The 56,080-nt window shown below is 73.6% G+C and carries 54 protein-coding genes (1 of these 54 cut by a window edge); 32 read left to right on the top strand and 22 right to left on the bottom strand.

Annotation, left to right across the window (positions count from 1 at the left end; all coding sequences use genetic code 11):
* Both ACFV2S_RS24650 and ACFV2S_RS24645 read left to right on the top strand, forming a co-directional pair.
* Positions 1-482, top strand: partial view of an SGNH/GDSL hydrolase family protein gene (locus tag ACFV2S_RS24650; RefSeq protein ID WP_385562972.1) — the 3' portion only. Its footprint begins 304 nt before the window's first position; only the last 482 of its 786 coding nucleotides appear in the window; the start codon falls outside the window, past its left edge; its stop codon occupies positions 480-482.
* A gap of 40 nt (positions 483-522) precedes the next feature.
* Positions 523-1,359: an alpha/beta fold hydrolase gene (locus ACFV2S_RS24645; RefSeq protein WP_385562969.1), complete on the top strand. Its 837-nt coding sequence runs from the start codon at positions 523-525 to the stop codon at positions 1,357-1,359.
* Between the two features lie 26 nt (positions 1,360-1,385).
* On the opposite strand, the gene ACFV2S_RS24640 is transcribed toward ACFV2S_RS24645, so the two are convergent.
* Positions 1,386-2,078, bottom strand: coding sequence for a VOC family protein (locus ACFV2S_RS24640; protein ID WP_385562966.1), 693 nt, complete (start codon positions 2,076-2,078; stop codon positions 1,386-1,388).
* A 254-nt stretch (positions 2,079-2,332) separates the two neighbouring features.
* Between ACFV2S_RS24640 and recA the strand changes: the two genes are divergently transcribed.
* A complete protein-coding gene (gene recA / locus ACFV2S_RS24635; protein WP_385562963.1) occupies positions 2,333-3,469 on the top strand; it encodes a recombinase RecA in 1,137 nt (378 codons plus the stop codon).
* Positions 3,354-4,040 carry a recombination regulator RecX gene (gene recX / locus ACFV2S_RS24630; RefSeq protein WP_385562960.1) on the top strand — a complete coding sequence of 229 codons (687 nt, stop codon included), beginning with the start codon at positions 3,354-3,356 and terminating at the stop codon, positions 4,038-4,040. The genes recA and recX overlap by 116 nt, the downstream gene beginning before the upstream one ends.
* Positions 4,041-4,425: 385 nt before the next feature.
* Here recX and ACFV2S_RS24625 read toward each other — a convergent pair whose 3' ends face one another.
* Positions 4,426-4,887, bottom strand: a complete 462-nt coding sequence (locus tag ACFV2S_RS24625) for a DUF4267 domain-containing protein (RefSeq protein ID WP_385562957.1) — start codon at positions 4,885-4,887, stop codon at positions 4,426-4,428.
* Positions 4,888-4,958: 71 nt separating this feature from the next.
* Positions 4,959-5,405: a DUF1772 domain-containing protein gene (locus tag ACFV2S_RS24620; RefSeq protein ID WP_385562955.1), complete on the bottom strand. Its 447-nt coding sequence runs from the start codon at positions 5,403-5,405 to the stop codon at positions 4,959-4,961.
* 92 nt (positions 5,406-5,497) lie between these two features.
* Here ACFV2S_RS24620 and ACFV2S_RS24615 point away from each other — a divergent pair, with 92 nt between their 5' ends.
* Complete coding sequence (locus ACFV2S_RS24615; RefSeq protein WP_385562952.1) at positions 5,498-6,076, top strand: TetR/AcrR family transcriptional regulator; 579 nt, start codon at positions 5,498-5,500, stop codon at positions 6,074-6,076.
* 195 nt (positions 6,077-6,271) lie between these two features.
* Here the strand turns inward: ACFV2S_RS24615 and ACFV2S_RS24610 are convergent, their stop codons facing one another.
* The 8 genes from ACFV2S_RS24610 to ACFV2S_RS24575 all read right to left on the bottom strand — a co-directional run bounded on the left by ACFV2S_RS24610 (position 6,272) and on the right by ACFV2S_RS24575 (position 12,735).
* Positions 6,272-6,679, bottom strand: coding sequence for a rhodanese-like domain-containing protein (locus ACFV2S_RS24610; RefSeq protein WP_385562949.1), 408 nt, complete (start codon positions 6,677-6,679; stop codon positions 6,272-6,274).
* Positions 6,676-7,278 carry a cysteine dioxygenase gene (locus ACFV2S_RS24605; protein WP_385562946.1) on the bottom strand — a complete coding sequence of 201 codons (603 nt, stop codon included), beginning with the start codon at positions 7,276-7,278 and terminating at the stop codon, positions 6,676-6,678. The genes ACFV2S_RS24610 and ACFV2S_RS24605 overlap by 4 nt, the downstream gene beginning before the upstream one ends.
* A gap of 94 nt (positions 7,279-7,372) precedes the next feature.
* Positions 7,373-7,444 carry a putative leader peptide gene (locus tag ACFV2S_RS24600; protein ID WP_310851512.1) on the bottom strand — a complete coding sequence of 24 codons (72 nt, stop codon included), beginning with the start codon at positions 7,442-7,444 and terminating at the stop codon, positions 7,373-7,375.
* Positions 7,445-7,491: 47 nt separating this feature from the next.
* A complete protein-coding gene (locus ACFV2S_RS24595) occupies positions 7,492-9,186 on the bottom strand; it encodes an FAD-dependent monooxygenase (protein ID WP_385562943.1) in 1,695 nt (564 codons plus the stop codon).
* A 192-nt stretch (positions 9,187-9,378) separates the two neighbouring features.
* Positions 9,379-10,269, bottom strand: coding sequence for an amino acid ABC transporter permease (locus ACFV2S_RS24590; RefSeq protein ID WP_385562940.1), 891 nt, complete (start codon positions 10,267-10,269; stop codon positions 9,379-9,381).
* Positions 10,266-10,940: an amino acid ABC transporter permease gene (locus tag ACFV2S_RS24585; RefSeq protein ID WP_385562937.1), complete on the bottom strand. Its 675-nt coding sequence runs from the start codon at positions 10,938-10,940 to the stop codon at positions 10,266-10,268. Before ACFV2S_RS24585 ends, ACFV2S_RS24590 begins: the two co-directional genes overlap by 4 nt.
* Before the next feature lie 121 nt (positions 10,941-11,061).
* Positions 11,062-11,883: a glutamate ABC transporter substrate-binding protein gene (locus ACFV2S_RS24580; protein WP_385562934.1), complete on the bottom strand. Its 822-nt coding sequence runs from the start codon at positions 11,881-11,883 to the stop codon at positions 11,062-11,064.
* 54 nt (positions 11,884-11,937) lie between these two features.
* Positions 11,938-12,735, bottom strand: coding sequence for an amino acid ABC transporter ATP-binding protein (locus ACFV2S_RS24575; RefSeq protein WP_383786096.1), 798 nt, complete (start codon positions 12,733-12,735; stop codon positions 11,938-11,940).
* Between the two features lie 286 nt (positions 12,736-13,021).
* Between ACFV2S_RS24575 and ACFV2S_RS24570 the strand changes: the two genes are divergently transcribed.
* Together ACFV2S_RS24570 and ACFV2S_RS24565 are read left to right on the top strand one after the other, a co-directional pair.
* Complete coding sequence (locus tag ACFV2S_RS24570; RefSeq protein WP_385562929.1) at positions 13,022-13,735, top strand: response regulator transcription factor; 714 nt, start codon at positions 13,022-13,024, stop codon at positions 13,733-13,735.
* Between the two features lie 18 nt (positions 13,736-13,753).
* Complete coding sequence (locus tag ACFV2S_RS24565) at positions 13,754-15,163, top strand: ATP-binding protein (RefSeq protein ID WP_385562927.1); 1,410 nt, start codon at positions 13,754-13,756, stop codon at positions 15,161-15,163.
* A 64-nt stretch (positions 15,164-15,227) separates the two neighbouring features.
* Here ACFV2S_RS24565 and ACFV2S_RS24560 read toward each other — a convergent pair whose 3' ends face one another.
* The 4 genes from ACFV2S_RS24560 to ACFV2S_RS24545 all read right to left on the bottom strand — a co-directional run bounded on the left by ACFV2S_RS24560 (position 15,228) and on the right by ACFV2S_RS24545 (position 19,916).
* Positions 15,228-16,226 carry a TAXI family TRAP transporter solute-binding subunit gene (locus ACFV2S_RS24560; protein WP_385562924.1) on the bottom strand — a complete coding sequence of 333 codons (999 nt, stop codon included), beginning with the start codon at positions 16,224-16,226 and terminating at the stop codon, positions 15,228-15,230.
* 93 nt (positions 16,227-16,319) lie between these two features.
* On the bottom strand, positions 16,320-17,495 hold the full coding sequence (locus ACFV2S_RS24555) for an RCC1 domain-containing protein (RefSeq protein ID WP_385562922.1): 1,176 nt from the start codon (positions 17,493-17,495) through the stop codon (positions 16,320-16,322).
* Between the two features lie 19 nt (positions 17,496-17,514).
* Positions 17,515-18,693, bottom strand: coding sequence for an RCC1 domain-containing protein (locus ACFV2S_RS24550; protein WP_385563027.1), 1,179 nt, complete (start codon positions 18,691-18,693; stop codon positions 17,515-17,517).
* Between the two features lie 14 nt (positions 18,694-18,707).
* Positions 18,708-19,916, bottom strand: a complete 1,209-nt coding sequence (locus ACFV2S_RS24545; protein ID WP_385562919.1) for an RCC1-like domain-containing protein — start codon at positions 19,914-19,916, stop codon at positions 18,708-18,710.
* 667 nt (positions 19,917-20,583) lie between these two features.
* Between ACFV2S_RS24545 and ACFV2S_RS24540 the strand changes: the two genes are divergently transcribed.
* From ACFV2S_RS24540 to ACFV2S_RS24530, 3 genes are read left to right on the top strand one after another with little or no spacing between them, the layout of a single operon-like run.
* Complete coding sequence (locus tag ACFV2S_RS24540) at positions 20,584-21,069, top strand: hypothetical protein (RefSeq protein ID WP_385562916.1); 486 nt, start codon at positions 20,584-20,586, stop codon at positions 21,067-21,069.
* 44 nt (positions 21,070-21,113) lie between these two features.
* Positions 21,114-22,052 (top strand): hypothetical protein, encoded by a 939-nt coding sequence (locus ACFV2S_RS24535; RefSeq protein WP_383786117.1) that lies wholly within the window; start codon positions 21,114-21,116, stop codon positions 22,050-22,052.
* Between the two features lie 19 nt (positions 22,053-22,071).
* Positions 22,072-23,457, top strand: a complete 1,386-nt coding sequence (locus ACFV2S_RS24530; protein WP_385562913.1) for a hypothetical protein — start codon at positions 22,072-22,074, stop codon at positions 23,455-23,457.
* Between the two features lie 61 nt (positions 23,458-23,518).
* Here ACFV2S_RS24530 and ACFV2S_RS24525 read toward each other — a convergent pair whose 3' ends face one another.
* On the bottom strand, positions 23,519-25,153 hold the full coding sequence (locus ACFV2S_RS24525; protein WP_385562911.1) for a glutamate--tRNA ligase: 1,635 nt from the start codon (positions 25,151-25,153) through the stop codon (positions 23,519-23,521).
* 183 nt (positions 25,154-25,336) lie between these two features.
* Between ACFV2S_RS24525 and ACFV2S_RS24520 the strand changes: the two genes are divergently transcribed.
* The 13 genes from ACFV2S_RS24520 to hemL all read left to right on the top strand — a co-directional run bounded on the left by ACFV2S_RS24520 (position 25,337) and on the right by hemL (position 39,656).
* A complete protein-coding gene (locus tag ACFV2S_RS24520; RefSeq protein ID WP_385562908.1) occupies positions 25,337-26,578 on the top strand; it encodes an MFS transporter in 1,242 nt (413 codons plus the stop codon).
* Positions 26,575-27,492 (top strand): TIGR03619 family F420-dependent LLM class oxidoreductase, encoded by a 918-nt coding sequence (locus ACFV2S_RS24515; protein ID WP_329857302.1) that lies wholly within the window; start codon positions 26,575-26,577, stop codon positions 27,490-27,492. Before ACFV2S_RS24520 ends, ACFV2S_RS24515 begins: the two co-directional genes overlap by 4 nt.
* A 40-nt stretch (positions 27,493-27,532) precedes the next feature.
* Positions 27,533-28,474: a LysR family transcriptional regulator gene (locus tag ACFV2S_RS24510; RefSeq protein ID WP_329857301.1), complete on the top strand. Its 942-nt coding sequence runs from the start codon at positions 27,533-27,535 to the stop codon at positions 28,472-28,474.
* A 180-nt stretch (positions 28,475-28,654) separates the two neighbouring features.
* The gene (locus ACFV2S_RS24505; RefSeq protein ID WP_385562904.1) at positions 28,655-29,635 is read left to right on the top strand and encodes a DMT family transporter; all 981 of its coding nucleotides are present in this window, start codon (positions 28,655-28,657) and stop codon (positions 29,633-29,635) included.
* 189 nt (positions 29,636-29,824) lie between these two features.
* Entirely contained in the window at positions 29,825-30,400 is a 576-nt protein-coding gene (locus ACFV2S_RS24500) for a LuxR C-terminal-related transcriptional regulator (RefSeq protein WP_385562901.1), read from the top strand.
* 25 nt (positions 30,401-30,425) lie between these two features.
* A complete protein-coding gene (locus ACFV2S_RS24495) occupies positions 30,426-30,860 on the top strand; it encodes a 4-oxalocrotonate tautomerase family protein (RefSeq protein WP_383786139.1) in 435 nt (144 codons plus the stop codon).
* A 349-nt stretch (positions 30,861-31,209) separates the two neighbouring features.
* Complete coding sequence (locus ACFV2S_RS24490; protein WP_385562897.1) at positions 31,210-31,782, top strand: arylmalonate decarboxylase; 573 nt, start codon at positions 31,210-31,212, stop codon at positions 31,780-31,782.
* Positions 31,779-33,029, top strand: a complete 1,251-nt coding sequence (locus tag ACFV2S_RS24485; RefSeq protein ID WP_385562894.1) for an FAD-dependent oxidoreductase — start codon at positions 31,779-31,781, stop codon at positions 33,027-33,029. The genes ACFV2S_RS24490 and ACFV2S_RS24485 overlap by 4 nt, the downstream gene beginning before the upstream one ends.
* On the top strand, positions 32,998-33,798 hold the full coding sequence (locus ACFV2S_RS24480; protein ID WP_329857293.1) for an aspartate/glutamate racemase family protein: 801 nt from the start codon (positions 32,998-33,000) through the stop codon (positions 33,796-33,798). Before ACFV2S_RS24485 ends, ACFV2S_RS24480 begins: the two co-directional genes overlap by 32 nt.
* A gap of 141 nt (positions 33,799-33,939) precedes the next feature.
* Positions 33,940-34,959, top strand: a complete 1,020-nt coding sequence (gene hemB / locus ACFV2S_RS24475) for a porphobilinogen synthase (RefSeq protein WP_329857291.1) — start codon at positions 33,940-33,942, stop codon at positions 34,957-34,959.
* A 4-nt stretch (positions 34,960-34,963) separates the two neighbouring features.
* On the top strand, positions 34,964-36,307 hold the full coding sequence (gene hemA / locus ACFV2S_RS24470) for a glutamyl-tRNA reductase (protein ID WP_385562889.1): 1,344 nt from the start codon (positions 34,964-34,966) through the stop codon (positions 36,305-36,307).
* On the top strand, positions 36,304-38,358 hold the full coding sequence (locus tag ACFV2S_RS24465) for an acetate--CoA ligase family protein (protein ID WP_385562886.1): 2,055 nt from the start codon (positions 36,304-36,306) through the stop codon (positions 38,356-38,358). Before hemA ends, ACFV2S_RS24465 begins: the two co-directional genes overlap by 4 nt.
* Entirely contained in the window at positions 38,355-39,656 is a 1,302-nt protein-coding gene (hemL, locus tag ACFV2S_RS24460) for a glutamate-1-semialdehyde 2,1-aminomutase (RefSeq protein ID WP_385562883.1), read from the top strand. Before ACFV2S_RS24465 ends, hemL begins: the two co-directional genes overlap by 4 nt.
* A gap of 63 nt (positions 39,657-39,719) precedes the next feature.
* Here the strand turns inward: hemL and ACFV2S_RS24455 are convergent, their stop codons facing one another.
* Positions 39,720-40,136 carry an organic hydroperoxide resistance protein gene (locus ACFV2S_RS24455; RefSeq protein ID WP_385562880.1) on the bottom strand — a complete coding sequence of 139 codons (417 nt, stop codon included), beginning with the start codon at positions 40,134-40,136 and terminating at the stop codon, positions 39,720-39,722.
* A 148-nt stretch (positions 40,137-40,284) separates the two neighbouring features.
* Here ACFV2S_RS24455 and ACFV2S_RS24450 point away from each other — a divergent pair, with 148 nt between their 5' ends.
* Positions 40,285-41,379: a CaiB/BaiF CoA transferase family protein gene (locus ACFV2S_RS24450; RefSeq protein WP_385562877.1), complete on the top strand. Its 1,095-nt coding sequence runs from the start codon at positions 40,285-40,287 to the stop codon at positions 41,377-41,379.
* On the opposite strand, the gene ACFV2S_RS24445 is transcribed toward ACFV2S_RS24450, so the two are convergent.
* The 3 genes from ACFV2S_RS24445 to ACFV2S_RS24435 form a co-directional block, all read right to left on the bottom strand.
* Entirely contained in the window at positions 41,364-42,008 is a 645-nt protein-coding gene (locus ACFV2S_RS24445) for a response regulator (protein ID WP_385562874.1), read from the bottom strand. The genes ACFV2S_RS24450 and ACFV2S_RS24445 overlap by 16 nt on opposite strands.
* The gene (locus ACFV2S_RS24440; protein ID WP_385562871.1) at positions 41,999-43,156 is read right to left on the bottom strand and encodes a sensor histidine kinase; all 1,158 of its coding nucleotides are present in this window, start codon (positions 43,154-43,156) and stop codon (positions 41,999-42,001) included. Before ACFV2S_RS24440 ends, ACFV2S_RS24445 begins: the two co-directional genes overlap by 10 nt.
* A gap of 74 nt (positions 43,157-43,230) precedes the next feature.
* Positions 43,231-43,923, bottom strand: a complete 693-nt coding sequence (locus ACFV2S_RS24435) for a DedA family protein (protein ID WP_385562869.1) — start codon at positions 43,921-43,923, stop codon at positions 43,231-43,233.
* 190 nt (positions 43,924-44,113) lie between these two features.
* Between ACFV2S_RS24435 and miaB the strand changes: the two genes are divergently transcribed.
* Entirely contained in the window at positions 44,114-45,637 is a 1,524-nt protein-coding gene (gene miaB, locus ACFV2S_RS24430; protein WP_385562866.1) for a tRNA (N6-isopentenyl adenosine(37)-C2)-methylthiotransferase MiaB, read from the top strand.
* 398 nt (positions 45,638-46,035) lie between these two features.
* Positions 46,036-46,743: a class III extradiol dioxygenase subunit B-like domain-containing protein gene (locus ACFV2S_RS24425; RefSeq protein WP_385562863.1), complete on the top strand. Its 708-nt coding sequence runs from the start codon at positions 46,036-46,038 to the stop codon at positions 46,741-46,743.
* Between the two features lie 76 nt (positions 46,744-46,819).
* Here ACFV2S_RS24425 and ACFV2S_RS24420 read toward each other — a convergent pair whose 3' ends face one another.
* Positions 46,820-47,077 carry an antitoxin gene (locus ACFV2S_RS24420; protein WP_385562860.1) on the bottom strand — a complete coding sequence of 86 codons (258 nt, stop codon included), beginning with the start codon at positions 47,075-47,077 and terminating at the stop codon, positions 46,820-46,822.
* Positions 47,078-47,158: 81 nt separating this feature from the next.
* The gene (locus tag ACFV2S_RS24415; RefSeq protein ID WP_385562857.1) at positions 47,159-47,386 is read right to left on the bottom strand and encodes a gliding motility protein; all 228 of its coding nucleotides are present in this window, start codon (positions 47,384-47,386) and stop codon (positions 47,159-47,161) included.
* A gap of 178 nt (positions 47,387-47,564) precedes the next feature.
* Between ACFV2S_RS24415 and miaA the strand changes: the two genes are divergently transcribed.
* The 6 genes from miaA (at position 47,565) to hflX (ending at position 55,997) form a co-directional block, all read left to right on the top strand.
* Entirely contained in the window at positions 47,565-48,503 is a 939-nt protein-coding gene (miaA, locus tag ACFV2S_RS24410) for a tRNA (adenosine(37)-N6)-dimethylallyltransferase MiaA (protein ID WP_385562854.1), read from the top strand.
* A 108-nt stretch (positions 48,504-48,611) separates the two neighbouring features.
* Positions 48,612-49,124 (top strand): hypothetical protein, encoded by a 513-nt coding sequence (locus ACFV2S_RS24405; RefSeq protein ID WP_385563024.1) that lies wholly within the window; start codon positions 48,612-48,614, stop codon positions 49,122-49,124.
* Between the two features lie 157 nt (positions 49,125-49,281).
* On the top strand, positions 49,282-50,154 hold the full coding sequence (gene dapF / locus ACFV2S_RS24400; protein WP_383798904.1) for a diaminopimelate epimerase: 873 nt from the start codon (positions 49,282-49,284) through the stop codon (positions 50,152-50,154).
* A 190-nt stretch (positions 50,155-50,344) separates the two neighbouring features.
* A complete protein-coding gene (locus ACFV2S_RS24395) occupies positions 50,345-52,510 on the top strand; it encodes a RelA/SpoT family protein (protein WP_385562851.1) in 2,166 nt (721 codons plus the stop codon).
* A gap of 343 nt (positions 52,511-52,853) precedes the next feature.
* A complete protein-coding gene (locus tag ACFV2S_RS24390; protein WP_385562848.1) occupies positions 52,854-54,344 on the top strand; it encodes a M1 family metallopeptidase in 1,491 nt (496 codons plus the stop codon).
* Positions 54,345-54,503: 159 nt separating this feature from the next.
* Positions 54,504-55,997: a GTPase HflX gene (hflX, locus tag ACFV2S_RS24385; protein WP_385562845.1), complete on the top strand. Its 1,494-nt coding sequence runs from the start codon at positions 54,504-54,506 to the stop codon at positions 55,995-55,997.
* Positions 55,998-56,080 lie beyond the last annotated feature (83 nt).

Raw genomic sequence — 56,080 nt, 5'->3', positions numbered from 1 at the left:
AGGCGATGTTCGCCGCGCTGACCGGGCAGGGGGCCCGCGTCGCCACCCTCACCTTCCCCGACGTCGGCCGGATCACCCCGCTCGCCCGCCCACTCGGCCCCCGGATCGAGGCTCTCAACGAGCGGATCCGCGCCGCCTCCCGCCGCCACGGCGTCGTGGTCGTCGAAGCCTCCGCGCACCCCGTCGTCACCGACCCCCGGCTGTGGAGCCCGGACCGGCTGCACGCCGGACCCATCGGCCACGCGCGCATCGCCGCCGCCGTCGCCCACGCGCTCGCGCTGCCCGGCTCCGACGACTCCTGGACCCACCCCCTGCCCCCGCGGGCCCGCCCCACGGGCCTGGGCACGGTGACCGCCGAACTCCGCTGGGCCGGCACCTTCCTGGGGCCCTGGCTCGGCCGGCGGCTGCGCGGACGCTCGTCCGGCGACGCCCGGCGCGCCAAGCGCCCGGACCTGATGCCGGTGACCGCCGTCCCCCAGTAGGTTCGTTCCGCCGAAGGACGCGGCGGAAGGGGGAACGGTCGTGATCGAGACCGATCTGGAACTGGACGACGGGCGCGTGCTGCACGTGTACGACACCGGGGCCGGCGGGGACGGGCCGACCGTCTTCTGGCAGCACGGCACGCCGAACATCGGCGCGCCCCCGGGGCCGCTCCTCCCGGACTCCGCCCGGCTCGGGATCCGCTGGGTGTCGTACGACCGTCCCGGGTACGGCGGATCCACTCCCCGTCCCGGCCGGAACGTCGCCTCGGCGGCCGACGACGTACGGGCCGTCGCCGACGCCCTGGGAATCGGCCGGTTCGCCGTCATGGGCCATTCCGGCGGCGGCCCGCACGCCCTGGCGTGCGGCGCCCTCCTGCCGGAGCGCGTGCGGGCCGTGGTCGCCGTGGCGTCCCTGGCTCCCTTCGGGGCCGAAGGGCTCGACTGGTTCGCCGGCATGACGGCGGCCGGCACGGCGGGCCTGCGCGCCGCCGCCGAAGGGCGTGCGGCGAAGGAGGCGTACGAGGCGGACGCCGGGTACGACCCGGAGATGTTCACGCCCGCCGACCACGCCGCGCTCGCCGGGGACTGGTCCTGGTTCGGCGACGTCGTCGGCCCCGCCGTGGAGGGCGGGCCGGGCGGGCTGATCGACGACGACCTCGCCTACGTCGCCCCGTGGGCCTGCGACCCCGCCCGGGCCGTCGCGCCGGTCCTGCTGCTGCACGGCGGCGAGGACCGCGTCGTGCCCAGCGCGCACGGCCGGTGGCTGGCCGGCCGCTGTACCGGCGCGGAGCTGCGGCTCACCCCGGCCGACGGGCACATCTCCGTCCTCGGCGGCGGCGCCGCGGCCCTGGAGTGGCTCGCGGACCGCTCCGCGTGACGGCGGGGGCCCGCACGGGCTCCGCGTCAGGCCCGGGGGGCGAGGATGCGGAAGTCGTGGCCCTCCGGGTCGGACATGCACGTCCACGGGACGTCGCGCCGGCCCCCGTCGAGGTCGGTGGCGCCCAGCGCCCGCAGCCGGGTCGCCTCCGCCTCGCGATCGTCGCCGGGTTGGCACAGCAGGTCGACGCGGACGCGGTCCGGCACGGTCTTCGCATCGGGGCCGAGGAGGAACTCGAGATACGGGCCGGCCCCCTCGGCGGAACGCAGCACCGCGCGGTCGTCGGCCACCTCGTGCAGGGTCCAGTCCAGCGCCTCGTCCCAGAACCGGGCCATGGCGCGCGGATCCGCGCAGTCGACGACCACCGCGGCGATCGGGCCCGTGTCCCGGTAGACCTCCCGGGGCTCCAGAACGCAGAACTCGTTGCCCTCCGGATCGGCGAGGACGGTCCACGGCACGTCGCCCTGGCCGATGTCGACGGGTGTCGCGCCCAGGGACCGGAGGCGCGCGACCAGCTCCGCCTGATGGGCGGTGGAGGCGGTCGCGAGATCGAGGTGCACCCGGTTCTTCACCGCGGGCCGGGGCCCGGGCTCGCGCACGGCGACGACGCCGACGCCGAAGCCGGCCGGGTCCCGTCGGCCGAGCGCCTCCGCCCAGAAGCGTCCGACCGCCGAGTCGTCGAGGGCATCGATGGTCACCTTGACCGGTCGCAGCGTCATGCGAGCGATCCTAGGAGCAGGTCCGGGGGAGCGTCCGGTGGCCGCGCGCACCGGGTCCGCGCGGTCTCCGGAGAGCGCGCGGCACGCTTGACACTAAAATCGAACATCCATTCTCATGGAAGCCCGACCCTTGGAATCACGGGCTTGTCGCCGAGTTGTCCACAGGTCGGAGGGGACGTCGGGGCCCATTGTCAGTGGCAGGGGTTAGCGTCTTTCACATGAAGCGATCGACTCAAGCAAACCGGGTGGAACCCATGGCAGGAACCGACCGCGAGAAGGCGCTCGACGCCGCGCTCGCACAGATTGAACGCCAATTCGGCAAGGGCGCCGTGATGCGCATGGGCGACCGCACCCAGGAGCCGATCGAGGTGATCTCCACCGGTTCGACCGCCCTCGACGTCGCCCTCGGCGTCGGCGGCCTGCCCCGCGGCCGTGTCGTGGAGATCTACGGACCGGAGTCCTCCGGTAAGACGACCCTGACCCTGCACGCCGTGGCCAACGCCCAGAAGGCCGGCGGCCAGGTCGCCTTCGTGGACGCCGAGCACGCCCTCGACCCCGAGTACGCCAAGAAGCTCGGCGTCGACATCGACAACCTCATCCTGTCCCAGCCGGACAACGGTGAGCAGGCCCTCGAGATCGTCGACATGCTGGTCCGCTCCGGCGCCCTCGACCTGATCGTCATCGACTCCGTCGCCGCGCTCGTCCCGCGTGCGGAGATCGAGGGCGAGATGGGCGACTCGCACGTCGGCCTCCAGGCCCGTCTGATGAGCCAGGCCCTCCGGAAGATCACCAGCGCGCTCAACCAGTCCAAGACCACCGCGATCTTCATCAACCAGCTCCGCGAGAAGATCGGCGTGATGTTCGGCTCGCCGGAGACCACGACCGGTGGCCGCGCCCTGAAGTTCTACGCCTCGGTGCGCCTCGACATCCGCCGCATCGAGACCCTCAAGGACGGCACCGAGGCGGTCGGCAACCGGACCCGCGTCAAGGTCGTCAAGAACAAGGTCGCGCCCCCGTTCAAGCAGGCCGAGTTCGACATCCTCTACGGCCAGGGCATCAGCCGCGAGGGCGGCCTGATCGACATGGGCGTCGAGCACGGCTTCGTGCGCAAGGCCGGCGCCTGGTACACGTACGAGGGCGACCAGCTCGGCCAGGGCAAGGAGAACGCCCGCAACTTCCTGAAGGACAACCCCGACCTCGCCGACGAGATCGAGAAGAAGATCAAGGAGAAGCTGGGCGTCGGCGTCCGGCCCGAGGCTCCGTCGGCCGAGCCGGGTGCGGACGCGGCGGGCACCGTCGACGCGGCCGGTGCGGACGACGCCGGCAAGAGCGTCCCGGCTCCGGCGAGCAAGACCGCGAAGGCGACCAAGGCCACCGCGGTCAAGAGCTGAACCGGTGACCGGGCGCACCGAATGGCCGGGTGACAGCTCCGACTCGTCGAGGGCCGAGAAGGAGCTGTCACCCCAGGACCCGGCCGAGCGGGCGCGTGCGATCTGCCTGCGCCTGCTCACCGGGAGCCCCCGCACGCGCAAGCAGCTCGCCGACGCGCTGCGCAAGCGGGAGATCCCCGACGAGGTGGCGGAGGAGGTCCTCTCCCGCTTCGAGGACGTCGGTCTCATCGACGACGCCGCCTTCGCGGGGGCCTGGGTCGAGTCCCGCCACCACGGCCGGGGCCTCGCCCGCCGTGCACTCGCCCGGGAGCTGCGCACCAAGGGGGTCGAGCCGACCCTCATCCAGGAGGCCGTGGAGCAGCTGGACTCCGAGCGTGAGGAGGCCACCGCGCGCGAGCTCGTGGACCGCAAGCTGCGCGCCACCCGCGGCCTCGACCGCGACCGGCGCCTGAGACGGCTCGCGGGGATGCTGGCCCGCAAGGGGTACCCCGAGGGCATGGCCCTCCGTGTCGTCCGCCAGGCGCTGGAGGCCGAGGGCGAGGACACGGACGGGCTGGACGAGTCCTTCTGATACGGGGGTACAGAAGGACTCGTCCGAACCGGCGGGGGATGTACTCCCTCTGGCTGCCCGGCTGCCCGGCTGCCCGGCTGCCCGGCTGCCCGGCTGCCCGGCGGCGGCGGCCTGATCCGGTGCGGATCCGTGTCCGGGGCGGGCGCCCGGCGGGCCGGTCCGAGAACGGGTGCCGGACGGGGGGGCGACTTCCGGGGCGGCGCGGGCACGCTCCAGGCGCCGTCGAGACCTTGAGGCGTCGAAGCTTCGAAGCGGGGGCCGTCGAGCCGGGGGGCCGTCGGGCCGGAGGCCGGGGCGGGGAGCGAGGGCGGCCGGTGGAGCGTGGGTGGGGGCCGGTCGAGAGTGGGCGGCGGCCGGTGGAGCGCGGGCGGCGGTGCGGAGGGGGTCAGGCGGGCTGCGGGGCGGGGGTCTCCGGAGCGGGCGCGACCCCGCGGGTCTCGCCGGTGTCGCGGGTCCCGGGGGTGCCGCGGGTCTCGCGCAGGATCAGCAGGCCGTTGACCACCATCAGGGTCGCGGTCAGGGCGTGGACGCCGAGCGCGATGGCCACGGAGCCGTGGTGGGCGAGCACGGTGGTCATGTCGCCGTACGCGGCGAGGGCCTCCACCAGCAGCGCCCAGCCGAGCGCCCTGCGGTGGCCCGTCACCAGCAGGACGCCCAGGACCAGGGCCATGACGACGTCACGGATCCCCTTGACTATCAGGAAGCCGCCGCCGTCGCCGGACGGCCATGTCGGCAGGCCGAAGCCCGGCGCCGTCGTCTCCGGGGTCAGGATGAACTCCGTCCCGAACCAGAGGATGAAGAGCACGAAGGCGGCGGCCAGGACGGTGTTGATCTTCTTCAGTGACACGGTTCTTGTCCTTGCGGGTTCGGTGGGCACGCCGGAGCGGGTCCGGTGGGTGCGCAGGGGCGGCTTCGGCGTCAGACGAGGGCGGTGACCAGCAGGGCGAAGGCGGCGATGATGACGGCGACGCGGACGTAGTGGTAGCGCTCCCAGCGGTTCATCTGCTCCTTCCAGTCGGCGGGCCGGGTCTCCGGCGTCCACGTCTTGCCCCGGTTGTTGATCGGGACGAGCAGCAGGATCGACATGACCACGCTGACGATGAGCAGCGCGCCGGCGGTCACCACGAGTCCGGCGCCGTCGTGGCGCCATCCGGCGACGGCCCAGACCGCGACGAGGACGAGCGAACCGATGTACCAGAACGGCATCACGGCGCCGAGCATCCGGCCCCCGTGGGAGTGGGCCTGCTGATTGCTGTCGTCCGGGAGGGCGTTGAAGATCGGGTTCATGACAAAGGCGACGGAGAACTCCACCCCCACCATCAGACCGACGGCCACGGTGGTGATGACTTCGAGTGTGCTGAGCATGGGGTCCCTCCCGGGATCTAGCGCTGCTAGCCGATGTGGACAACGCTAGTGCTGCTGCCGCTTGATTGTCTAGCGGTGCTAGGATTCGAATCATGTCGGTACAGGAACGCAAGCAGCGCGAACGGGCGGAGCGCGAGCGCCTCATCGTGGCGACCGCCCGTGAACTCGCCGAGCAGCAGGGCTGGGACGCGGTCACCACCCGCCGGCTCGCCGAGCGCATCGAGTACAGCCAGCCCGTCCTCTACAGCCACTTCCGCGGCAAGCGCGAGATCATCGGCGCCGTCGCCCTGGAGGGCGCCGCCGAGATGGCCGCGGTGGTGCGGGCCGCGGCCGCCGCCGCGGACGGCCCGCGCGGTCGGGCCGCCGCGCTCGCCCGCGCCTACCTCGACTTCGCCGAGCGCAATCCGGCGGTCTACGACGCCCTGTTCCACCTCGACGGCGGGCTGCCGTACGCGCAGGAGGACACGCCGGAGCCGCTGAAGGACGCCTTTGCCGCGCTGATGGAGAGCCTGGGCGAGGTGGCCGGGGACGGCGTCCACCCGGGGCTGTTCACCGAGGTGTTCTGGGCGTCCCTGCACGGCATCGCCACCCTGACGCGGGCGCGGCGGCTGCTGCCGGAGGACGCCGAGCGGAGGGTGGAGCTGCTGGTGGACCGGCTCGCCGTGGTCTGACGCACGGTCTGGTGTCGACATGCCGCGGGCCGGGTCTCGAAGCCGATCTCCGAGACCCGGCCCGCGCCGGTACGACGTTTGCTCTGTCGGTTCCTCTGCCGGTTCCGCCCGGCTGTTCCTCCCGGCGGCTTCTCCCGGCGGTTTCTCCCGACGGTCTCCGGAGGGTTTCTCCGGCGGTTCCTCCGGAGGGTCCCGTCAGGCGGGGGTCGCCGGGAGGAGGACGGGGAGGCCGGCGGCCTTCCAGGCCTGGAAGCCCCCGATGAGGTCCGTCGCCCGGTGCAGGCCCAGGCGGCGCAGCGACTCGGCCGCGAGGGAGGAGGCGTAGCCCTCGTTGCAGAGGACCACCACCCGCAGGTCGTGGCTGTCCGCCTCCGCCGCGCGGTGGCTCCCCAGCGGGTCGAGCCGCCACTCCAGCTCGTTGCGCTCCACGATCAGCGCGCCCGGGATCAGGCCGTCCCGCTCCCGCAGGGCCGCGTAGCGCGTGTCCACCAGGAGCGCGTCACCCGCCTCGTACGCCTCGTAGGCGGCCCGGGGCTCGATCCGGTCGAGGCCCGACCTGACCCGCTCCAGGAGCTCGTCGATGCCCACCCGCTCCGCGCTCACTGCCAGTCCTCCGGACGCTCGACCTGCTCCAGGCGCAGCACCGCGCCGGCCCGGCTGAACCGCCGGATCAGCGGGAGCGGCGGATAGTAGGCGTGCACCGACACCGCGTGGGTGTCCGTGGACTCGTTGAGCACCTCGTGCACGTGGTGGCGTCCGAAGGCGCGGCCGGCGCCCTCCGAGAGGCGTCGGGAGCGGTCGAGCCCCTCGGTCAGTTCCAGGGTCTTCCAGCCGCTCGCCGGCAGCCGGACCGCGAGCGCGTTCTCGGTCAAGGTGCCGCGGGCGGTCGCGAAGGCGCCGAGCGACTCGGCATGGTCGTGCCAGCCGGTGCCGGTGCCCGGCGGCCAGCCGATGAGCCAGGCCTCGCTGCCGCCGGGGCCGTCGAGCCGTACCCAGGTGCGGCCCTCGGGGTCGAGGGGCAGGGAGTCGACCAGTGTCCGGTCGGCGGCCGTGCGCCGGACGAAGTCGAGGAGTTCCGCCGAGGTCGGGGCCGGGGCCGAGGTCGGGGCCGGGGTCGGGGCCGCGCCAGGGGCCGAGGCCGGTGAGGCGGAGGCAGGGGAGGGCGGAAGGGCAGGGGGAAGGGGGGAGACGTGCTGGGGCACGGGTGACCGTCCTGAGGTTCGCGGAAGCGCGCGCGACGGCACACGGCACACGGACGTGCGTCAGTGGCGGGGCGCGCGCGGGGAAGGGGCGAGATCAGCAGGACGGGCGACACACGCAGCCCGCATAGCGGAGGAGGTCCATATGGACCCTCCGCCACAGGCGCACATCGGTGTCGGTCACGCTCCGGAGTACACCATGCGCGCCTGCGGGAATCAATGCATGTCCGCCGTGCGGTCGCTCCCCACGGACACCTCGGAACCCTCCTCCGGGTCCTCCTCCGCACCGTCCCCCTCGGTGTCCGAGCCGCCGCGGGTCGCGTCCGCCGCCGCGTACAGCTCCTCCGGGCGGACCCCGGAGAAGGCGGCGACGAGGTGCCCGTCGGGCCGTACGAGCAGGACGGCGTGGGCCGGAGCCCCCGGGTAGGCCTCCGTCACCAGGACCTCGGCCTTCACCGGGAGAGCGTCGACGGCCTCTTCGAGCTTGGGCATCACCCCGGCGGTCCGCCAGTGGCGCCGGTCCCACACGCCGGTGCCGGGGGCGACGAGGAGGACCAGGAGGCGGCCCAGGCCGAGCCGGTCCCGGAGCCGAACGGTCGTGCCGTCCGGCGCGGTCACCCGGACGTCCTCGACCGGGGCGCCCGCCGGGGTGCCCACGGGCGTCTGGCCCTCGGTGTGCGGAGGCGCGAGGGGGGAGTGGGGGTACGCCGGGGGCGCGCCGAGCGGGCCGCGCCCCACGTGGCCGTCGGTCAGCAGGGCGTCGTGGCCGCGTGCGGCCCCCGGGAGGTACGTCCGCAGGCCCCCGCCGCCGCGCAGCACCGGCAGCGACTGGTCCGCCGCGCGCAGCCGGGTCGCGACCGCCGTCCGCCGCTCGCTCTGGTAGCTGTCGAGCAGCCGCTCCGAGGTGCTGCCGCCGTGGTGCCAGGCGTGGGCGAGCTTCCAGGCGAGGTTGTCCACGTCCCGCAGGCCCTCGTCGAGGCCCTGGGTGCCGACCGCGCCGAGCAGGTGCGCCGCGTCCCCGGCGAGCAGGACCCGGTCGACCCGCCAGCGGCGGGCGAGCCGGTGGTGCAGGGTGTGGACGCCGGTGTCGATGAGTTCGTACGGAGGTGTCACGCCGTCGCACCAGCCGGCCAGGGTCTCGCGGATCCGGGCGACCAGGGCGTCCGGGGTGACCAGGTCGCCGCGCGGCGGCAGGAGCCAGTCGATCCGCCACACCCCGTCGGGCAGCGGGCGCGCGGTGATCTCCTCGGCCGCGCCCCGCCACGGCGGCTGACGGTGCAACAGGGCCTCGCCGGGCCAGGGGAGTTCGGTGCGCAGCGCCGCGACCGCGTGGCGTTCCACGGCCGTGCGGCCGGGGAAGCGGATCCCGAGCAGCTTGCGTACGGTCGAGCGGGCCCCGTCGCAGCCGACGAGGTGGCTGCCGCGCCACCAGGTGCCCGCCGGGCCGCGGGTGTGGGCGACGACGCCGTCCCGGTCCTGTTCGATGGTGTCGAGCCGGGACTCGGTGACGAGCCGGATCAGCTTCTGCCGCGTGATGGCGTCGCGCAGTCCGCGGGCCAGGGCGTGCTGGGGGATGTGCAGGGGGGCCGCCGGGGAGGCGGGCGCGTCGGGGTCCTCGGACCACTCCTCGGTGCCGCCGAGCCCCAGGTCGAGGGTGAGCCGGCGCACCTCCTGGCGGCGGCGCATCCCGCGCCAGCCGATCCAGCGGACGCCCTCGTCACGGAGGGTCGTGCAGCCGAGGCGTTCGACCATGGCGGCCATGTCGGCGCGCAGGACGACGCTGCGCGCCGGGCGGGACTCCTCCTTGCCGGCGCCCTCGTCGAGGACGACGCTGGGCACGCCCTGCGCGGCGAGCGCGAGGGAGAGCGCGAGGCCGACCGGCCCCGCGCCCACGATGATCACCGGGTCCACGGCGCGGCTCCTGAAGGCCGGACGGTCATGAGGGCAGCACAGCTGAGTGTGGCACGAGCCCGGTGGTTGATCACAGACCGTATGCAACCCACTGAGGGTGCTTGCGTCAAGCGACGGGGTGGGCGCGGTGCGGCCGACCTGAAGTCGGTGCCGCTCCGGCCCACCCCTGTGGTCCCACGGACCCCCGCCGCGTCAGGCGCCGCTGACGGCCTCCGACTTCGCGTCGGTGGCTCCGGCCTGGGCCGGGAGGGTCACCGAGGGGGTCTTCCTGCCCTGCCGCAGGCGCTTCTCCAGGCGGCTCGCGAAGGTGGTGAGGGCGAAGTTGATGACGATGTAGATCAGCGCGATGACCACGAGGGTGGCGATCGTGTTGGCGCCGTAGTTGGCCGTGATCTGCCGGTTCTGGCTGAGCAGCTCGGCGAAGCCGAGCAGGGCGCCGCCGAGGGCGGTGTCCTTGACGATGACGACGAGCTGGCCGACGAGGGCGGGCAGCATGACGGTCACGGCCTGCGGCAGCAGCACGTACAGCATGGTCTGGCCCTTGCGCATGCCGAGCGCGACGGCGGCGTCGCCCTGCCCCCGGGGCAGCGAGAGCACGCCGGCCCGGACGACCTCGGCGATCACCGAGGCGTTGTAGAGCACCAGGCCGGTGACGACCGCGTACAGCGGGCGGAAGTCGGAGCTGACCGTCGTGAACTCGCGGTACAGGGAGGCCGCGAACACCATCAGGAGCAGGACCGGGATGGCGCGGAAGAACTCCACGACCGCGCCGACCGGCACGCGCACCCAGCGGTGGTCGGAGAGCCGGCCGATGCCCAGCAGGGCGCCGAGGGGCAGCGCGATCAGGATGGAGAGCGCGGCGGCCTTGAGGGTCTCGGTGAGGCCGGGCAGCAGGTACGTGGTCCAGACCCGGGAGTCGGTGACGAACGGGCTCCACTTGTCCGCGTCCAGCTGGTGCTTGTCGTCCAGGGCTCCCAGCACCCACCAGGCCACCAGGGCGAGGACGGCGAGGAAGACGATCGTGTAGACGACGTTGCGCCGCTTCGCGCGCGGGCCGGGAGTGTCGTACAGGACGGAGCTCATCGCTTCACCGCCAGTCGCTTGGCCGCCCAGCCGAGGATCAGGCCGGTGGGGAGGGTGAGGACGATGAAGCCGAAGGCGAAGATCGCGAAGACGGTGAACAGCGCGTCGGCCTCGTTCTCCATCATCGTCTTCATCAGGAGCGACGCGTCGGCGGCGCCGATCGCGGCCGCGACGGTGGTGTTCTTGGTGAGCGCGATCAGGACGTTGGCGAGCGGGGTCACCGCGGCGCGGAACGCCTGGGGGAAGACCACGAGGCGGAGCACCTGGGTGAAGCTCAGGCCCAGCGCGCGGGCGGCCTCGGCCTGGCCCGGCGGAACGGTGTTGATGCCCGAGCGCAGCGCCTCGCAGACGAAGGTGCCGGTGTAGGCGACGAGGCCGAGGACGGCGAGCCGGAAGCCGATGTCCTCGGAGCGGTCCGCGCCGAGCGAGATGCGGAGGGTCTGGTTGAGACCCAGCAGGCAGGCGACGAGCACGACCGTCAGCGGAGTGTTGCGGACGACGTTCACGTACGCGGTGGCGAAGCCCCGCATCAGCGGGACCGGGCTGACCCGCATCGCGACCAGGGCCGTGCCCCAGATCAGCGAGCCGATCGCCGAGTAGAGGGCGAGCTGAGCCGTCACCCAGAAGGCGCCGAGCAGGTCGTACTGCCCGGAATCAAGAAAGTCGAACACGATGCCCCGCGCTCTCCCCTGGTGGTCGGTCGGTGTGGAGGCCGCCGCGGGGGCGGCGGCCGGTGCCGGTGCGACGGCCGCCCGTGTGCGCGGCGGCCGTCACGGCGTCTGGCGGGGTGGGTCAGTTCGCGACCTTCGGCGCGGGCTCGTACTTGTAGCCCGAGGGACCGAAGTTCTTCTTGACGAGCTTCTCCCAGGTGCCGTCGGAGACCATCTTCTCCAGCGCCTTGTTGATCTTGCCGCGCAGCTCGTCGTCGCCCTTCTTGAGGCCGATGCCGTAGTTCTCGTCGCTCATCTTCAGGCCGACGAGCTTGAACTTGCCCTGGAGCTCCTTCTGCGAGGCGTAGCCCGCGAGGATCGACGCGTCCGTGGTCAGGGCGTCGACGGCCTTGTTCTCCAGGCCGGTGAGGCACTCGGAGTAGCCGCCCAGCTGCTGGAGGTCGGCCTTCGGGGCCAGCTTCTCCTTGACGTTCTGCGCGGAGGTCGAGCCGGTGACCGAGCAGAGCTTCTTGGAGTTGAGGTCCTCGACCTTGGTGATCGAGCTGTCGTCGGCGCGGACGAGGAGGTCCTGGTGGGTCAGGAAGTACGGACCCGCGAAGTCGACCTCCTTCTTGCGCTTGTCGTTGATCGAGTAGCTGGCGACGACGAACTTCACGTCACCGTTCTTGATCAGGTTCTCGCGCTCGGCACTCGGCGCCTGCTTGAAGTTGATCTTGTCCTCGGAGTAACCGAGCTCCTTGGCAACGTACGTGGCGACGTCGACATCGAAGCCGGCGTACGTACCGTCCGGGGTCTTCAGGCCGAGGCCCGGCTGGTCGAACTTGATGCCGATGTTGATCTTGTCGCCGTTGCTGCCCGAGTCGGAGCCGCTGCCACAGGCGGTGGCGGTCAGGGCGAGGACGACGGCGGCCGCCGCGGCGGCGGAGACGTTGCGAAGCTTCATGGAGGAAAGTCCCTTGAGTAGGCGTGAGTTGGGAAGACTAGGTCGTCAACTCGCTCAGTGGTGAAGGATTTTGGAGAGGAAGTCCTTGGCCCGGTCGCTGCGCGGGTTGCTGAAGAACTCCTCGGGGGTCGCCTGCTCGACGATCTTTCCGTCGGCCATGAAGACGACGCGGTTGGCGGCGGAGCGGGCGAAACCCATCTCGTGGGTGACGACCACCATCGTCATGCCGTCCCGGGCCAGTTGCTGCATGACCTCCAGGACCTCGTTGATCATCTCCGGGTCCAGGGCCGAGGTCGGCTCGTCGAAGAGCATGACCTTCGGGTCCATCGCGAGCGCGCGGGCGATCGCCACGCGCTGCTGCTGGCCGCCGGAGAGCTGAGCGGGGTACTTGTCCGCCTGGGTGCCGACCCCGACCCGGTCGAGCAGCGCCCGGGCCTTGGTCTCGGCGGCCTTCTTCTCCGTCTTGCGGACCTTGATCTGGCCCAGCATCACGTTCTCGAGCACCGTCTTGTGCGCGAAGAGGTTGAAGGACTGGAAGACCATGCCGACGTCGGAACGCAGCCTGGCGAGCTCCTTGCCCTCCTCCGGCAGCGGCTTGCCGTCGATGGTGATGGTGCCGGAGTCGACGCTCTCCAGCCGGTTGATCGTGCGGCACAGCGTCGACTTGCCGGACCCGGAGGGTCCGATGACGACCACGACCTCGCCGCGGGTGATCGTCAGCTCGATGTCCTGGAGGACATGCAGTGCGCCGAAGTGCTTGTTCACGCCGGACAGTACGACCAGGTCGTCCGCGGCACGCGGGGTGTCCTCGGGCCCCCTGGGCACGGACTTGGACACTGACTCTCCGCTCATCGGCCTCTTGCTCCGTCCTCCTCGGTTGGGGAGGAGACTAGAGACCGGATGTGATGAGCGTCATCACATCTGAGCGGAACTTGAGGATAACGATACGGCCGCGACCGGACACGGCGGGTGAAGTCGGCGCCCCCTGCCGTACCGGGTCCATAACGGAAGCGGCCGTGTCCCAGGGGGACACTTGACTGTGACACCCATGTTCGGTGTTCATGCCCTGGTAGCACCTGGTACACAGAGAGCCGCTGTCAGCCGCCGTCGGCGGACGATCATCACGGAGGAGGTACGCATGCGACTGCTGCTCGTCGAGGACGACGACCACGTCGCCGCCGCCCTCTCCGCGATCCTCGCGAAGCACGGCTTCACGGTCACGCACGCCCGCAACGGCGAGGAGGCCCTCCAGGCCGTCCTGCCCACCGCCCAGGGCGAGCGGCCCTCGTACGGCGTGATCCTGCTCGACCTCGGCCTGCCCGACCAGGACGGCTACCAGGTCTGCGGGCGCATCCGGAAGCTCACCACCACCCCGGTGATCATGGTGACCGCGCGCGGTGACGTCCGCTCCCGGATCCACGGCCTCAACCTGGGCGCCGACGACTACGTCGTCAAGCCCTACGACCCCGGTGAGCTCCTCGCCCGCATCCACGCCGTCAGCCGGCGCCGCGCCGGCTCCGAGGAGACCCCAGGGAGCGCCGGCGCCGTCGACGGCACCCTGCTGCGGCTCGGCGCCGTCACCATCGAGCTCCCCACCCGCCGGGTCAGCGTCGACGGCGACAGCGTCCCGCTCACCCGCAAGGAGTTCGACCTCCTCGCCCTCCTCGCCCAGCGGCCCGGCGTCGTCTTCCGCCGTGAGCAGATCATCAGCGAGGTCTGGCACACCAGTTGGGAGGGGACCGGCCGCACCCTGGAGGTGCACGTCGCCTCCCTGCGCTCCAAGCTGCGCATGCCCGCCCTGATCGAGACCGTACGGGGCGTCGGCTACCGCCTGGTCGCCCCCGTCGCGTAACCCCGGACGGCTCCTGACGTGCGCACCCGACTGCTCCCGCTGCTCATCGTGCTGATGGCCGGTGTGCTGCTCGCCCTCGGCTTCCCGCTCGCCGCCAGCCTCGCCGCGTCGGAGCAGCAGCGGGTCGTCGTCGACCGGCTCGACGACGCCGCCCGCTTCGCCGCCCTCGCCCAGTTCGTCAGCGAGAGCAACCCGGGCAACGACGAGCGGCAGGCCACCCTCAGCGGCGAACTCGCCAGCTACCACGACGTGTACGGCATCCGCGCCGGGATCTTCAAACGCGACAACCGTGCCATGGCCGCCGCCCCCGAGGACTGGGTCGTCCCGTACGACGGCGAGGGCCGGCGCGCCTTCAACGAGGCACTGCTCGGCCGCCGCAGCCACGACCCGCCCCAGGTGTGGCCCTGGCAGCCCGACGCACGGCTCACCATCGCCTCCCCGGTCGTCCGCGACGGTGACGTCGTCGCGGTCGTCGTCACCGACTCGCCCACCGGGCAGCTCCGCTCCCGCATCCTCCGCGGCTGGCTGCTGATCTTCGCCGGAGAGGCGGCCGCGATGCTGCTCGCCGTCGGCGCGGCCTTCCGGCTCACCGGCTGGGTGCTGCGCCCGGTCCGCGTCCTCGACGCCGTCACCCACGACATCGCCACCGGGCGGATGAACTCCCGCGTCGCCGCCACCGGCGGACCGCCCGAACTGCGACGCCTCGCCAGTTCGTTCAACGAGATGGCCGACAACGTCGAGGACGCGCTCGAACAGCAGCGGGCCTTCGTCGCCGACGCCTCCCACCAGCTGCGCAACCCGCTGGCCGCACTGCTCCTGCGGATCGAGCTCCTCGCCCTGGAGCTCCCCGAGGGCAATGAGGAGATCGCCTCCGTACGGACCGAGGGCAAGCGCCTCGCCCAGGTCCTCGACGACCTCCTCGACCTGGCGCTCGCGGAGCACGCGGCGGCCGAGCTGCGGCTCACCGACGTCGGCGCGCTCACCGACGAGCGGGTCGCGTCCTGGCGCCCGGTCGCCGAGGACAAGGGCGTCCTGCTGACGGGGGAGTGCGGGGCGGTCACGGGGTGGGCGGACCCGGTGGCCCTCTCCAGCGCCCTCGACGCGGTGATCGACAACGCGCTCAAGTTCACCCCCGCCGGTGAGGAGGTCACGGTCACGGTCGTCCCCGACCGGTCGACCGTCGCCGTCGTCGTCGCCGACCACGGGCCGGGCCTCACGGAGGAGGAGCTCGGCCGGGTCGGCGACCGCTTCTGGCGCTCGGGCCGTCACCAGAACGTCAAGGGCTCGGGGCTCGGCCTCTCCATCGCGCGCGTGCTGCTCACGGCGGGCGGCGGAGGCGTGGACTTCGCCCCGAACGAGCCGCACGGCCTCCGGGTGACGGTCACGGTCCCGCGCCACGCGCCGGGGGAGCGGGACCCGGGCCGCTGACGGGAGCGGGACCCGGGCCGCTGACGGGATCGGGACCCGGGCCCCTGATGGCGGGCGGCACCCGTCAGGGCTTCACCGAGCGGTAGTAGCGGCGGGCGCCGTCGTGGAGGGGCAGGGGCTCGGTGTAGACGGCGGTGCGCAGGTCCACCAGCTGGGCCGGGTGGACCTGGCGGCCGATGCCGTCCCGGCTCCTGATCACCGTACGGGTGAAGCCCTCCACCAGGTCCTCGTCGGCGTCCACCGTGGTGACCAGCAGGTTCGCCACCGCCAGGGTCGCGATCGGCCGGCCGTCCTGCGCCTGCGCGTACGCGTCCGCCGGGATCACCGCCGACCGGTAGTGCCGGGTGGACTCGCCGACGTCGTGCAGCCGGTCGACGAGGGGCGCGTCCAGGGGGATCAGCCGGACCGGGAGGTCCCGGGACAGCGTCTGCACGGCCTCGGTGGGCAGTCCGCCCGACCAGAAGAAAGCGTCGAGCCTTCCGGCCTTCAGGAGCCCCGGCATCGTGTTGATGCCGGCCGGGACCGGCACGACGTCCCGGTCCGGGGTCAGACCGGCCGCCGCGAGGACCCGGTCGGCGATCAGCCGGACGCCGGAACCGTCCTGGCCGACGCCGACCCGCAGGCCGCGCAGGTCCTGGACCTCCTGCACCGTGGAGCCCTTGGGCACGACGAGCTGGACGTAGTCGTCGTAGAGCCGCGCGCAGCCGCGCAGCCGTTCGAAACCGGGCCGGCGCTCGCGCTGGTACTGGGCCACCGCGTCGGCCGTGGCGACGGTGAAGTCGGCCTTGCCCGTCGCGACCCGGGCCAGGTTCTGCTGCGAGCCCTCGCTGTCCTTGAGGGTTATCGACACCTCGGGCAGGTCCTGCGCCAGCGCGGTCTTCAGGAGCTCGCCGTACTTCTGGTAGACGCCGGTGGGGACCCCCGTACTGAACGTGACCGAACCGCTCGGGGCGGGGGAGCCGAAAGGAACCAGCCACCAGGCCAGCACCCCGCACAGCGCGAGCAGCGCGGCCGAGACCGCCAGGACACGGCGGCGGGCGGCACGGGAGAGCGAGGCGAACATGCGCCCGATCCTGCCAGCTCACCGCCGCCCCTGGCCAGGCTCGGCCGGGTACGGAGGCCCGCGAGGCCCCCGTACCCGTGAGGGGGCGCCGCGTCAGTACGCGAACGCGGACTTCCCCGTCATGGTCGAGGCGACCTGGGTGATCCCGCTGCCCGGCGGCAGCGCGACGGTGGTCCCCGTGGGCGTCGTCGTGGTGCCGTCGCCGAGCTGGGCCGCCGCGTTCGCGCCCCAGCCGATCACCGAGCCGTCGTCGAGCGCGGCCACCGTGAAGTCCGCCCCGCCCGCGATGCTCTGCACGCCCCTGAGGGAGTCCAGGACGACCGGGGTGGTGCGGTTGGCGTTCGTGCCGTCGCCCAGCTGCCGGTCGGTGTTCTTGCCCCAGCCCGCGAGGCTGCCGTCGTCGAGGACGGCGAAGCCGGACGCGGAGGTGGCGAAGATCCTGGCCACGGCGTCGAGGTAGGCGACGTCGACCGGCTTGTTGCTGTCCGTCACGGAGTCGTTGCCGAGCTGGCCCTCGGCGCCCTTGCCCCAGGCCTTGACGATGCCGTCGGCGGTGAGCGCGAGGACGTGGTCGCAGCCCACGGCGATCGATTCGACGTCGACCAGGTCCGGGACCTTCTGCGGGGTCTCGCGGGTGGTGTTGTTGCCGGTGCCCAGACGTCCGTTGTCGCCCTTGCCCCAGGTCCAGACCGTGCCGTCCTGCCGCAGCGCCACGCTGAAGTCGCAGCCCGCGGCGACGTCCTTGACCTTGTCCAGGCTCTGCACCGGGACCGGGTTCTTGTACGGGTTGGTGGTGTCCTGGCCGGTGCCGAGCTGCTTGGAGGCGTTGCTGCCCCAGGCGAGGACCCGGCCGGCCCTGACGGCGAGGGCGTGGTTGAGACCCGCGGAGACCTCGCTCACGCCGGAGAGGCCGGAGACGGTCGCGGGGAAGGACTGGGCGGTGAGGGTGCCGTTGCCGAGCTGGCCGGTGGCGTTGTTGCCCCAGCTCTTCACGGTGCCGTCCTTGAGCAGGGCGACGGCGAACTGGTTGGCGGCCGCGGCCGCGCCGCCTCCGCCGCCGGAGAGCTCACGGACGTCGTCCCGGGTGAGGCCGCTGACGGCGGCGGGGGTCTGCTGGGCGAGGACGCTGCCGTTCCCGAGCTGCCCCTGGGCGTTCTCGCCCCAGGCCCGGACCCAGGGGTCGGTGCCGGCGTGGGCGGGGAGGGCGGAGGCGGTGAGGGCCGCGAGGGACAGCGCGGCGAGGAGGGTGAGACGCAGGGGCGGGGTCATCTGCGGAACCTTTCGGGGTTCAGTAGGCGTAGCTGGATTTGTTCGCGACCGAGGCGGCGACGTGGGTGACGCCGCTCCCGGCAGGGAGAGCCGTGACCGGGGTGGAGGACGAGTCCGTGGTGCCGTTCCCGAGCTGCCCGTTGCTGTTGTTGCCCCAGGCGAGGACGGACTGGTCGTCGAGGACGGCGAGGGTGTGCGTCCAGGCGCCGGCCAGGTCCTGGACGCCGCTGAGGCCGGGGACGGGGACGGGCGTCGTCCGGCTGACGGTGGTGCCGTCGCCGAGCTGCCCGTTCCCGTTCCAGCCCCAGGCGCGCACCGTGCCGTCGTCGAGGACCGCGTAGCTCTGGTAGGCGCCCGCGAAGACCTTCCCGGCGCTGTCCAGATGGCGCACGGCGACAGGGACGTCGCTGTGCGTCGTGCTGTCGTCGCCGAGCTGGCCGTTGGTGTTGTGGCCCCAGGCCATGACCGTGCCCTGGGAGGTGAGGGCGAGGGTGTGGAGGCAGCCCGCGGCGACGGCCACGACGCCGTCGAGGCCGGGCACCTTCCCGGGTGTGTTCCGGGCGGTGCTGCCGCCGTCGCCGAGCTGCCCGAAGTCGTTCCTGCCCCAGGCCCAGACGGTGCCGTCCTCCCGCAGGGCGACGGAGTGCCCGCAGCCGCCCGAGACGTCCGTGACCCTGTTCAGGCTCTGGACGGCCACGGGCCGCGTCGCGGGTCCGGCGCTGTCCGGGGTGGTGCGTCCGTTGCCGAGCTGGCCGTAGTCGTTGGTGCCCCAGGCCAGGACGCGCCCGCCGCGCACCGCGAGGGCGAACGGGCCGCCCGCCGCGGACACAGCTGACACTCCGGAGAGTCCGGCGACCGCGGCGGGGAAGCCCTGCTGTGTGGTCGTCCCGTTGCCGAGCTGGCCGGAGGTGTTGCCGCCCCAGGACAGGACCGTGCCGTCGTCGAGCAGCGCGAGGGCGAACGAGAGGTTGCTGTTGAAGCCTCCGGCGGACAGTTCGCGGACGTCGGCGCGGGCCACTCCCGCGACGGAGCCTGGCGTGGTTTGGTCGAGCGTGGTGCCGTTGCCGAGCTGGCCGCCGATGTTCAGGCCCCAGGCCCGTACCCAGGGATCGCGGGGTTCGGCGTGCGCGGGTGCGGCCAGGACGGCCACGGTGAGGGCCGCGGCGGCCGTGGCCCGCACGTACGAGCGGTACGTCATGCCGGTCACCGGCCTCAGTACGCGTACGTCGTGTTGCCGCCCAGGGAGACGGCCACGTCCTTGATCGCCGAGCCCTCGTTCAGGATCTTCACCGACTCGAAGCGGGAGACCGTCGTGCCGTTGCCGAGCTGGCCCTCGCCGTTGTGGCCCCAGGCGAAGACGTCGTCCGCCGTGACCGCCACGCCGTGCCGGGCGCCCGCCGCGAGGTGCTGGACCCCCTCCAGTCGCGGGATCTCGACGGGGGCGGTGCGGTTGGTGCGCGAGATGTTGTCGCCGAAGGCCTCGTCGCCCTCCAGGAGCTGGCCGTACTGGTTGTTGCCCCAGCCCCAGACGTGGCTGTCGCTCGTCTTGGCGTAGTTGTGGAAGGCGCCCGCCTCGATGTCGGAGACGCCCTCCAGCCAGTCGACGTCGACGGGCAGCACGGCGGACTTGGTGGAGGAGTTGCCGAGCTGGCCGTAGAGGTTGTAGCCCCAGGACTTCACCGTGTCGTCGGAGGTCAGCGCGAGGGCGTGGTGGCAGCCCGCGTCGACCTCCACGACGTTCTCCAGGCCCTGCACCTGCCGGGGCACGGAGCTGGTGGCGCGGCTGCCGTTGCCGAGCTGGCCGTGGATGCCGCGGCCCCACGCGTACACCTTGCCGTTCTCCAGGAGGGCCAGGCTGAAGTCGCAGCCCGCCGAGATCTGCTTCACCTTGGGCATGCCCTGCACGCGGTCCGGGACCGTACGGCTGTCGCCGGTGCGGTTGTTGCCGAGCTGCCCGTAGGCGTTGTCGCCCCAGGAGTAGACCTGGCCGCTGGTGTCGAGGGCGAGGGCGTGCTTCCCGCCGGCCGCGACGTCCTTGATGTTGGTCAGGCGCGGGACGGTGGTGGGCACGGTCTGGTTGGTGTTGCCGCCGTTGCCGAGCTGGCCGGACGAGTTGTGGCCCCAGGACTTCACCGTCTTGTCGGTCCGGGCGAGGACGAACGAGTCGGCCGAGGACGTGCCGCCGGCCGAGACCTGGTCGACGTCGCCGCGGAACAGGCTGGTGACGGAGGTCGGGCTGAGGCTGTCGGCGAGGGTGCCGTTGCCGAGCTGGCCGGTGCGGCCCGCGCCCCAGCTCAGCACCGTCGGATTGCCCTCGTTGGCGCTCGCGAGGGCGGTCGGTACGGCGGCGAGGGCCGCGGCCGTGAGGACTGCCAGGCCTCGGATGGGGGTACGCAGGGGACTGCGGCGTGTACGGGACATGGCTCTGCTCTCCTTCGATGGGGACATACGGGAGCGCTGCGCCCGGTCGGCCGCGGGCCCCGCCGGGGAGGGCGGGGGCGTGCGCGGGCCGGGCGCGGGTCATGCGGACAGGCCGTGCCGGGCCTCTGGGCACGGGGCGCCCATGGCCGGGTGCGACGGCCGGGACGGGCCGTCGGGCACAAGAGCAGACTGACCGAAAACGATCACCGGGGCGAGCCGGAACCGCCGAAACACCCTTCTGCCGGGCGCCCGTTCGGCGGCGTGGCCGCGGGGGCGCGTTCGGCTGACGGGCGGACCCGGAGCGGGTCCCCGCGGCCCGGTCCGGCGGGCGGCCGAACGGCGGCGCCCGGGGGAGTGAGCGGCCCCGCCGCGCACGGTCGCCCGAGCTCTCGCGCCCGCCCCCGATTCCCTACGAACGGGTGGACCGGAAGCTCCGGGGAGCCGCGCGCGGACGCACCCGGCCCGGCCCCTCGCGGCGGCCCCGAGTGCGCTCCGCCGAAGCGGTGAGCGGGCTGTCGGCACGCGCCGCGCCGTGTGTCGCGGCGGGGCGCAGGGGCCCCGGCGGCTAGCGTCGAAGCACGCTCGGTGATCTTGAGGGCAGTCCCCTGTCCGCCCCTGGCGTCCCCTTCCGAGCTGCCCAACTCACCCCTGTCCCAAGGGAGTTCCCGTGTCCTCACTGAAGGTCTCGGCGCGCCGCGCGCTGGCCGCCGCCGTCCTCGCCGCCGCTCTCGGCCTGCCCCTGGCCCCCACCGCGTACGCCGAGGAGTGCAAGCCCGACGACCAGGCCTGCCTGGACAAGGAGGCCAACGCCAAGGAGGCCAAGGAGATCGAGGAGAAGCAGAAGAAGACCGAGGAGGCGGCGGGCCAGGCCGACAAGGACATCAAGGACGTCGGCAAGAAGCTCGAAGAATGCCCGCCCAGCTCCGACTCCTGCATGGGCAGGCTCACGTCGGGCAAGGGCGCCGCGGAGGAGAAGGGGGTCGAGGACATGACCGAGACCATCTCCACGTACCGGCCGGAGCCCGCCGACAACGCCCAGTCCGCCGTGACCTCCACCTGCGCCGGCTTCCCCGGCTCCCTGCCGCAGGGGTCCAACGACCCGGGAACGTCCCCCTTCCCGGCCTCGCAGCTCTGCTCCCTGCTCGGCTCCTGACCCCCGCCCGTCCCCCCGTCCCCGTCCCGAAGGGTTCCTCCGTCATGCCTCCGCGCCGTCCCCGCGCCGTCCTGCCCGTGCTCGTCCTCGGCCTCACCGCGCCGCTCGCCCTGCTCGCCCCGCCCGCCGCGACCGCCGAGGAGGGGCCGGGCGAGACCCCCGCGCCCCGCGCCGTCACCGCCGACGGCCGCCCCGCGAAGATCGCCGACGTCCTCGAACACTGCGGGACCAGGCGCACGGCCTGCACCTTCGCGATCGACCCCAGGCAGGACCGCGAGTACGCCACCGCCGTCAAGTCCCTGGGGAACGCGGTCGTCAACTGCACCGCGAGCGACATGAGCGTCGACCGGACCGTCACGCTGCGCACCAGCAGCACCGACAACATCGGCGGCGAGATCTCCGGAAAGATCGCCGCCGAGGGCTCCGTCAGCGCCTCCGGCGAGGTCACCACGAACCTCGTCAACGACATCACCAGCGAGAACAAGACGCCCAACCTCAAGGACGGACCCACCTCGACGAACGGCACCAAGACCAGCGTCGCCGCCGGCGGCAAGGTGGCCGGCTCGCTGAGCGCCAAGCTCGCCTTCGAGGCCGCGTTCAAGGCCACGTACTCCAAGTCCTGGACGATCGACAACACCGAGACCACCACGTACAAGACCACCGTCAAGCCCTACGACATGCTGGTCTTCGGGGCGAGCGCCGCCATGCGGCGGGTGGTCGGGGACCTGGTCGCGGACAACGGGCAGAAGATCATCGGCATCCGTGTCGACAGCCCCTCCATGGTCAACAGCAGCACGTTCGTCGCCCAGACGTACGCCGTCCCCGACATGCTCTGCGGCCGCAAGCGCCCGGCGACCGACACCCAGCCCGACGGGGACAACAACGGACTCCGGAACGCCCCGCGCGAGGTGCCCGCCGACCGGGCGGTGCCGGAGGGCGCCGACCCGAAGCGCGAAGTCGTTCTGTCGTCCGCGGCCCGCTGACCCGGAGGAGTCCCCCGCCATGAACCGCACCACGCTCCCCGCGCTCGCCGCCCTCGGGGCCGCCGGACTGCTGCTGCCCCTCGCCCCCGTCTCGTACGCGACCCGGGCCGCCCCCGCCGAACAGGCCGTCCCCGTCCTCAACGGCGACTTCGCCGACCCCGTCATGAAGGGCGACGGCCCCACCACCGTCGGCATCGACTTCTGGACCGGGCTCAACCAGCGCTACTCGCCCACCGCCTCGGGCCGCACCGACACCTCCCACGGCGTCGCCCTCCAGAAGGACGGCAACAGCCTCCGCCAGCGGCTGCGCGGGGTCCGCGCCGGGGCACGGGTGACCGTGACCTACGAGGACAGCCCCGCCGTCTCCAAGGAGTGCACCGGCGAACAGGTCGCCGACGGGCAGCCGTACGCGGTCACCGGCTCCGGCGGCCCGGTCCAGGAGGTCACCACCGCGGGCGACCCCGACCGGGTGAAGGGCACACCCGGAAAGGGCCGTTGGACCGGCCGCGCCTACGTGTTCACCGCCGGCGAGAACGAGCCGGTGCTCACCTTCACCTCGCGGGTCACCGACTCCCGCACCCATGTGACCTGTTCGCCGATGATCGCCCGCGTCCGCGCGGTCGAGGTGCCGCCCGCCGTCGACAAGACCGTCGACAAGACGCGCCTCGGCACCTCGGAGGCGTACAAGGGCAACGAGCGCGAGAGCACCCTCCACAACGCGGCCGCCGCCTGCAACGGCGAGAACGCCTGCGTGTTCCGGCCGGACACCCGCACCTCCTTCCGCTACTACGACGAGGCGCGGGTCGTCGGCGAGGCCTTCGTCAACTGCACCCGCAACGCCCTGGAGCACAACCGGGTCCTCTCGTACTCCGAGCGCAGCCACGACAGCATCGCGCAGACGTACGCCGACGCCGGCCTCGCGCTTCCCGAGGTGGCCCGGCTGCCCACGAGCGGCGACCGGGCGGAGGACGAGAAGAGGATCAAGGAGCGGCCGATGGCGGCCCAGTTCTCCCAGGCGTACGAGAAGGGCTGGCAGCGGGCCTGGCAGTGGTTCAGCAGCGACCAGCGGACCGTCGTGGAGCGGATCCAGCCCGGCGAGGTCAGCTGGGTCGAGCTGCAGCCGAGCCGCGAGCGGGTCGAGGGCTGGTTCGTCGGCAAGAAGGACGACTACCGGCTGCACGCCGTCGTCGACGGACCCTCCCGGGCCGTGCCCGACCGGCTGATCCAGCGCACCGGCCCCATGTCCGAGGCCGAGAAGCAGCGCTGCGCCGCCTCCCGTCCCATGACCACCACCCCGGTGGGCGCCGACGCGCCCGCGAGCTCCAGCGACAAGGGCCTCCTCAGGACGACGGCGCCGACCGCGCCCGGCGTCCGCTCCGCGGTCCGCGCCGTGACCCTGCGGTAGCCCCCCGGACCGCGAGGTCCCCCGGACCGGGCCCGCGCGCCGGGAGACCGGTCCCGCCGCCTCACCCCGCCACGGCGGTGAGGCGGCGCACCACCTCGTCCCGGCCCAGGGCGCGGGCCACCGCGGACAGGTCCGGGCTGCGGGGCGCTCCCGTGAGCGCCACCCGGACCACGTTCGCGACGGCCCTCGGCGGCCCCGCCCAGCGCTCCGGTTCCCGGCGCCAGGAGGCCGTGTCCGGGGCGAAGCCGTGCCGCACGGCGATCTCCCCGAGCCGCGCGAACCACGCGTCGGGGGAGACGGCGGCGAAGTCGGCCGCGATCCGCCGCACCAGGTCCGGGGCGAGGCCGCCGTACCGGTCGTCCTCCGGCGCCGGAGCCCGCCCGAACAGCTCCGTGAAGAAGAAGCCGTACCGGTCGCGGAAGCACGACCAGCGCTCCAGGTCCTTGCGGGCGGGCGCCCCCTCCGGACGGCCCGTCGCCACCGCCGCGAGGGCGAGGTCCTCGTGGCGGGCGAGGACGGACGCCAGCTCCGGGTCGTACTCCTCCGCCCAGGCCAGGAGCTGCGCGTACAGCTCCTCCGGCGTCAGCGAGGCGATGAACTCCCGGCTCAGGGAGTGGAGTTTGGGCAGGTCGAGCAGCGGCCCCGAGGGGCGCATGCCGTCCAGCCGGACGTCGGCGGCGAGCGCCTCGGCGGTGGGGACGTCCATGAGCCGGATGTTGGCGAGGCCCCGCAGATAGTGCTGGACCGCGGCCGGCGGATAACCGGCGGACAGGTAGTAGTCCACCGACGCCTCGGGGTCCTTGCGCTTGCTGAGCTTGCGGCGCGACGGCCCCTCCGCCTTCATCAGCGGGGCGAGGTGGGCGTACGCGGGCGGTTCGAAGCCCAGCGCCGCGTGCAGCTGGAGATGGACCGGGGTCGAGGACAGCCACTCCTCGCCGCGCACCACGAGCGTCACCCGCATCAGGTGGTCGTCCACGACGTGCGCGAAGTGGTAGGTGGGCAGCGGCAGTTCCTCCTGGGACGACTTGAGGAGGACGATGTCGTTGCCGTTGTCCTGCATGGTGACCGAGGTCCGGATCCGGTCCGCGAACCGGACCCGGCCGGGGAACTCGTACGGGCAGCGGAACCGCACCACGTACGGCTCGCCCGCCGCGAGGCGGCGCGCCGCCTCCTCCGGCGCGAGCGTCCGGCACGGCGCCCAGCGCCCGTAGTAGCCCAGCGGCGAACGGCCCGCGCGCTGCTCCTCGGCGCTCCGGGCGAGCAGCTCCCTGCCGCAGAAGCAGGGGTACGCGCGGTCGCGGCGCAGCAGGTCCCGCACATGGCCGAGGTAGATCTCCCGGCGCTCCGACTGGAGGTACGGCCCCCACGCCCCGTTCCCGGCGACACCGCCCTCGTCCGGGGCGAGCCCGAAGGCCCCGAGCAGCCGCGAGAACTCCTCGGCGGCGCCCGCCACCTGCCGGGACCGGTCGGTGTCCTCGACGCGCAGCACGTGCGTGCCGCCCGACTGGCGGGCGAGCGCCCGCGCCACGGCCGCCGTGTAGAGGCCGCCGATGTGCAGGTGTCCGGTGGGGCTCGGGGCGAAGCGCGTGACCTCGGCGCCGTCCGGCAGGGCGCGCGGCCCGAACCGCCGCTCCCATTCGGCCGGTTCCGGGAGATCGGGCGGGAACATCGCGTTGATGACGGACAGGTCGAGCACGGTGGACTCCCTCCTGGGGTTCCTGGAGAGATCCACCGTAGGGCGGTGACCGGCCGATCCGGCGGGTGCGAGGGCGCTTGGCTGCGGAACTCCGAACCCTCTTCGGCGTTGTGGGCTGCGAGGGGCATGCCCGGTCAGTAGCGTCCCGAGGACCGTTCCGTACGACGACCACAGGAGGGTGTGATGGGCGGCACGCGCGCGGTGGGCCTGCTCGCACTCGGTTCCTTCGCCATGGGGACCGACGCCTACGCGATGGCCGGACTGCTTCCCGACATCGGCGCCGACCTGGACGTCTCCGTCTCCCTCGCGGGCCAGTCCGTCACCGCCTTCACCCTCTGCTACGCCCTGGCCGCGCCGCTCTTCTCGGCCGTCCTCGCCCGCTGGGGCACCCGGACGGTCCTCGTCACCGCCCTCGTCGTCTTCGTCCTCGCCAACGCCGGTACGGCCCTGGCCGGTTCGTACGCCGAACTCCTCGGCACCCGGGCCCTCGCCGGCGCCGGAGCGGGCCTCTTCACCCCGGCCGCGGCCACCGCCGCCGTCGCGCTCGTCCCGCCCGAGCGGCGCGGGCGCGCCCTCGGCCTGGTCCTCGGCGGGATGAGCGCGGGGACCGTGCTCGGCGTGCCGCTCGGACTGCTCGTCGCGGCCGGCTCCGGCTGGCGGGCGGCCCTGTGGCTGATCACCGCGCTCGGACTCGCCGCGCTCACCGGCGTCGCCACGGCCCTGCCGCCCGTCCGGGGCGCCGCCGCGCCCTCGCTGCGGGCCCGGCTCGGCGCCCTCGCCCGGCCCCGGGTCGCCGTCGTCGTCGCCGTCACCTTCACCCAGACCGTCGCGAGCCTCGGGCTCTACACCTACCTCGAACCGGTGCTGCACCGCGTCGCCGACGTGGACAGCGCCGTGCCGTACCTCTGGGTCTGGGGCATCGGCGGGGTCTGCGGCAGCTTCCTCGCCGGGACCCTCGTCGACCGGACCGGGCGGCCCGCCCGCCTCGCCGTCACGCTCCTCGGGATCCTCGGCGGCGCGCTGGCCCTGCTGCCGTGGACCGGCGCCGTACCCGGCCTCGTCCTGCTGCCCCTCCTCGTCTGGGGCGCGGTCGGCTGGGCCTTCGTCGTCCCGCAGCAGCACCGGCTCCTCGCCGGCGACGGCTCCGGCGGCAGCGCGGGGGCCGCCGCCGTCGGCCTCAACAGCTCCGCCACCTACCTCGGCGGCGCCGTCGGCTCCGCGCTCGGCGGCCTCGCCCTCGCGCACGGGCTCGACGCCCGTCTGCTCCCGCTCCTCGCCGCCGGGGTCGCGCTCGCGGGAGTCCTCTTCCACCTCACCGTGGCCCGGGGGGTCGTCCGGCGCGACGCCCGCACCACGGACCCTGTCCACGGGGCCGGAGCCGCCGGCGCGACCGCGGCCGAGGCCCCCGAAAGGAACGCCTCATGAAATTCGGCGTCAATCTGCCCAACTACGGGCCCGAAGCCACTCCCGACGCCCTCGCCGACTGGGCGCTGCGGGTCGAGGCGATGGGCTACGACTACGCCATGGTCTCCGACCACGTGGCGCTCACCCCGGACGTCCAGCACCTCTTCCCGGCCCCGTTCTACGACCCCTTCGCGACCCTCGCCTGGCTCGCCGGGGTCACCAGGACCGTGGGCCTCGGCACGACCGTGACGATCCTGCCGTACCGGCATCCCGTGCACACCGCCCGGGTCGCCGCCAACATCGACCGCTTCAGCAACGGCCGGCTGGTGTTCGGCGCGGCGGCCGGCTGGGCCGCCCGGGAGTTCGCCGTCCTCGACGTGCCGTACCGCAAGCGGGGCGCGATCAGCGACGAGTACCTCGCCGCGATCAAGGCCTGCTGGGCCGACGAGGTCGCCTCCTTCGACGGCGCGCACGTCTCCTTCCGCGAGGTCCACACCGGGCCGCTGCCCGTGCAGCGCCCCGGCCCGCCCGTCTGGGTCGGCGGCCACAGCTACGGGGCGCTGCGCCGGGCCGTCCGCCTGGGCGACGCCTGGCACCCCACCTCCGTCTCCGGCGACTGGCTCCTCGGCGTGGGACTCCCCACGCTGCGCCAGGTCGCCGAGGAGCAGGAACGCCCGGTGCCCGACCTCGTCCCCCGGATCAAGCTGCGGGTCACACCCCGGCCGCTGGGCCCGGGCCGGCTGCTCGGCGAGGGCACCCAGGCGCAGATCGCCGACGACCTCGGACTGCTCCAGGACCTGGGGGCGAGCGCCGTCGTCCTCGACCCCACCTACCCGGGCGACCGGCGGGAGGCGGGACGCACCGCGCGGGACCTGGACGTCCTGGAGACACTGGTCAAGGAGGTCATCGACGTGGACGCGGGCTGCGTACGATGACGAGACGCTGACACCGGGGCCGTACGGAGAGGGGGAGGGAGTGCGGGACGTGACCGATCTGGACCTGCGGAAGCTGCGCGTGCTCAGGGAGCTCAGCGAGCGCGGCACCGTCAGCGCGGCCGCCCGGGCCCTCCACCTCACCCCGCAGGCCGTCTCCCAGCAGATCAGCGCCCTGGGACGGGAGTTGGGCGTCCAGCTCACCGAACCGTCCGGCCGTCGGCTGCGCCTGACCGGTGCGGCGCGGATCGTGCTCCGGCACGCCGACGCCGTGTTCACGCAGGTCGAGCAGATGCGGGCGGAGCTCGCCGCCCACGAGAGCGGCGAGCGCGGCGAGGTGGCCGTGGCCGGGTTCTCCACCACCCTCTCGGCGCTGATCCTGCCCGCCGTGGCCCGGCTGCGGGAGACCCGGCCGCTGCTGCGGACCTCGCTCGCCGAGGTCGACCCGCCGGAGAGCTTCTCGCTGCTGCACCGCGGGGAGACGGACGTCGTCATCTCCGCGGACACCACCCACCGCCCGGGCCCGGCGGCGGACGACGGACGCCCCGACGCCCGGTTCCACCGGGTCGCCCTCTGCGACGACCCCTTCGACATCGCCCTGCCCGAGGGCCACCGGCTCCTCGACAGCCCCCGGCTGCTCCTCGCCGACCTCGCCGAGGAGACCTGGATCTTCGCGACGACCGGCATGTGTCACGACATCGGCGTCGCGGCCTGTACGGCCGCCGGGTTCACCCCGCAGGCCTCCCACGCCATCGGCGACTGGGACGCCACGCTCGCGGCGGTGCGGCTCGGCCTCGGGGTCGCGCTCGTCCCGCGGATGGCCAAGCCGGCGCCGCGGCCCGAGGTGACGATCCGCGCGTTCAGCGAGCAGGCCCCGTCCCGCACGGTCTTCGCGGCCGTACGGGAGGGGAGCCAGACCTCCCCGGAGATCGCCGCCGTCCTGGATGCGCTGCGCACGGTGGCCAGGGCGGCCGTCGCCGCCTGACCAGGCGGAACGCGATTCGCCACGGCTCGTGGAAGGTACCGTCCACGAGCCGTTGCTGGACCGGACCGGCCGCCGCTGCGAGGCTCTTCGCATACCGCGGACCACTTCGCGCGTCCCCCCTTCCTCCCTCTTCCCCTCCCCCTTCTTCTCCCCATGCCTTCTCCTGGAGCAGGAACACCCATGTCCAAAGCCACGTACACGCGGCTGGCCGCGCTGAGCCTCATCTGGGGCTCCGTCTTCCTGTGGATCAAGATCGCCGGCTACGGCTTCTCCCCGGTGCAGATGGTGCTCATCCGGCTCGCCCTCGGCGCCGTCGTCATCCTCGCCATCGGCTACGCGAAGGGGCTCCGGCTGCCCAAGGAGCGGGCCATCTGGGGCCATCTGACGGTGGCCGCGCTGCTCGGCAACGCCATCCCCTGGACCCTGTACGCCGAGGGCGAGATCGCCGGCTCCAGCAGCGTCGCCGCCGTGGTCAACGGCAGCGCGCCGATCTGGACCCTGGCCGCCGCGCTCCTCCTCGGCCAGGAGAAGCGCGTCTCGGGCTACAAGGCCGGCGGCGTGCTGCTCGGCCTCGGCGGCACCGCGCTCATCGCCTCCCCCTGGAACTCGGCCTCGGCGGGCACCGGTTGGAGCATCCTCTGCTTCGTCCTCGGCTCGATCAGCTTCGGCGCCAGCTTCGCGTACATGGGCAAGTTCCTCGTGGGCAAGGGCATCCCGCCGCTGATGCTGGCGGGCGGGCAGCTCAGCGCGGCGACCGTGCTGCTCCTCGCGGCCTTCCCGTTCCTGGGCCTCCAGGCCGTGACCTGGCGGGCCGACTCGGTGATCTCGGTCCTCGTCCTCGGCGTGGTCTGCACCGGCTTCGCCGCCCTCCTCAACTTCGAGCTGATCATCAAGGACGGGCCCACCGTGGCCTCGACCGTCACGTACCTGATGACCGCGGTCGCCGTCGTGCTCGGCGCCGTCGTGCTCCGCGAGCCGCTCGGCTGGACCGTCTGGCTGGGCGCGGCGGCCGTGCTCGCCGCCACCGGTCTGCTGCGCCGCAAGCCCCGCCCGGCCGCGGAGCCCGCTCCGGAACCGGCCGCCGAACCCTCCGCCGAACCGGCCGCCGAGCCCGCTTCCGGGGCGGCGCCCGTACCGGCGCCGGCGGCCGACCGGACCTAGCGGCGTCGAAATTCGGCAGTGCAAGGCGAAACCCGGCCGTTCTCGGCGGCCGGGTGGGAGCCGTTCCCTCACGACCCCGACCCATGAAATGCCGGGCCGCCGTCCGCAACATTGTGTTCATTCAATGGGCGGGTGGTGGATGGTAGCGTCACAAGTGGAAACACCCGGCCTTAATGGGGGAGTCGTACGGTGGCTTTTGTGGTCGAACTCGTTTTCCGTGGCAATGAGACGGACCGGTTGAGTTTCGGAGAGGCTCATCGGACCTACTGGAAAAAAATGGCCGCGCGCGGCATCCTGCTCGGCGGCGGACCCTGGCGGGACGGTTCCGGGGAGTTCCTCGTCTGCGAGGCCCCCGACCGTCGCACCCTCTTACGGGTGCTCTACGCCGACCCGTACGCACAGGCGCAGGTCATCGGCGAGCTGAGGGTCCGGGAATGGAACGCCGTCATGGGGCACGTCGTGCTCGCCGGGCTCGAGCGCTCCACCGGCGGGGCCGGGACCCACGAGCGAATACGCGGGGGCGTGCCGGCCCCCGTCCTGCCGCCCACCCCGCCGAGCGCCCGTGAGGAGCTGACCGCCCACGAGCGGCGCATCGCCACGATGATGCTCGACGGCCTGACCAACAAGCAGATCGCCGAGTCCTTCACGGTCTCCACCCGGGCCGTGGAGCTGCACATCACCCGGATCTACCGGAAGCTCGACATCCGCAGGCGCGCCCAACTGGCCGCTGCCATCGACCGGTTCGAAGCCGCTCTGGCCTGCTGATCCGCACCTCCGCACGCACACACCGATGATGGGAGTCACCATGCCGCTGGTCGAGATAACCGTTCCCGAGGGCACCCTCTCCGCGTCCGCCGCGGAGGTCCTGCAGCAGCAGGTCGCCGACTCCGTGCTGGCCGCGATGGAGCTGCCCGGCACCGAGTTCTTCGCCGCCGCCACCTGGGTGTACGTCCGCGAGGCCGCCAAGGGCCTCGCCACCACCGGCGCCGGCCGGCCCCCCGGCGTGCTGGTCGTCGTCACCCCCCTGGAGGGCTTCCTCACCCCCGAGCGCAACGAGGCGCTGTCCGCCGAGGTCACCCGGCACGTCCACGAGGCCACCGGTCCCGACACCGTCGTCTGGCTCGTGGTGAACGAGATCCCGGAGGGGAACTGGGCCGTGAACGGCGCCCTGACCCGCCGCGCGAAGATCGACGAACTCGTCGCGGAGGCCGCCGCCGGCAGCTGAATTCCGCATTCCTCCCGGCCGCGGCGCCGCACCGTATTCACGGTGCGGCGCCGTTCGCATTTCCGGGCCCGGACGCCGCGGAAAGGGGTGCGGATTCCCGTATCGATGTGCGGTTCGCGCCACCCGTACATTGATGTCAATGGCACCGACCGATGGGAGAGACTCACTCATGGCTCTGCAATCGGCGCCGCGACTCGGTGTGGTGGTTCCGTCCGGGAACGCCGCCGCCGAACCCGAGATCGGCAGCCTCGTAAGCCCCGAATTCAATGTCCACACCTCGCGATTCCCGGTCCTTCCCGGAAAAGACCTGCGCGGTCGTCTCGAGAAGTACAACGACGTCCTCCCCGAAGTGCTGGGGAATTTCGGCGGACTGCGTCTCGACGCGGCCGTCGTCTCCTGCACCGGATCGCACTACCTGCTCACCCCCGAAGGCGACCGCGCGCTCTGCGCGGAGCTCTCCGAGCGCGCCGGGGCGCCCGTGCGGTCCGCCGCCCTGGCCATCCTCGACACCGCGCGCGCCGTGGGCGCCGAGAGCCTGGTCCTCGTCTCGCCGTACGAGCCGTGGCTCACCGAACTCTCCCACGCCTACTGGGAGTCGGCCGGGCTGAAGGTCGACCGGATCCTCAAGATCCGGGCCGGCGCGCGCTTCTCCCCGTACGACGTGACCACCGACGAACTCGTCGCCCAGGTACGGGAGGCCGAACTCCCCGAGGACGCCACCCTGCTCTTCACCGGCACCGGCATGTTCACCTTCGACGCCCTCGCCGAGCTCGGCCGGGACAACGAACGCACCCTCCTCACCTCCAACCTGGCCAGCGCCTGGTGGGCCCGGGACACCCTCGGCCTCCCGGCCGAAGGACCGGACGCGCACCCGCTGCTCCGCCGCCTCGCGGAGCGGTCCGCCGCCGCGGCCCTGTCGTGAGCGGCCGGCCGGCGGCGCACGGAACGGTCGCCGTCGCCGGCGCCGGGCCGGTCGGCCTCACCGCCGCGCTCGTCCTCGCCCGCGCCGGGATCCCGGTGACCGTCCTGGAGGCCAGGAGCGAACTGGCCACCGAGTCCCGCGCCTCCACCTTCCACCCCGCCACCCTCGACCTGCTCGACGAACTCGGCGTGGCGGCCGCCCTGCGCCGCCAGGGCCGCACCGTCGACCGCGTCCAGTGGCGCGACCTGGACGGCGGCGTGCACGCCGAACTGGACTACGCCCTGCTCGCCGGGCACACCGGCCACCCGTACCGGCTGCACGTCGAACAGGCCCGGCTCACCCCGCTGCTGCTCGACGCGCTGACCGCGACCGGCCTCGCCGACGTGCGGTTCGGCGCCACCGTCACCGGCGCCGAACAGACCGGCGCGGAGGTGCGGCTGCGCACCGAGGACGCGGCGGGCCGGGTGACCGTCACCCCCCACCCGTACGTCCTGGCGGCCGACGGCAGCCGCAGCCGGCTCCGCGAGATCGCGGGGCTGCCCGGCACGGCCGAGGAGTACCCGGACTACGCGCTCCGCGTGGTCACCGACACCCCGCTCGACGAGCTGGTCCCCGGACTCGCCGCGCTGACGTACGTCCGCGACCCGCGGGGCTCGGTCAGCGTGCTCGGGATGCCCGACCACTGGCGGCTCATCTTCCGGATCCGCCGCGGGACGCCCCGCGACGAGGTCCTCGCCCCGGACGCCGTACGGGCCCGGGTCGACGCGGCCCTGCCGGGCGGCGCCGGACGGGACGTACGCGTCACGGACGCGCACACCTACCGGCTCGCGCGGTTCCTGCTGCCGCGCTACCGGGACGGCCGGGTCCTGTTCGCCGGGGACGCGGCCCACCTCACCTCCACCGCGGGCGGCCTGAACATGAACTGCGGCCTCCACGACGCCGTGGAGACCGCCCGGGCCCTCGCCGCCGTCCTGCGGACGGACCCGGGGGACGAGACGCCCCTCGACGCGGCCCTCGGCCGACGCCGCTCCGTCGTCGAGACGGCGGTCCTCCCGCGCAGCGAGGCCCGCACCGCAGGCCTGGACAGCCCGGCCGAACTCGCCGCCCGGATCGACGGCCTGCGGCGCACCGCCGCCGACCCCCGCGCGGCCACCGACTACCTGCTCAAAGCCTCACTTCTCGACGTCGCACCACGACCCCTGAAAGGTGACGCACATGCGGATCTGGTTTCACAAGCACACCGTTGAGGGCCGCCTGCCGCTGCTCGACCAGTGGTACCGCGAACACCTCGACGCGATCGCCGCTCCCGGCACCACCGTCGACATCAAGACCCTGCCGGCCGACACGTACCCCGACCGCACCCCCTTCGGGCTCGTCGGCCACCACTCCGCCCAGGTGCTCTTCAGCCGGCACTTCTCCGAGTCCGCGCTCGTCGCGGAGCGGGAGGGCTACGACGCCTGGGTGATCGCCGCCGGCCAGGATCCCGGCCTGCGCGACGCCCGCCACCTCGCCTCCATCCCCACCCTCGGCTACGGCGAGACGGCCTTCTTCCTCTCGGCGCTCACCGGCCAGCGCTTCGGCGTCCTCGGCTTCATGCCGCCCCTGGAGGAGCCCATCCGGGCCAACATCCGCCAGTACCGCCTGGAGTCCTCGCTCAGCTCCTACGAGGTCGTGCCCGGCGGCTGGGACTCCGTGCACCGCTCCCTGGAGGGCGACTTCGACGAGTTCGTCGAGATCTACTCGGCGGCCGCCCTGCGCGCCGCCAAGGCCGGGGCCGAGGTCATCATCCCCGCCGAGGGCATCCCCAACGAGATCCTCTGGCACCTCGGCATCCACGAACTCCACGGCCTGCCCGTGATCGACCCCGCCGGACTCGCCGTGAAGCTCGCGGAGACCCTCGTCCAGCTGGGCGAGCTGAAGCTCTTCCAGCGCAGCGGCCACGGCTACTGGTTCAGCCGCCCCGACGAGCCCGTCGCCAAGCACCTGGAACAGGTCTTCCTCGGCTCGGCCCTCTAGCCCGGCCGGACAGGCCCCAGGAGATGCCGTGTCCGCAGGACCCCCCGTGTCCCCGGCGCCCCGCGCCGGACACCGCGCCCCGCGCCCGTACCCCCACCGTCACGCACCGCACGCCGTCACGCCTTCGAGGGAGTCACGCCCATGACGTACGACGCCTACGGCCGCAACACCGCGGCCACCGACCCGGCCGCCCCCTACTACCGCCCGCGCCGGCTCCGCCGCACGCCCGCCCTGCGCCGGTTCGCCGCCGAGACCCGCGTCGGCCCCGCCAACCTCGTCCAGCCCCTCTTCCTCCGCGAGGGCCTCACCGAACCGCGTGAGATCCCCTCCATGCCGGGCGTCTTCCAGCACACCCGCGACACCCTCCGCAAGGCGGCCGCCGAGGCGGTCGCCAACGGGGTCGGCGGACTCATCCTCTTCGGCATCCCCGAGCACAAGGACCCCACCGGCACCGGCGCCGTCGACCCCGACGGCATCCTCCAGGTCGCCCTGCGCGACGTCGCCGCCGAGGTCGGCGACTCCACGGTGATCATCGGCGACATCAACCTCGACGAGTACACCGACCACGGCCACACCGGCGTCCTCGACGCCAACGGCGACGTCGACAACGACGCCAGCATCGAGCTGTACGCCCAGGCCGCCGTCGTCCAGGCCGACGCCGGCGCCCAGATCGTCGCCCCCAGCGGCATGATGGACGGCCAGGTCCGCCGCATCCGCGAGGCCCTCGACCGGGCCGGACACCAGTCCGTCGCCATCCTCGGCTACTCCGCCAAGTACGCCTCGCACTTCTACGGCCCGTTCCGCGACGCCGTCGAGTCCACCCTGCGCGGCGACCGCAAGGGCTACCAGCAGTTCCCCGGCAACATCCGGGAGTCCCTCCTGGAGGTCTCGCTCGACGTCGCCGAGGGCGCCGACCTCGTCATGGTCAAGCCCGCCCTCGCCTACCTCGACATCGTCCGGCTCATCGCCGACCACGTGCAGGTGCCCGTCTCCGCCTACCAGGTCTCCGGCGAGTACTCCATGGTCGAGGCCGCCGCCGCCAAGGGCTGGATCGACCGCGACCAGGTCGTCCGGGAGAGCCTCGCCTCCATCCACCGCGCCGGCGCCACCCAGATCATCACCTACTGGGCCTCCGAGTTCGCCCAGACCCTGGACCGGTGACCCGGTGACCTCGTCCTCCTCCATGCTGGTCCTCGGCATCAGCCACGCCAGCGCCCCGCTCGACCTCCTGGAGAGACTCGCCGGCACCGACCGGCCCGCCGAGGACCTCGTCTCCGACGTGACCTCCGTCGACGGCATCGACGCCGCCGTCGTCGTCTCCACCTGCAACCGCCTGGAGATCTACGCCGAGACCCGCGGCACCTCCACCGACCCCGCGGACCTCGGCGACCTGGGCGAGCTGTTCGCCCAGCACACCGGCGTCGACCGCGCCGAGATCGCCCCCCACCTCTACAGCCACCACGCCGACGGAGCCGTACGCCACCTCTTCGCCGTGGCCTCCGGACTCGAATCGGTCGTGGTCGGCGAGGACCAGATCCTCGGCCAGGTGAAACTGGGCCTCGAACGGTCCCAGCGGCTCGACCGCACCGGCCGGGTCCTCGCCAAGGCCGTCCAGACCGCCCTCAGGGTCGGCAAGCGGGCGCGCAACGAGACCGGACTCAACGAGGCCGGCCGCTCCCTCGCCACCGCAGGCCTCGGCTTCTTCGAGCGCCGGGTCGGCTCCCTGCACGGCAAGACGGCCCTCGTCATCGGCGCCGGAGCCTTCGCCGGCGTCGTCGTCGCGGCCCTGCGCCGCTCCGGCCTCGACCGGGTGCACGTCGCCAACCGCACCCCGGAGAAGGCCCAGCGGCTCGCCGAGACCACCGGGGGAGTGGGGTACGACCTCACGGACCTGCCCCGGCTGCTCACCGAGGTCGACGTCGTCGTCGGCGCCACCGCCGCCACCGGACACCTCGTCACCGCCCGGGACGTCGAGGAGGCGCTCGCCGCCCGCGACGGCCGCGAACTGTTCCTGCTCGACCTGTCGCTGCCGCACAACATCGCCCCCACGGCGGCGGACCTGCCCGGCGTCACCTTCGTCGACCTGCGCCGCATCGCCGAGGAGGGACAGGAGGACGAGATCTCCGCCGCCAGCGTCCAGGCCGCGCACGAGCTCATCGACGCCGAGGTCGAGCAGTTCCGCACCGGCCTCCGGCTGGCCGGAGCCAAGCCCGTCCTCACCGCCCTGCGCACCGCCGCCGCCGAGGCCGCCGAGGCCGAGCTCGACCGGCTCGCCCGCCGCCTCGACGGGCTCGACGGCGCCGCGCGGCAGGAGATCGGCCGCAGCGTCCGGCGCATCGTCGACAAGGCCCTGCACCAGCCCACCGTCCTGGTGCGCGAGCTCGCGGCCGACCCGGACGGCGCCCGCCACATCGCCGCCTTCACCCGCCTCTTCGCCGCCGCCGAGTCCACCGACGGCGCCGACCGGACGAACGACCCGAACGAGAAGAAGATCGAGGCCATCGCATGAGTGACATCTCGGCCCTCTGGGAAGCCGAATCCATCGCCGTCATCGGCGCCAGCGAGCGCCCCGGCGCCCTGGGCCGCAAGCCGCTCGACTACCTGCTCCGCTACGGCTACAAGGGCCGCATCCTGCCGGTCAACCCGCGCTCCCCGGAGATCCTCGGCGTCCCCGCGTACCCCAGCGTCAAGGACGCCCCCGGCCCGGTCGACCTGGCCCTGATCATGGTCTCCGCCGAGCGGGTTCCCGGCGCCGTCGACGACTGCGTCGCCGCCGGCGTCAAGCTCGCCGTCATCGCCTCCTCCGGCTTCGCCGAGACCGGCGAGGAGGGCGCCCGCCTCCAGGCGGACGTCGTCGCCAAGGCCCGCGCGGGCGGCCTGCGGATCATCGGCCCCAACTGCATCGGCGCCGTCGCCTACGAGAACCGGGTCCTCGCCACCTTCAGCCCGCTCTTCGGCGCCGAGTCCGTGCCCTTCGAGCCCGGCACCCTCGCCTTCGTCAGCCAGAGCGGCGCCCTCGGCTTCGGCGCCGCCAGCCTCGCCCTGGAGCGGGGCCTGCGCCCCGGCTGGGTCGTCAGCACCGGCAACGACGCCGACGTCACCGCCCTCGAAGTCCTCCGCGAACTGGCCGGCGTCCCCGAGGTCACGGGCCTCCTCGGCTACCTGGAGGACACCCCGGACATCGGGACCCTCCGCGAGCTCGCCGGCTCCGGCAAGCCCGTCGCCCTCCTCAAGTCCGGCCGTACGGTGGCGGGCGGCCGCGCCGCCGCCTCGCACACCGGCGCCCTCGCCACCGACGACCGGGTCCTCGACGCCGCCCTGCGCGGCCTCGGCATCGTCCGCGTCGACGACATCGACGAACTCCTCGACGTGGCACGGGTCTTCGAGTCCGAGCGGCGCCCCACCGGCAACCGCGTCGCCGTCGTCACCACCTCCGGAGGCTCCGGCATCCTCGCCGCCGACGCCGTCGAGGCCCACGGCCTGGAGCTCAGCGCCCTCGAACCGCGCAGCAAGGAGGCGCTCGCCGAGATCGTCCCCGCGTTCGGCGCCATCGACAACCCGGTCGACATCACGGCCACCGTCCTCAGCGACCCGTCCCTGTTCGACCGCTCCCTCGACGTCCTGATCGCCGACGAGACCGTCGACATCATCGTCGCCGCCTTCTGCGTGATGGCGGGACCCGACGTCGAGAAGGCCGTCAACGCCCTCTCCCGGGCCGCCGTGAAGGGCGGCAAGCCCATCCTCGTCGCCCGCACCGGAGCCGACTTCCTCGCCCCCGACGCCCCGCGCGACCTGCGCGAGGCCGGCCTCCCCGAGTACCCGACGCCGGCCCGCGCCCTGCGCGCCGCCGCCGCCCTCTGGGAGGTCAGCCGCCCCCGGACGCTGCCCGAGGCCCCGCGCCCCGGCACCGTGCCCGGCCCGGGCGCCGACGCCACGGAGCCGCAGCTGAAGGCGCTCCTCGCCGAGGCCGGGATCGCCGTGCCCCGGGGCCGCGTCGCCACGGGCCCCGAGGACGCCGCCGCGGCCGTCACCGAGGTCGGCGGCACGGCCGTGCTCAAGGCCGTCGTCCCCGGCCTGCTGCACAAGACGGAGGCCGGCGGCGTCGAGATCGGCGTCACCGCCGACACCGCGCCCGAGGCCTACGACCGGCTCGCCGCCCTCGGCGGCCAGGTGCTCGTCGAGGAACTCGTCGGCGAGGGAGTCGAGCTGATCGTCGGCGTCCACACCACCGACCTCGGCCCGGTTCTCACCGCCGGTCTCGGCGGGATCTTCACCGAGGTCCTCGACGACGTCGGCCACCGGCTCCTGCCGCTCGCCCCCGGCGAGGGCGCCGAGCTCCTCGCCGGACTGCGCGGCGCGAAGATACTCGCCGGCACCCGCGGCCGGGACGCCGTGGACGTCGAGGCCGCCGCCGCACTGCTCCACAAGGTCGGCGACCTGGTCCAGGACTGGCCGGCCGGCTTCGCCCTCGACCTCAACCCGGTCCGGGTCCTCACGAAGGGCGCGGTCGTCCTGGACGCCGCCCTGAGCCACGACACCTCCGAGGAGGCCGGCCGATGAGCGGCACGGAGACGAACAGCAAGGCCCTCTTCGAGCGCGCCCGCAAGGTCACCCCCGGCGGCGTCAACTCGCCCGTCCGCGCCTTCGGAGCCGTCGGCGGCACCCCCCGCTTCATCGCCTCGGCCGAGGGCCCGTACCTCACCGACAGCGACGGCAACGAGTACGTCGACCTCATCTGCTCCTGGGGCCCGATGATCCTCGGCCACCGGCACCCGGCCGTCGTCGAGGCCGTCACCCGGGCCCTGGAGCGCGGCACCTCCTTCGGGGCGCCCTCCACCGGAGAGGTCGAACTCGCCGAGGAGATCGTCGACCGGGTCGCCCCCGTCGAGCAGGTCCGCCTGGTCAGCTCCGGCACCGAGGCGACGATGTCCGCGATCCGGCTCGCGCGCGGCTTCACCGGACGCAGCAAGATCGTGAAGTTCGCGGGCTGCTACCACGGCCACGTCGACGCCCTCCTCGCCTCGGCCGGCTCCGGCCTCGCCACCTTCGCGCTGCCCGACACCCCGGGCGTCACGGGCGCGCAGGCGAGCGACACGATCGTCCTGCCGTACAACGACCTGCCGGCCGTCGAGAAGGTCTTCGCCGAGATCGGCGACGAGATCGCCGCCGTCATCACCGAGGCGGCCCCCGGGAACATGGGCGCCGTCCCCCCGCTGCCCGGCTTCAACGCCGGCCTCAAGGAGATCACCGCCCGCCACGGCGCGCTGTTCATCTCCGACGAGGTCATGACCGGCTTCCGCGCCAGCCGCTCCGGCTGGTACGGCCGGGACGGCGTCGCCCCCGACCTGCTGACCTTCGGCAAGGTCATGGGCGGCGGCTTCCCCGCCGCGGCCTTCGGCGGCCGCGCGGACGTCATGGCCCACCTCGCCCCGGCGGGCCCCGTCTACCAGGCGGGCACCCTCTCGGGGAACCCGGTCGCCACCGCCGCCGGCCTCGCCACCCTGCGGCACAGCACCCCCGAGGTGTACGAGCGCCTCGACCAGGTCTCGGCCACCATCGGCGCCGAGGTGTCCGCCGCCCTCACCAAGGAGGGCGTCGCGCACCGCCTCCAGTACTCCGGCACCATGTTCTCGGTCTTCTTCGGCGAGGACGAGGTGGTGGACTTCGACGGGGTCCGCGCCACCGAGGCGTACCGCTACACCCCGTTCTTCCACGAGCTGCTGCGGCAGGGCGTCTATCTGCCGCCCTCGCCGTTCGAGGCCTGGTTCATCTCGGCCTCGCACGACGACCGGGCCGTGAGCCGGGTGGTCGAGGCGCTCCCGGCCGCGGCGGCGGCCGCGGCGGCCGCGAAGAGCTGAACCGCACGCAGGGAAGAGCCCCCGTGGGATCCACGGGGGCTCTTCCCTTTCGGTTCCGGACCGTCAGGCGGCGAGTTCGATCCGCACCTCGACGTTCCCCCGGATCGCCTTCGAGTACGGGCAGCGGCCGTGGGCGGCGTCGGCGAGCTGCCGGGCCTCGGCGGCGTCGAGGCCCGGCAGTTCGACGGTGAGGACCACCGACAGGTGGAAGCCGCTCTCCTCCTTGTGCAGCGCCACCTCGGCGGTCACCGTGTCGTCCGTGAGCGCGGTCCTGGACTCGCGCGCGGAGACCCGCAGCGCGCTGTGGAAGCAGGCGGCGTAGCCGGCGGCGAAGAGCTGCTCGGGGTTGGTCGCGGTGCCGGAGCCGCCGACGGCCTTGGGGCTCGACAGCGGCAGGTCGAGGAGCCCGTCGGAGGAGCGCACGGCGCCGTTGCGCCCGTCTCCGGTGGAGCTGACCTCGGCGGTGTAGACGACGGCCATGTCATGCCTTTCGCAAGCGGAGAAAGGGAATTCACCCAGTCTCCGGGGCCCCCGAATTCCCGGCGCTACGGATCTCCGCAGTCTTTTCCGGGCCGTCGCCGAATAGCGTCGGAAGCATCACCGATCCATGAATTCGAGGGAGTTGGCCATGGCCGGACCGCTGACCGGAGTACGCGTACTGGAATTCGCGGGCTCGGCACCCACCGCGTTCGTCGGCACCGTCCTGTCCGGTCTCGGCGCCGACGTCGTCCGCGTCGACCGGGCGCCCGCCGGCGCACCCGGCCCCGGCGCCGGGCGGCCCGCGGAGAACCCGCTCTCCCGCGGCCGCCGTTCGGTGGCCCTGGACCTCAAGAGCCCCGAGGGCATCGAGCGGGCGCTACGGCTCGCCGAACACGCCGACCTCCTCGTCGAGGGCTTCCGGCCCGGCGTCGCCGACCGCCTCGGCATCGGCCCCGAGGCGGCCCTCGCCCGCAACCCGCGCCTCGTGTACGGGCGGCTCAGCGGCTGGGGCGGCCAAGGCGAGTGGGCCGGCCGCGCCGCCCACGACCTCGCGGTCCTCGCGCTCACCGGCGCACTCGACACCGACCCCGGCACCGGCGCGCCGGTGCCGCCCCCGACCGCGTACCTCTCCAGCTTCGCCGGCGGCGCCAACGCCCATGTGCACGGGCTGCTCGCCGCGCTCCACGAGCGGGAGCGCTCCGGCCGCGGCCAGGTCGTCGACACCGCGCTCGCGGACGGCGCCGCCCTCATCGCGACCCTGATCCACCAGTGGCGCGCGGTCCCCGGCAACCACACCGTCACCGACGCCCCGCACTACACCTTCTACGCGGCCGCCGACGGCCCGCACCTCGCCGTCGCCGCCATCGAACCCCGGCTCTACCAGAACCTCCTGGAGCAGCTGGGCCTCACCGACGCCGACGGCCTCCCCGACCGTGCCGACCCGGCCGCCTGGCCCGAACTGCGTGCCCTGATCGCCGCCCGGTTCGCGACCCGCGACCGCGCGCACTGGGTCAAGGTCTTCGACGCCGTGGACGCCGGAGTGGCCCCGGTCCTGACCGCCGCCGAGGCGGCCGAGCACCACCAGCTGGCCGCGCGCGGGGCCTTCGTGGAGGTCGGCGACAGCCTCCAGCCGGCCCCCGCCTCCCGCTTCGGCCGCACCCCGGCCGGGGCCCCGGGCCGCGCCCCCCTCCCCGGCGAGCACACCGACGAGGTGCTCTCCGAATGGGCTCAGGCCTCCAGGTAGCGCAGCACGGCCAGGATCCGGCGGCTGTAGCCGTCGGTCCGGTGAAGCTCCAGCTTGTCGAAGACGGCGTTGAGGTACTTCTCGACCGCGCTCAGCGAGAGGTGCAGCTGCCGCGCGATCGCCGCGTTCGTGTACCCCTGGGCCAGCACCTCCAGCACCTCCCGCTCGCGCGGGGTGAGCCGGGCCAGGGGATCGGCGTGGGTACTGCGCACGACGAGCTGGTGCACGACCTCCGGGTCGATCGCCGCCCCGCCCGCGTGGATCCGCTCCAGCGCGTCGAGGAACTCCTCGACCTGGGCCACCCGGTCCTTGAGGAGGTAGCCGACCCGTTCCGCGCCGGCGGCGAGCAGCCGGGCCGCGTAGCTGCGCTCGACGTACTGGGAGAGCACGAGCACCCCCGTCTCCGGCAGCCGCTCGCGGATCTCCACGGCGGCCCGCAGCCCCTCGTCGGTGTGGGTCGGGGGCATCCGGATGTCGGCGACCACGACGTCCGGGCGCCGCGCCGCCACCTCCGCGACGAGGCCCTCCGCGTCGGCGAACGAGGCGAGCACCTCGTGGCCCTCCTCGACGAGCAGCCGCACCAGGCCCTCCCGCAGCAGGGTCGAGTCCTCGGCCAGGATCACGCGCACGGCAGCTCCGCGACAAGAGTGGTGGGTCCCCCGACGGGGCTTTCGACGTGCAGGGTCCCGTCGAGCGCGGCGACCCGGCTGCGCAGCCCGGTGAGCCCGCTGCCCGCCGGGTCGGCGCCGCCCCGGCCGTCGTCCTCGACCCGGACGGTGAGCAGCGGGCCGAGGCGCGTCACGCGCACGGAGACGGCGGAGGCCGCGGAGTGCTTGGCGGCGTTCGTGACGGCCTCCGAGACCACGAAGTACGCGGCGGTCTCGACCGCCGGGGGCAGGGGCGCGTCCCCGGCTTCGAAGCGGACCCGCAGCGGGATCCCGCAGCGCTGCGCCACCCCGCCGAGCGCCTCTTCGAGCCCGAGGCTGTCGAGGGCGGCCGGGTAGACCCGCCAGGCCACGTCCCGCAGCTCGGCCAGCACGTCCCGGGCCTCCGCGTGCGCCTGGAGCAGCAGGGCGTCGGCCTGCTCCGGGTCGCGCGCGCGGCCCCGGCGCGCCCGGCCGAGCAGCATGGCCAGGGCCACGAGCCGCTGCTGGACTCCGTCGTGGAGGTCGCGCTCGATCCGCCGGCGCTCGGTGTCCACGGCCTCCACCACGGCCGCCCGGCTGAGGGCGAGCTCGTCGATGCGCCGGCGCAGCAGCTCCTGCTCGGAGGGACCGAAGCACGCGCGCGCGAGGCGGGCGTCGAGCGCGCTCAGCGCGTACAGGCCCTGGACGTCGAGGAAGAGCAGGACGCCGCCGAGCAGGAGCTGGGTGAGGAGCTCGGTCCAGCCGAGCGAGCCCCGGACGATGCCCCGGACGAGCAGGACGGCCAGCACCTCGCCGAAGACCAGGAGCCCGAGGACGATCCCGGACACGAGCCCGGTGCCGACGCGGGCGGCGAGGTAGCGCAGCAGACGCCGGTCGGGGACCTCGTACGGGCCGGGGAAACGGTCGCCGAAGAAGACCGAGCGGCGGCTCCGCTCCAGGGCCACGAGCCGCCGGGCCCCGGCCATCAGGGCCCGCCGCGCGCGCGGCCGGGTGCCGGGCCACAGCAGGAAGGGGCCGAGCAGGGCCCCGGCCGTCAGCAGGAACAGGGCGCCGAGCAGGGCGCTCAGGCAGCCGAGCAGCACACCGGCGAGCCGCCGACCCGCCCCGACCTCCTCCTCGTCCGCCCGCACGGTCCCGGAGCCTAGTTCGGGCTCGGTCCCCGGACAAAAAGATCGTCCGTACGGTACGGGGGCCCGCACCCCGCTCAAGGGGTCCGGCGGTGCTGGGCGCGCCCCCGGTCGTGCCCGCGCCCGCGCCCGCGGAGCCGTACCGCGAGGAACGCGGCCAGCGCCACCACCACGACCACGAGGACGACCTTGGACAGCACGCCCACGTACCCCTCGACCAGGTCCCAGCGGTCCCCGAGCCAGTAGCCGGCCAGCACGAGCACGCTGTTCCAGAGGAGGCTGCCGAGCGCCGTGAGCGTGACGAAGACGTGCAGCGGCATCCGCTCGACGCCCGCCGGCACCGAGATGAGACTCCGGAAGATCGGCACCATCCGGCCCAGGAACACCGCCTTGGTGCCGTGCCGGGCGAACCACCGCTCGGTGCGCTCCAGGTCGGAGACCTTCACCAGCGGCAGCCGGGCCCACAGCGCGTGCATCCGCTGCCGTCCGAAGAGCGCGCCGATCCAGTAGAGGGCCACCGCCCCGACCACCGAACCCAGCGTCGTCCAGAACAGCGCCGACCACAGGCTGAGGACACCCTGCCCGGCGGCGAAGCCGGTCAGGGGCAGGATCACCTCGCTGGGCAGCGGGGGGAAGAGGTTCTCCAGCGCGATGGCGAGCCCCGCACCGGGTCCGCCCATCGTGTCGACGAGCCCGGCGGCCCACCCGGCGAACCCGCCGGCGGGCTCCCCGGCCAGGGCGAGGGGCAGGGTCGGAGGAGGGACGAGCACGGTGGGTCTCCAGGGGACGAGTGCCTTCCCGGGACGCTCGCCCCGGCACCCCTCCACGCTAGAAAACCCGGCTCCACCCCGGTACGAGGCTTCCCGCCCGACCGCCCTGCGGGAAACCGCAGGGTCCGGCGGCCCGGGCCTGGCTCCGCGCGGGACAAGGGCTCTCCCCGGACCGCCTACCCTTGGACGCATGACGAGCAGCAGCGACCGGAGCACCGCAGTGAGCGTTGACGGCACCAAGACCTACGAGATCCGCACCTACGGGTGCCAGATGAACGTCCACGACTCCGAGCGGCTCTCCGGTCTGCTGGAAGAGGCGGGTTACGTCCGGGCCCCCAAGGGCGCGGACGGCGACGCCGACGTCGTCGTCTTCAACACCTGCGCGGTCCGCGAGAACGCCGACAACAAGCTGTACGGCAACCTCGGCCGGCTCGCCCCCATGAAGACCACGCGCCCCGGCATGCAGATCGCCGTCGGCGGCTGTCTCGCCCAGAAGGACCGCGACACCATCGTCAAGAAGGCCCCCTGGGTCGACGTGGTCTTCGGCACGCACAACATCGGCAAGCTGCCGGTCCTCCTGGAGCGCGCCCGCGTGCAGGAGGAGGCGCAGATCGAGATCGCCGAGTCCCTGGAGGCCTTCCCCTCCACGCTGCCGACCCGCCGCGAGTCCGCGTACGCCGCCTGGGTCTCGATCTCCGTCGGCTGCAACAACACCTGCACCTTCTGCATCGTCCCGGCCCTGCGCGGCAAGGAGGAGGACCGCCGGCCCGGCGACATCCTCGCCGAGATCGAGGCGCTGGTCGCCGAGGGCGTCTCCGAGATCACCCTCCTCGGCCAGAACGTCAACGCGTACGGCTCCGACCTGGGCGACCGCGAGGCCTTCAGCAAGCTGCTGCGCGCCTGCGGCGGGATCGAGGGCCTGGAGCGCGTCCGCTTCACCTCCCCGCACCCGCGCGACTTCACGGACGACGTCATCGCGGCCATGGCCGAGACGCCGAACGTCATGCCGCAGCTCCACATGCCGCTCCAGTCCGGCTCCGACACGATCCTCCGGGCGATGCGCCGCTCCTACCGGCAGGAGCGTTTCCTCGGGATCATCGAGAAGGTCCGCGCGGCCATCCCGCACGCGGCCATCTCCACCGACATCATCGTGGGCTTCCCCGGCGAGACCGAGGAGGACTTCGAGCAGACGATGCACACCGTCCGCGAGGCCCGCTTCGCGAACGCCTTCACCTTCCAGTACTCCAAGCGCCCCGGGACCCCGGCCGCCGACATGGAGGGGCAGATCCCCAAGGACGTCGTCCAGGACCGCTACATGCGCCTGGTCGCCCTCCAGGAGGAGATCTCCTGGGAGGAGAACAAGAAGCAGGTCGGCCGCACCCTCGAGGTCATGGTCGCCGAGGGCGAGGGCCGCAAGGACGGCGCCACCGACCGCCTCTCGGGCCGCGCCCCCGACAACCGGCTCGTCCACTTCACCAAGCCCGACGGGGACGTCCGCCCCGGCGACGTCGTCACCGTCGAGATCACCTACGCCGCCCCGCACCACCTGCTCGCGGAGGGCCCGGTGTCCTCGGTCCGCCGGACGCGCGCGGGCGACGCGTGGGAGCGGCGCACGTCCGCCCCGAAGCCGTCGGGCGTCCTCCTGGGCCTCCCGAAGATCGGCGTCCCGGCCCCGCTCCCCACCACCGACGCCCCGGCCTGCGGCACCCACTGACACGACCACGCGGCCCGCTGGCCACGTGGGCCCGCGCCCGCCGGGGCGGTGCCCGTGTGGGCCGGGCGCCCGCGCCCGGTGGGCCCGTCGCCCGCTGCCCGTGTGGGCAATCGTCCCGCTGGGGCGGGACGGGTGGGCACACGGGACGGCGCCCTTTCGCGGCGCCTCCGCGTTCCGTGCCTGGACCCGCACCACTAGGTGCTGCACCTCTCGGTGCGGGTTCAGGTAGTACAGCCTCTGGCGCCGGCAAGGGCGCCGTTCCGTTGTGCCCACCCGTTCCGCCCCTTGCGGAACGCCTGCCCACAACGGGGTGGGCACCGCCCACAACGGCGGGCGCCGCCCGCGACGGCCGCCGCATCAGCCCCGGTCGCCCCGCCCCGCACAGTAGGCTGCCGATCATGCTTGTCGCCGCAGCCGTCACCCCCTGCCCGCCCCTCCTCCTCCCCGACGTCGCGACCGGCGCCGCTCCCGAGCTGGACGCCGCGCGGGCGGCCTGCGCCGACGTCGTCGGGCTGCTCGCCGCCGCCCGCCCCGACCGGCTGTACGTGGTCGGACCCGCCGACGACGGCGCGCAGGGCGTCTACCCGGCCGGTGCCCGGGGCTCGTTCGCCGGATTCGGCGTGGACCTCGACGTACGGCTGGGGGAAGGCCCGGGCGACGGCCGTCCCCTGCCCGCCTCCCTCGCCGTGGGCGCCTGGCTCCTGACCCGCGCGGGCTGGGCCGGCGCCCCGATCGAGGGCCTGGCCGTCGCCGGGGCGACGACGGCGGACGACTGCGCCGCGACGGGACGTGAGCTCGCCGCCTCGGCCGGGCGCGTCTCCCTCCTGGTGCTCGGGGACGGCAGCGCCTGCCGGACCGTCAAGGCACCGGGCTACCTGGACGAGCGGGCCGCCGGCTTCGACGCGGAGGCCGCACGGGCCCTGGGAGCGGCCGACGCGGCCGCGCTGCTCGCGCTGGACGCCGGGCTCGCGGCGGAGCTGCGCGCGGCCGGCCGCGCCCCCTGGCAGGTCCTCGCGGGCGCCGCCGAGGGCGCCGGGCTCGACGGCCGGCTGCTCTTCGAGGACGCCCCGTACGGCGTGGGGTACTTCGTGGCGGCCTGGTCCTGACGACGTCTCGGCACCAGAACGGCGGACGGCCGCGGAGCATGACGCTCCGCGGCCGTCCGCCGTGCGGAGGGGCCTGTCAGGCGGCCGGCGGCGGCGTCGCGCCACCGTTTCCGGGCGTGCCCTCGTCCTTGTGGCCGATCCGGTCGATTGCGTCCTTCGCCTTGCCCGTACCGGACTGGATCTTGTCGCTGTACTTGCCCTTGGTCTTCTCGTCGACCACCTTCGCGGCCTTGTCCAGGCCCTGGTCGATCTTCTCGCCGTGCTGCTGCGCGAGGTCGGCGACCTTGTCCTTGGCCGGGGCGAGCTTGGCCTTCAGTGAATCCAGGAGACCCATGGGGCACCTTCCCTCCGCGGACCTCGGGGGTCCGTGTTCCGTGTCGTGCGTTCCGTGTCCTGCCCCCAGGAATCCGGGGGCCTACCTGCGGGCGCCGTCGCCCGCCTCGTTGTCGGCGGCCGCCTCGGCCGACTGCTGCTTCGGGATCTCGACGGCCTCGACGGCCGCTCCGGCCGTCACCTCACCCGCCTCGACGTCCTCTGCACCGTCCTCCACCGCGCCGTCCTCGACCGCGTCCGCTTCCACCGAGACGGCTTCCACCGCGACGGTCTCCACCGAGACCGCGTCCTGCTTCTTACGGCGAAACATTGCAAAAACGCCCATATTCACTCCATAGCGTACTCGGATGGGAGGGGTTCCGTGATGATCGGCGGCCGGAATCCGCGGTGATCGACGCTCGGAACCTCGCAACAGGCAACGAAGCCGGAGAGGGGCCCGTCACGTAGCTCGTTCGGGGACCGGGCCCGGGGTTTGCGAGACTGGGACGGTGAGAAGCGCAGCTCCCGCCCCGCGGGTCATCGCCGTCGTCGGCCCCACGGCAGCCGGAAAGTCCGATCTGGGTGTATTCCTGGCGCAGCAGCTCGGCGGCGAGGTCGTCAACGCCGACTCGATGCAGCTCTACCGGGGGATGGACATCGGGACCGCCAAGCTGACCCCGGAGGAACGCGGCGGCGTCCCGCACCACCTCCTCGACATCTGGGACGTGACCGAGGCCGCCAGCGTCGCCGAGTACCAGCGCCTCGCCCGGGCCGAGATCGACCGGCTCCTCGCCGAGGGCCGCACCCCCGTCCTCGTGGGCGGCTCGGGCCTGTACGTACGGGGGGCCGTCGACGCCCTCGAGTTCCCCGGCACCGACCCCGCCGTCCGGGCCCGTCTGGAGGCCGAGCTCGACGAGCACGGCTCCGGTGTGCTGCACGCCCGGCTCGCCGCGGCCGACCCCGAGGCGGCCCGCGCGATCCTGCCCAGCAACGGCCGCCGCATCGTCCGGGCCCTCGAGGTGATCGAGATCACGGGCAAGCCCTTCACCGCCAACCTCCCGGGGCCCGACTCGGTCTACGAAACCGTCCAGATCGGCGTCGACGTGGCCCGCCCCGAGCTCGACGAGCGGATCACCACGCGCGTGGACCGGATGTGGGAGGCCGGTCTCGTCGACGAGGTGCGCGCGCTCGAGGCCCTGGGACTGCGCGAGGGCCGCACGGCGGCCCGCGCCCTCGGCTACCAGCAGGTGCTCGCGGCGCTCGCGGGCGAGTGCACCGAGGACGAGGCGCGCGCCGAGACGGTCCGGGCCACGAAGCGCTTCGCCCGCCGCCAGGACTCGTGGTTCCGCCGCGACCCGCGGGTGCACTGGCTCAGCGGAGCCGCTGATCACCGCGGGGAACTCCCGCGGGAGGCGCTGTCGTTGGTCGAACGAGCGGTTACAGCCTGATCACGTGATGGCATCGGGACGCACTGCCCGTCATTTCGGCGGTCATGAGCGTGCCATCATCGAGCATCGATCGACCAAGTGGAGTCCGAGTGGGGAGGGCGCGTGGCGATGGAGGCCGGCCCTCGCGACAGAGAACAGCAAGAGGCGGCCCTGGGTGACCCGACGGCGGATCCGTCGGGCGACACACCGGGCCATCCGACGGACGACGCCCCCGTCGGCGCCCCCGGGCTGACCACGGACGGTCCCGACGACGCCGTGGGCACCGCCGTCGAGGTCGACGCCGACGAGGTCGAGGTCGAGCTCCGCCCCCAGCGCCGGCTGCGGATCTGGCAGCTCGCCCCGATCGTGGGCCTGGCGGCCGTCGGCTCGCTGATGTTCGCCTTCCCGCTGGCCTTCGGTTCGGGGGACGGCGGCGCGGTCGTCGCCATGCTCGGACTCCTCATCAGCTCCTGCGCGGCGGGCTGGGGCATGATGGCCGCCCGCAAGGTCGGCTACACCTGGCCGGGACTCCCGCCGCGCGGCTCGGGCGAGCGCCCGAACTGGCGCGTCCTCGCCCTCTACCTGTCGACGATCGCCGCCCTGGTCGCCCTCGCGGTCTGGCGGGTCGCCCGTCTGCGCTGAGGCCCGGCCTGGTCCGGGGAGGGCAGGGCGCTGAGGCCCGGCCCGGCCCCGGGCGGGGCAGGGCCCGTGTGTGGGGGAGCCGGGTGGGCCCGTACCGTCCGACCGTGTCGTGGACCGAGCGGGCGGCCCGTCGGACCCGCCCCGTACAGTTGATCGTGTGACCAGCACGCAGACCTCGCCGCTCCCCTTCCTCAAGGGCCACGGCACCGAGAACGACTTCGTGATCGTCCCCGACGCGGAGAACGCCGTCGACCTGCCGCCCGCCGTCGTGGCGCGGCTCTGCGACCGGCGGGCCGGCATCGGGGGCGACGGGCTGCTGCACGTCGTGCGCAGCGCCGCCCACCCCGAGGCGCGCCACCTGGCCGACGAGGCCGAGTGGTTCATGGACTACCGCAACGCCGACGGATCGGTCGCCGAGATGTGCGGGAACGGGGTCCGGGTCTTCGCCCGGTACCTGGAGCACGCGGGGCACGTCACCGCCGGCGAGGTCGCCGTCGCCACCCGGGGCGGCGTCAAGCACGTCCACCTGGACAAGGACGGCTCCGTCACCGTCGCCATGGGCCGCGCGCGGCTCCCCGAGGACGGCGTCACCGTCACCGTCGACGGCCGCAGCTGGCCCGCGCGCAACGTGAACATGGGCAACCCGCACGCGGTCGCCTTCGTCGAGGACCTCGACCACGCCGGCAACCTGTTCACCGAGCCGCCCTACGCACCCGCCGCCGTCTACCCGGACGGGGTCAACATCGAGTTCGTCGCCGACCGCGGCCCCCGCCACGTCGCGATGCGCGTCCACGAGCGCGGCGCCGCCGAGACCCGCTCCTGCGGCACCGGCGCCTGCGCCGTCGCCGTCGCCACCGCCCGCCGGGACGGCGTCGACCCCGCCGAGAGCGGCACCCCCGTCACGTACACCGTCGACGTCCTCGGCGGGACCCTGGTCATCACCGAGCACCCCGACGGCCGGATCGACATGACGGGCCCCGCCGTCATCGTCGCCGAGGGCACCGTCGACCCGGCGTGGCTGGGCCAGTAGGCCGCGGTGCCGTGATCGCGCGCGACGGAATCGAAACTGTCAACGACTGATCTGTCGCTCGAATGGGTGATCCGATTCACGCTGAGCGAGAGCGTGACTGCGCCACGTGGTGGGGTCGGTAGCATCAAGCACCGGCCCCCCGGGCACGCCTGGCCCGCCCACCGCCGGTCGACGTTGCCGGAGGTGCCCCATGAGCGCAGAGGCCACCAACCCCGTGAGTGCGGCCGAGGCCGCCACCACCGACGTGGCCGTCCGAAGACGCGGACGCGCCCGGATCGACCTGCGCCGCCTCGGCCGCGCCGCCCTGCTCGGCGCCACCGCGGGACCGGCGCCCCGTGACCGGCTGCCCGACGCCATCGGCCATGTGGCGGAGGCGCACCGCGCCCACCACCCCGAGGCCGACCTGACGGTGCTCGGCCGGGCGTACGTCCTCGCCGAGTCCTCGCACCGCGGCCAGTTCCGCAAGAGCGGCGAGGCGTACATCACCCACCCGCTCGCGGTCACCCTCATCCTCGCCGAACTCGGCGCGGAGACCACCACCCTGACCGCCTCCCTCCTCCACGACACCGTCGAGGACACGGAGGTGACGCTCGATCAGGTGCGCCGTGAGTTCGGCGACGAGGTCGCCTACCTCGTCGACGGCGTCACCAAGGTCGAGAAGATCGACTACGGCGCCGCCGCCGAGCCCGAGACCTTCCGCAAGATGCTCGTCGCCACCGGCAGCGACGTCCGGGTCATGTCGATCAAGCTCGCGGACCGGCTGCACAACATGCGCACCCTCGGCGTCATGCGCCCCGAGAAACAGGCGCGGATCGCCAAGGTCACCCGGGACGTCCTCATCCCGCTCGCCGAGCGGCTCGGCGTCCAGGCCCTCAAGACCGAGCTGGAGGACCTGGTCTTCTCGATCCTCCACCCCGAGGAGTACGAGACCACCCGCGCGCTCATCGCGGACCACCCCGGCGCCGCGACCGCGCTCGACGGCGTCGCCGACCGGGTCACCGCCGTCCTGCGCGAGGCGGACGTCGACGCCGAGGTCCTCGTCCGCCCGCGGCACTTCGTCTCCGTCCACCGGGTCCGCCTCAAGCGCGGCGAGCTGCGCGGCTGCGACTTCGGACGTCTCCTCGTCCTCGTCGCCGAGGACGCCGACTGCTACGCGGTCCTCGGCGAGCTCCACACCTGTTTCACCCCGGTGATCTCCGAGTTCAAGGACTTCATCGCGGCCCCCAAGTTCAACCTGTACCAGTCCCTGCACACGGCGATCGCCGCCCCCGACGGCGCCGTCGCCGAGGTCCTCATCCGCACCCACCGCATGCACAAGGTCGCCGAGGCCGGCGTCGTCGCCCTCGGCAACCCCCACGTGGGCCAGGAACCGGACGGCGCCGCCGCCCCGGGAACGGGGCCCGACGACGGCGAGCGCGTCGACCCCACCCGCCCCGGCTGGCTCTCCCGGCTCCTCGACTGGCAGCAGTCCGCCCCCGACCCCGACACCTTCTGGACCTCGCTCCGCGCCGACCTCGCCGAGGACGACGAGATCACCGTCTTCCGCGCCGACGGCAGCGCCCCCGGCACGATCAGCCTGCCCGCCGGAGCCAGCTGCGTCGACGCCGCGTACGCGCAGCACGGCGATGCCGCCCACGCCTGCCTCGGCGCCCGCGTCAACGGCCGCCTCGCACCGCTGAGCACCGTCCTCGGCGACGGGGACACCGTCCAGCTGCTGCTCGCCCAGGACACCGTGTCCGGGCCGTCTCCGGAGTGGCTGGACCACGCCCGCACCCCCGCCGCGCGGATCGCGATCACCGGCTGGCTCAGGGCCCACCCCGAGAGCTCCGCGCCCCCGGCCGCCCCCCGGGACCCCCGGCCCCAGGTCAGCGTTCCGACCGACCGCCGCGGCGGCGCCGAGCTCCACGCCGAGCCCGTCGACGGCGAGCCGCCCGCGGCCGCCCGCCCGGCCGGCTGCTGCACGCCCGTACCGCCCGACGAGATCACCGGCTTCCGGGTGCGCGGCGGATCCGTGACCGTCCACCGCGCGCGCTGCTCGGCCGTCGACGCCATGCGCGGTCTCGGCCGCGAGCCCGTCACCGTCCGCTGGGGCGACACCCCCCAGGGACGGGTCACCCTCGTCGCCGAGTCCTTCGGACGGCCGGGGCTGCTCGCCGACCTCACCGAGGCCATCGCCGGCTTCGGGGCGGCCGTCGTCTCGGCGAACGTCGAGCCGCCCAGCGAGCAGAGGGTCCGCCACACGTACACCCTCCACCTCCCCGACGCGGCCGGCCTCGGCGCCCTCATGCGGGCCATGCGGGACGTGCCCGGGGTGTACGACGTCAGCCGCGCCCGCCACTCGGGCGACCTGGGCTGAGGGAGCGGCTGGCTGACCTGGGCTGAGGGCGCGCCTGGGTGACCTGGGTTGACGACGCGGCTGGCTGACCTGCACTGACGACGCGGCTGGCTGACCGGGGCTGACGACGCGGCTGGCTGACCGGGGCCGACGACGCGGCTGGGTGACCTGGGCTGACGGGGCCCGGGCCGATGTCGCCGCCCCGGGCCTCGGCCACTCACCGGCCGGCCCGTGCCGCCCCCGCGTCCGCCACTCGCGCGGCCCGAGCCGACGACCCCCTTCGGGTGTCCGGCGCGCGCGCCGCCCCGGCGTGCGGCGGCGGCCCTGGTAGCCGTAGGGCCATTCCTCCGGAAAGGCCTGGCCCATGCCGCTCGTCCGAACCCCCCTGCCCCGCGCGCGGTGGCTCCGCTCCGCCGTCCTGGTCGCCGCCTCGGCCGGACTCGTCGCCGCCGCGCTGCCCGCCCCGGCGCCGCTCGGCATCGGGGACCCGCTCTTCCCGCACCTGGGCAACCCCGGCTACGACGTCCTCGCGTACACGCTCGACCTCACCTATCCGGGCGTCAACACGAAGCCCCTCGCCGCGGTCACCCGGATCGACGCCCGCGCCACCCAGGACCTGGAGCGGCTCAACCTCGACTTCACCCACGGCACGGTCTCCTCCGTCACCGTCGACGGCGTGCCCGCCGCGTACGCCACGAGCGGCGAGGACCTGGTCGTCACCCCGGTCGCCGCGATCGACGCGGGGGAGGAGGTCAGGATCGCCGTCACCCACACCAGCGACCCCACCGGCCCCGCCGACACCGGCGGCTGGGTCCGCACCGGCGACGGGCTCGCCATGGCCAACCAGGCCGACGCCGCCCACCGGGTCTTCCCCTCCAACGACCACCCCGCCGACAAGGCCTGGTTCACCTTCAGGATCACCGCCCCGAGCGACCTCACCGTGGTCGCCAACGGGCTCCCCGAGGGCCGTGTCGACCACGGCGCCACCACCACCTGGACGTACCGCAGCCGGCACCCCATGGCCACCGAGCTCGCCCAGGTCTCCATCGGCCGCTCCACCGTCGTCCACCGCGCGGGCCCCCACGGGCTGCCCGTACGGGACGTGGTGGCCACCGCCGACCGGAAGCTCATGGAGCCCTGGCTCCGTCGCACCCCCGGCCACCTGGAGTGGATGGAGCGGCAGGTCGGCCCGTACCCCTTCGAGACGTACGGCGTGCTCATCGCCGACGCGGACACCGGCTTCGAGCTGGAGACCCAGACCCTCTCGCTCTTCGAGCGCGGCCTCTTCACCGAGCCCGCCTATCCCGAGTGGTACGTCGACTCGGTCATGGTCCACGAGCTGGCCCACCAGTGGTTCGGCGACAGCGTCTCGCCCCGCACCTGGTCCGACCTGTGGCTCAACGAGGGACACGCCAGCTGGTACGAGGCGCTGTACGCCGAGGAGACCGCCGGCAAGTCCCTGGAGCGGCGCATGAAGGCCGCCTACGCCTCCTCCGACGGATGGCGCGCCGACGGCGGTCCGCCGGCCGCCCCGGAACCCCCCTCGCCCGGCCACAAGATCAGCCTCTTCCGGCCCGTCGTCTACGACGGCAGCTCCCTCGTCCTCTACGCGCTCCGCCAGGAGATCGGCACCGACGCCTTCCGGCGCCTGGAGCGCCGCTGGGTCGCCGAGCACCGGGACGGGACCGCCACCACCGCCGACTTCACGGCCCTCGCCGGCGAGGTCGCGGGCCGGGACCTCACCGCCTTCTTCCACGGCTGGCTGTACGAGGCGAAGACCCCCGCGATGCCCGGCCACCCGGACTGGCGCAGCCGCCCCGCCGGGGCCGCGAGGACCGCGCCGAAACCGGGGTGACGGGCCCGGCGGGGCCGTGTCACCATCTTCACGTCGGCGACGCGGCCGCGACCGGGAACGCTCCGGGGCGGGCGGACGTGCCGCGTCCGGGAATCTTCCGGCGCCCGCGGACGTTGTGACCGGCACAGACACACATCACCTCATCGACGTAAGGATCCAATGACCTCCTCTTCTTCCCCTTCCCAGGACGAGCAGAGCTTCGCGGAGACGAGCCGTACCGAGAGCCTTCGGGCCGATGCCCTGATGGAAGAGGACGTCGCCTGGAGCCACGAGATCGACGGAGAGCGGGACGGCGACCAGTTCGACCGCTCCGAGCGTGCGGCCCTGCGCCGTGTCGCGGGCCTCTCCACCGAGCTCGAGGACGTCACCGAGGTCGAGTACCGCCAGCTGCGCCTGGAGCGCGTCGTGCTGGTCGGTGTCTGGACCTCCGGGACCGTCCAGGACGCGGAGAACTCCCTCGCGGAACTCGCGGCCCTCGCCGAGACGGCGGGCGCCCTCGTGCTCGACGGCGTGATCCAGCGCCGTGACAAGCCGGACCCGGCCACGTTCATCGGCTCGGGCAAGGCGCGCGAGCTGCGCGACATCGTGCTCGAGACCGGCGCCGACACCGTCGTCTGCGACGGCGAGCTCAGCCCCGGCCAGCTCATCGCCCTCGAAGACGTCGTCAAGGTGAAGGTGGTCGACCGGACCGCCCTCATCCTCGACATCTTCGCCCAGCACGCCAAGTCCCGAGAGGGCAAGGCGCAGGTCGCGCTCGCGCAGATGCAGTACATGCTGCCGCGACTGCGCGGCTGGGGTCAGTCGCTCTCCCGTCAGATGGGTGGCGGCGGCGGTGGCGGCATGGCCACCCGTGGTCCCGGTGAGACCAAGATCGAGACCGACCGGCGCCGCATCCGCGAGAAGATGGCGAAGATGCGCCGGGAGATCGCGGAGATGAAGACCGGGCGCGACATCAAGCGCCAGGAGCGCCGCCGGAACAAGGTCCCGTCGGTCGCCATCGCGGGATACACCAACGCCGGCAAGTCCTCCCTGCTCAACCGGCTCACCGGCGCGGGCGTCCTCGTGGAGAACGCGCTGTTCGCCACCCTCGACCCGACCGTCCGCCGGGCCGAGACGCCCACCGGCCGGATCTACACCCTGGCCGACACGGTCGGCTTCGTGCGGCACCTGCCGCACCACCTGGTCGAGGCCTTCCGCTCCACCATGGAGGAGGTCGCCGAGTCCGACCTCATCGTGCACGTGGTGGACGGCTCGCACCCGGCTCCGGAGGAGCAGTTGGCCGCCGTGCGCGAGGTCTTCCGCGACGTCGGCGCGGTGAACGTGCCGGAGATCGTCGTCATCAACAAGGCGGACGCGGCGGACCCGCTGGTGCTCCAGCGCCTGCTGCGGATGGAGAAGCACTCCATCGCGGTCTCGGCCCGCTCGGGCCAGGGCATCGACGAGCTGCTCGCGCTCATCGACTCCGAGCTGCCGCGCCCGGAGGTCGAGCTGGAGGTCCTCGTGCCGTACACGCAGGGCGGTCTCGTCTCGCGGGTGCACGCCGAGGGCGAGGTGGAGTCCGAGGAGCACACCCCGGAGGGCACCCTGCTCAAGGCCCGGGTCCACGAGGAGCTGGCGGCGCTGCTCGCGCCGTACGTTCCCGCCGCGCACTGATCCACGGCAGTACGACCGAAGGGGGGCGCCCCCCCCCCCCCCCCGGGGGGGGCCGCCCCGGGCGGGGGGCGGCGCCCGGCGCG

The sequence above is a fragment of the Streptomyces sp. NPDC059695 genome, assembly GCF_042733785.1.
Lineage (GTDB): Bacteria > Actinomycetota > Actinomycetes > Streptomycetales > Streptomycetaceae > Streptomyces.
This window is presented reverse-complemented; position numbering and strand designations above follow the sequence as displayed.

Excerpts from the sequence above, each read along its gene's own strand:
- ACFV2S_RS24405 (WP_385563024.1), top strand. The coding sequence starts at position 48,612 with ATGGAGGCCGGCCCTCGCGACAGAGAACAGCAAGAGGCGGCCCTGGGT.
- ACFV2S_RS24580 (WP_385562934.1), bottom strand. The coding sequence starts at position 11,883 with ATGAAGCTTCGCAACGTCTCCGCCGCCGCGGCGGCCGCCGTCGTCCTC.
- ACFV2S_RS24560 (WP_385562924.1), bottom strand. The coding sequence starts at position 16,226 with ATGTTCGCCTCGCTCTCCCGTGCCGCCCGCCGCCGTGTCCTGGCGGTC.
- ACFV2S_RS24425 (WP_385562863.1), top strand. The coding sequence starts at position 46,036 with ATGCTTGTCGCCGCAGCCGTCACCCCCTGCCCGCCCCTCCTCCTCCCC.
- ACFV2S_RS24520 (WP_385562908.1), top strand. The coding sequence starts at position 25,337 with ATGGGCGGCACGCGCGCGGTGGGCCTGCTCGCACTCGGTTCCTTCGCC.
- ACFV2S_RS24575 (WP_383786096.1), bottom strand. The coding sequence starts at position 12,735 with ATGAGCGGAGAGTCAGTGTCCAAGTCCGTGCCCAGGGGGCCCGAGGAC.
- ACFV2S_RS24590 (WP_385562940.1), bottom strand. The coding sequence starts at position 10,269 with ATGAGCTCCGTCCTGTACGACACTCCCGGCCCGCGCGCGAAGCGGCGC.
- ACFV2S_RS24620 (WP_385562955.1), bottom strand. The coding sequence starts at position 5,405 with ATGCTCAGCACACTCGAAGTCATCACCACCGTGGCCGTCGGTCTGATG.
- ACFV2S_RS24495 (WP_383786139.1), top strand. The coding sequence starts at position 30,426 with ATGATGGGAGTCACCATGCCGCTGGTCGAGATAACCGTTCCCGAGGGC.
- ACFV2S_RS24505 (WP_385562904.1), top strand. The coding sequence starts at position 28,655 with ATGTCCAAAGCCACGTACACGCGGCTGGCCGCGCTGAGCCTCATCTGG.
- ACFV2S_RS24555 (WP_385562922.1), bottom strand. The coding sequence starts at position 17,495 with ATGACCCCGCCCCTGCGTCTCACCCTCCTCGCCGCGCTGTCCCTCGCG.
- ACFV2S_RS24415 (WP_385562857.1), bottom strand. The coding sequence starts at position 47,386 with ATGTTTCGCCGTAAGAAGCAGGACGCGGTCTCGGTGGAGACCGTCGCG.
- hflX (WP_385562845.1), top strand. The coding sequence starts at position 54,504 with ATGACCTCCTCTTCTTCCCCTTCCCAGGACGAGCAGAGCTTCGCGGAG.
- ACFV2S_RS24480 (WP_329857293.1), top strand. The coding sequence starts at position 32,998 with ATGCGGATCTGGTTTCACAAGCACACCGTTGAGGGCCGCCTGCCGCTG.
- ACFV2S_RS24390 (WP_385562848.1), top strand. The coding sequence starts at position 52,854 with ATGCCGCTCGTCCGAACCCCCCTGCCCCGCGCGCGGTGGCTCCGCTCC.
- ACFV2S_RS24465 (WP_385562886.1), top strand. The coding sequence starts at position 36,304 with ATGAGTGACATCTCGGCCCTCTGGGAAGCCGAATCCATCGCCGTCATC.
- ACFV2S_RS24420 (WP_385562860.1), bottom strand. The coding sequence starts at position 47,077 with ATGGGTCTCCTGGATTCACTGAAGGCCAAGCTCGCCCCGGCCAAGGAC.
- hemL (WP_385562883.1), top strand. The coding sequence starts at position 38,355 with ATGAGCGGCACGGAGACGAACAGCAAGGCCCTCTTCGAGCGCGCCCGC.
- ACFV2S_RS24570 (WP_385562929.1), top strand. The coding sequence starts at position 13,022 with ATGCGACTGCTGCTCGTCGAGGACGACGACCACGTCGCCGCCGCCCTC.
- ACFV2S_RS24530 (WP_385562913.1), top strand. The coding sequence starts at position 22,072 with ATGAACCGCACCACGCTCCCCGCGCTCGCCGCCCTCGGGGCCGCCGGA.
- miaB (WP_385562866.1), top strand. The coding sequence starts at position 44,114 with ATGACGAGCAGCAGCGACCGGAGCACCGCAGTGAGCGTTGACGGCACC.
- ACFV2S_RS24640 (WP_385562966.1), bottom strand. The coding sequence starts at position 2,078 with ATGACGCTGCGACCGGTCAAGGTGACCATCGATGCCCTCGACGACTCG.
- ACFV2S_RS24615 (WP_385562952.1), top strand. The coding sequence starts at position 5,498 with ATGTCGGTACAGGAACGCAAGCAGCGCGAACGGGCGGAGCGCGAGCGC.
- hemB (WP_329857291.1), top strand. The coding sequence starts at position 33,940 with ATGACGTACGACGCCTACGGCCGCAACACCGCGGCCACCGACCCGGCC.
- recA (WP_385562963.1), top strand. The coding sequence starts at position 2,333 with ATGGCAGGAACCGACCGCGAGAAGGCGCTCGACGCCGCGCTCGCACAG.
- ACFV2S_RS24545 (WP_385562919.1), bottom strand. The coding sequence starts at position 19,916 with ATGTCCCGTACACGCCGCAGTCCCCTGCGTACCCCCATCCGAGGCCTG.
- ACFV2S_RS24550 (WP_385563027.1), bottom strand. The coding sequence starts at position 18,693 with ATGACGTACCGCTCGTACGTGCGGGCCACGGCCGCCGCGGCCCTCACC.
- ACFV2S_RS24535 (WP_383786117.1), top strand. The coding sequence starts at position 21,114 with ATGCCTCCGCGCCGTCCCCGCGCCGTCCTGCCCGTGCTCGTCCTCGGC.
- ACFV2S_RS24515 (WP_329857302.1), top strand. The coding sequence starts at position 26,575 with ATGAAATTCGGCGTCAATCTGCCCAACTACGGGCCCGAAGCCACTCCC.
- ACFV2S_RS24450 (WP_385562877.1), top strand. The coding sequence starts at position 40,285 with ATGGCCGGACCGCTGACCGGAGTACGCGTACTGGAATTCGCGGGCTCG.
- ACFV2S_RS24395 (WP_385562851.1), top strand. The coding sequence starts at position 50,345 with ATGAGCGCAGAGGCCACCAACCCCGTGAGTGCGGCCGAGGCCGCCACC.
- ACFV2S_RS24455 (WP_385562880.1), bottom strand. The coding sequence starts at position 40,136 with ATGGCCGTCGTCTACACCGCCGAGGTCAGCTCCACCGGAGACGGGCGC.